The organism is Tardiphaga sp. P4_G1, assembly GCF_056401215.1.
The window spans coordinates 57257-113386 of record NZ_JBFUJU010000012.1 but is presented as its reverse complement, the minus strand read 5'-3'; the positions used below and the strand labels follow the sequence as shown (position 1 = coordinate 113386).

The following is a 56130-nucleotide window of genomic DNA, read 5'->3' as shown; positions in this document are numbered from 1 at the left end:
TATAAATCATGAGTGCAGTCGAACGGCTTGAGATCCCCCGCGCGGCCAAGCCGACGCTTCCGCAGCCCGATCCGGTGCTTCCGGAGCCGTCGCTGGTGGATACCGTTGTGGAGCCCCAGGTACCACCCAGCCGAGCCAAATTGCGGCCGCTCCTTGCGTTGGCGCCCTATGTGGCGCGGTATCGCGGCCGGGCGCTGCTGGCGCTGGTGTCGTTGACCGTTGCGGCTGTGACCACGCTCGTCGTGCCTGTGGCGGCACGGCGGATGATTGACTTCGGCTTCAGCCCCGAAGGCATCGCGATGATCAACAACTATTTCAGCGTCATGATCGCTGTGGTGGTCGTGCTCGCGCTGGCCAGCGCGGCTCGTTACTACCTCGTCATGACCATCGGCGAGCGCATCGTCGCCGATCTGCGCCGCGACGTGTTCCAGCATCTCACCGCACTGTCGCCGTCCTTCTTCGATACGTCACGCTCCGGCGAACTGGTGTCGCGGCTCACGGCCGATACCACGCAGATCAAGTCAGCGGTCGGCGCGTCCGTATCCATCGCGTTGCGCAACCTTGTGCTGTTTCTCGGCGCGGCAGCCATGATGGTCGTTTCTAGCCCGAAGCTCTCCGGCTTCGTGCTCGCGGCGATCCCGCTGATCGTGATCCCGCTGGTGGCCTTCGGGCGCTGGGTGCGGCGTCTGTCGCGCAACGCGCAGGATACGCTGGCGGAAGCCTCGGCCTATGCCGGCGAACTCGTCGGTTCGATCCGTACGGTGCAGGCCTATACCAACGAGCAGCTGGCGAATGCGCGCTTCGGCAAGGAGGTCGAGCAGGCCTATGACGCCGCACGTGGCTCGACCCGTGCGCGCGCTGTGCTGACCGCGGTTATCATCTTCATCGTGTTCTCCAGTGTCGTGGGCATTCTCTGGGTCGGCTCGCATGACGTGTTGACAGGCGCACTGACACCGGGGCGGCTCGGCCAGTTCGTGCTCTATGCGGCCTTTGCTGCGTCCAGCCTCGGCCAGCTCAGCGAAGTCTGGGGCGAGATTTCGGCGGCGTCGGGCGCGGCGGAACGACTGTTCGAAATCCTCAACGTCAAATCCGCCGTGGTGGCCCCGGCATCGCCGCGGGCATTGCCGCAGCCCGCACGCGGCGACGTCGTGTTCGACAATGTCTCCTTTGCCTATCCGACCCGGCCGGACATCCTGTCGGCCGCTGGCGTATCGCTATCGGTGAAGGCTGGCGAAAAGGTCGCCATCGTCGGGCCGTCCGGCGCCGGCAAGAGCACGCTCTTTCATCTGCTGCTGCGCTTTTACGATCCCAAGGGCGGCGCCATCTCGGTCGATGGCGTGCCGATCCGCGACGCCGATCCGCGCGAGCTCCGCAAGCGCATCGCATTGGTGCCGCAAGACTCCGTCGTGTTTGCAACAACCGCCCGCGAGAACATCCGCTTCGGTCGTCCCGATGCGACGGATGCCGAAGTCGAGCATGCCGCATCGCTGGCGCATGCCACGGAATTCATTCGCCGCCTGCCTGATGGATTTGAGGCGCAGTTGGGCGAACGGGGCGTCACGCTCTCGGGCGGCCAGCGTCAGCGCATCGCCATCGCACGCGCCATCCTGCGCGATGCACCGCTGCTGCTGCTCGATGAAGCGACGTCTGCGCTCGATGCCGAATCCGAGACGCTGGTGCAGACCGCACTGGAAGAGCTGATGAAGCACCGCACCACGCTGGTGATCGCCCATCGGCTCGCCACCGTGCTATCCTGCGATCGCATCCTCGTCATGGATCATGGCCGCATCGTCGAGCAGGGCACACATGCCTCACTGGTCGCGGCGAACGGGCTTTATGCCAGGCTGGCAAGGTTGCAGTTCGGGGTGTGAGTGGCGACGATGGGAGGCTTGCTACGGCTTCCATTCCATCAGGTCGACGGCACGGCCTGACGTGTTTACTTCATCGCCCGTTTTGACGAAGCCGTTACGCATATAGAATTTGATTGCGCGGATATTGTCGGCATTGACCTTCAGCGTCACGCCGGTTGGCGATAGTCGTTTGGTTTCATCGACCAGCGCGCGGCTGACATCTGATCCCCATTGAGCGGGGTTGACCACTAACTGATCGAGATAACCCGTGCCGTCGATGGTGACGAAGCCGACCAGTGCGCCGTCCTGCTCCGCAATCACGATCTGCGCTACGGGTACCAGTTCGGTGCGCCATCGGTTGCGCCACCAGTCGACGCGGCCGTCGAAATTAATCGAGGGATAGGCCTGTCGCCATGTCTCCAGCCACAAGGTGATGGACGCGTCTTCATCGCTCTCGCGATAGGGGCGCAACTCGAATGGCTCAGGCATGCCGTCAGCGCTCGGTGAGCTTGAGTTCGATACGACGGTTGCGCTTGTAGGCTTCCTCAGTCTGCGCCGTATCCAGCGGTTGATTTTCGGCGAAGCCGGCGGCGACGAGGCGTTGTGCGGGGACGCCGAGCGAAATCAGATACTGCACCACCGAGATTGCACGCGCCGATGACAGTTCCCAGTTCGATTTGAACAGCGGGCTGTTGAGGATCGGCCGCGAGTCGGTGTGGCCGTCGACGCGCATCACCCAGGCGATTTCGGCCGGGATTTGCTTGTCGAGTTCGATCAGGGCACTGGCGACCTTGTCCAGTTCGGCGCGGCCTTCGGGAAGCAAAGCCGCTTGGCCGACATCGAAGAATACTTCCGACTGGAACACGAAGCGATCGCCGACAACGCGAATGTCAGGGCGGTTGCCGAGAATGGCGCGCAGGCGTCCGAAGAATTCGGAACGATAGCGCGACAGCTCCTGAACGCGCTGCGCGAGCGCGACGTTGAGGCGCTGCCCGAGATCGACGATGCGTCCCTGCGATTCCTTGTCTCGTTTCTCGGACGCTTCCAGCGCTTCTTCGAGTGCCGCGAGCTGGCGGCGCAGCGCCGAGATTTGCTGGTTCAGCACCTCGACCTGCGCCAGCGCACGGGCGGAGAGCTGCTTCTCGGAATCCAACGCCTTGTTGAGCTCGGTGTTGCGGCCTGCGGCATCGGAGCCGGCACCTGCGAGGCCGTCGTACAAGCCCTTGATCCGGTCGCGCTCCGATTCCGCGGCGGACAGCCCGGCGCGCATCTGAGATAGCTGCTCGTCGAGATTGAGCTTGCCGAGCTTCTCCAGCGATAGCAGGTCGTTCAGCTGAGCCAGTTTGGCGGTGAGCTGCTCCAGCGCCTTGTCCTTGCCGGTGACTTCCTGCGACAGATAGAATTGCACGACGAGGAAGATCGACAGCAGGAAGACGATTGCGAGCACCAGCGTCGACAGCGCGTCGACGAAGCCCGGCCAGTAGTTGAATTCGGAAGAGCCGCGGCGATTGCGTGCCAATGCCATGGATCAGTTCTTCTCAGGTTGGCGAGCGATGTGTTCGAGCAGCTTCTTGATCTCGCGGCTCTGCTCGCCCTGACCATCGGCCCATTCGCGGATCATCTCCTGCTCGCTGCGCATATGCGCCACAAGGCTCTGGATCGCATCGGCGAGATTGGCCATGGCGGTCGTGGTGCCACGGTTGTTGTTGCCGTCCTCGATGGAGCGACGCAGGCGCTCGATGGCATCCTGCAACTCGGCCGGGGTGCCGGATGAGGTAACGGGGGCTGTCTCGCCGGAATATTCCTTCACGGTGGAGGCGAGCCAGTCTTCCAGATCCGTATAGAACCGGTTCTGGGCCTGGCTGGATTGCAGGTCGAGGAAGCCGAGGATCAACGAGCCGGCGAGGCCGAACAGCGATGACGAGAACGAGATGCCCATGCCGGCGAGCGGCGCGGCGAGGCCTTCCTTCAGCGTGTCGAACAGCGAGCCGGCATCGCCGCCGACCTTGAGGCCTTCGATCACCTTGCCGACGGAGCCAACGGTCTCGATCAGGCCCCAGAAGGTGCCGAGCAGCCCGAGAAATACGAGGAGGCCGGTCATATAGCGCGAGATGTCGCGGGATTCGTCGAGGCGCGTCGCGATCGAATCGAGCAGATGCCGCATGGTCTGCTGCGAGATGGTCATACGGCCGGTACGCTCGCCGCCGAGGATCGCAGCCATCGGCGCCAGCAGGGTCGGGCGTCGGTCCAGCGCGAGGCCAGGATCGGAAATCCGAAAGCTGTTGACCCACGAGACTTCCGGATAGAGCCGGATGACCTGCCGGAACGACAGGATAATGCCGATCGCCAATACCGCGCCGATCAGCGCGTTGAGCCCGGGATTGGCAAAGAAAGCGAGAACGATCTGCTTGTAGAGCACGGTCATGATCAGACCGCAGAGCACCAGAAACACCAGCATTCGGACCAGGAAGATCCGGGGCGATGAGAGCTTGGTCAGTTCGATTTCCATCGCGGAGCGGGAGGAGGAGCCAGGCGCCATGTGCTGATCATCTGCATGCGAGGAAAGGTTCGACGCGCAATATGGCACAGCCCCGCGACAAAAAAAGATCGGATACCGCCGGAATCAGCGATGTCACCGGGAACTTCCAGTTGAAACCCGGCTCGATCTGCCGCGTATTTAGAAAAGACCTTTTTGTTGAGCCGTTTGTGGAGAAGAGTGGCGCTGGAGCGGCACGCGCTACGCACGCACGGCGAATGACTGGCTCGACAATTTCGATTGCCATCGCGACGAGATCGAACGCATCCTGCGTCTGGTCCATGGACGCAACTCCGCATATGGATGCGGTGCTGGCGCCGGTTCTTTCTGCGACCGCAGGCTTGTTTGTCTATGCGAATGGAAGCGAATAGTGGCGTGAGCCACTATCGAATGGCTGCTGTTAACTAAACGTATGCCGGTTCCATCCGATTCACGTTCGCGTGAGCCTCGAAAGCCTTTGTGAGTTCAATACGATAGGCCGTGTGGCAATGCGCCGCCTCGATATGTATTGCGCCGCAGCACCGCGGTTTTTATTCTAGGCTATCAAAGAAGTTCGATAAATCCGGCTACGCGCATGAAGACCACAGAGGTCCGGCGTATCCGTTGATGCATGTTCGAATTCGCAACTTGGGATATCAAAGTAAATGACGATGTTGAACGCACGCTCTGCAGGCTTCGCGCTTCTGCTGGCGGGACTCGCGCCCGTGCTCGCAGGATGCAACGAACCCAAGGACGCGGTGGCGTCTGCGCCGCCTCAGGTGAGCGAGCCTGAAGTCAGCATCATTTCCGTCACGCAACAGCGACGTGCGCTGGTTCGCGAATTGCCCGGACGTATTGCGCCGACGCGCGTTGCCGATGTGCGTTCGCGTGTGTCGGGTATTATCATCGAGCGCGCGTTTCATCAGGGCACCGAGGTGAAGGCGGGCGACACGCTGTATCGCATCGATCCGAAGCCGTTCGAGGTGGAATTGCAGTCCGCAAAGGCGTCGCTTCACAAGGCGGAAGCTGCCTATGATCTCGCGTCGATGCAGGCCAAGCGCGTGTCGGGTCTTGCACTGCAGAAAGCAGTCTCCGAAGCGGAAGCCGAGAAAGCAGTCGGTGCGCAGCGTCAGGCTGAAGCCGAGATTGCATCCAAGAAAGCCGACGTCGCGCGTGCGCGCCTCAATCTGGACTATGCAACCATCCGCGCGCCGATCGACGGCATTGTCGGAGCCGCTCTGGTGACCGAAGGTGCGCTGCTTGCGCAGAACGACAATACGAATCTCGCCACCATTCAGCAGCTCGATCCGATCTATGCCGATTTCACGCAGTCGGTGTCCGAATTGAATAACTTGCGCCGCTCTTTCGAGACCGGCGATCTCGAGCGGATCGCGCCTGGCGCGGCCAAGGTGAGACTGATGCTTGACGACGGCACGCTCTATTCGCTGCCGGGCAAGCTGCTGTTCTCCGAAGCCAAGGTCGACACCTTCACGGGTCAGGTAACGCTGCGCGGCGAATTTCCGAACCCGAAGCGTGAGCTGTTACCGGGCATGTATGTCCGCGTGCAGATTGAGCAGGGCATCGACACCGATGCCATTGCGGTTCCGCAGCAGGCAGTGCAGCGCAATGGTGGCGGCGGAGCCGAAGTATTCGTTGTCAAGGATGACGGTCATGTTGCGGTCCAGATGGTACGAACAGGTGCCGTGCAGGATGGTCAGTGGTTCGTGACCGAAGGCCTGAAGGGCGGCGAGCGCGTCGTGGTCGAGGGCTTCCAGAAATTCGCTGCTGGCGACAAGGTCAAGGCGACCGCCTGGACTGACGCGAATGCCACTGCGGGCCTTCCGCCCGAGGGGCAGAAAACCACTCAAGCGCGTCCCTGAGTAAATCGACATGGCTAGTTTTTTCATCGACAGGCCGATTTTTGCCTGGGTCGTCGCGCTTTTCATTTGTCTTTTCGGCGCCATTGCGATTCCGCAGCTGCCGATTGCGCAGTATCCGATCATCGCGCCGCCGTCGATTTCGATCTCGACCAGCTATCCGGGCGCGTCGCCGGAGAATCTCTACAACAGCGTGACGCGGCTGATTGAAGAGGAACTCAACGGCGCTGCGGGCATCCTGAACTTCGAATCGACGAGCGACTCGCTGGGCGCCGTCGAGATCATCGCGAACTTCCAGCCCGGTACCGATACCAGCCAGGCGTCAGTCGAAGTGCAGAACCGCCTGAAGCGCGTGGAAGCGCGTCTGCCGCGTGCTGTGATCCAGCAGGGTATCCTGGTCGAGGAAGCCTCTGCCGCGGTGCTGAACATCATCACGCTGCGCTCCACCGATAACAGCCTGGATGAAGTCGGCCTCGGCGACTTCATGATCCGCAACATCCTTGGTGAAATTCGTCGTATTCCCGGCGTCGGCCGTGCCTCGCTTTATTCCACCGAGCGCTCGCTGCGCGTCTGGGTCGATCCCGCCAAGCTGGTTGGCTACAATCTGACCTCCGACGACGTCAACAAGGCCATCACCGCACAGAACGCCCAGGTTGCCTCCGGCAGCGTCGGTGCCGAGCCCTCGACAGCGACCACCAAGACGTCGTCACTGGTGCTCGTCAAAGGCCAGCTCTCCACGCCGGAAGAATTCGGCGCCATCGTGCTACGCGCCAATTCCGATGGCTCGACCGTGCGGCTCCGCGACGTCGCCCGTATCGAGATCGGCGGCCTCAGCTACCAATTTACCACGCGCCTGAACGGCCAGCCGACGGCCGGCCTGTCGGTGCTGATGTCCCCGAAGGGCAACGCGCTGGCGACGGCCTCGGCTATCGAAGCCAAGATGAAGGAGCTGTCGAACTTCTTCCCTGCCAACATCGCTTACGACATTCCGTACAACGTCACGCCGGTGGTCAAAGCATCGATTATGAAGGTGGTGATGACGCTGATCGAGGCGGTTGTCCTCGTCTTCATCGTGATGTTCATCTTCTTGCAGAATTTCCGCTACACGCTGATCCCGACCATCGTCGTGCCCATCGCGCTGCTCGGCACCTGCACGATGCTGTTGTTGGCCGGCTATTCGATCAACATGCTGACCATGTTCGGCATGGTGCTGGCTGTCGGCATCCTGGTCGACGATGCAATCGTCGTGGTCGAGAACGTCGAGCGGATCATGAGCGAGGAGGGACTTCCGCCGAAGGAAGCCACCAAGAAGGCGATGGGCCAGATCTCCGGCGCCATCATCGGTGTCACGCTGGTGATGATCGGCGTGTTCGTGCCGATGGCGTTCTTCCCCGGCTCAGTGGGCATCATCTACCGCCAGTTCTCGGTCACCATGGTCGCCTCGATCGCGTTCTCCGCGCTGCTGGCGCTGTCGCTGACGCCGGCGCTTTGCGCAACCTTCCTGAAGCCGATCAAGGAAGGACACGGCCATGCCAAGAAGGGCGTGTTCGGCTGGTTCAACCGCAAGCTCGACGCTACCCGCGACGGCTATTCGAGGACGGTGGGCTGGTCGATTCAGCGCACCGGACGCTTGCTGATCGTTTATGTCGCGCTGCTCGTCGGACTGACCTGGGGCTTCATGCGGATGCCGGGCGGCTTTCTGCCGATCGACGATCAGGGCTTCATCACCACTGACGTGCAGACGCCGTCGGACTCCTCGTTCGCTCGCACCGAAGGCGCCATCGAGAAGGTCGAGGCATATCTGAAAAAGCGTTCCGGTATCGAGAGCGTTGTGTTCCTCACCGGCTTCAGCTTCCTCGGCCAGGGCATGAACACCGCGCAGGCCTTCATTACCCTGAAGGACTGGGCGGAGCGCCGGCCGGGCGATTCCGCGGCGGCCCTTGTCAACGATATCAATCGGGAATTGTCGTCGATCCGCGACGCCAAGATCTCCGCTTTGCAACCGCCGCCGATCGATAACCTCGGCAACTCTTCAGGCTTCAGCTTCCGCCTCCAGGACCGCGGCCAGAAGGGGTTCGTCGCGCTTAATGCTGCATCTGACAAGCTGATTGCTGACGCCAATGCCAGCCCGGTGTTGCAGAAGGTGTTCGTCGAAGGCCTGCCGCCGGCGCCATTGGTCAATCTGATGATCGACCGCGAAAAGGCAGGCGCCTTCGGCGTCACCTTCGAGGATATCAACAGCACGATCTCGACCAATCTCGGCTCGAACTACATCAACGACTTCCCGAACCGCGGCCGTATGCAGCGCGTCGTGGTGCAGTCCGAGGCCGCCAACCGGATGAACGCGGCCGACATCCTGAACTACAATGTCAAGAACAGCCGCGGGCAGCTGGTGCCGTTCTCGTCCTTCGCCACTGTGGAATGGGCGAAGGGACCGACCCAGATCGCGGGCTTCAACTTCTATCCGGCAGTGCGAATTTCCGGCGAAGCACGGCCCGGCTTCACGTCCGGCGACGCCATCAAGGAGATGGAACGTCTGGCTGGCCTGTTGCCGCGCGGTTTCGGCTTTGAATGGACCGGCCAGTCGCTGCAGGAGAAGCTGTCCGGCTCGCAGGCGCCGTTCCTGCTCGCGCTTTCGGCGCTGGTGGTGTTCCTGGTGCTCGCAGCGCTTTATGAGAGCTGGACGATCCCGGTGGCCGTGCTGATGACGGTGCCGCTCGGCATCGTTGGCGCCGTGCTGGCGGCGAATTTGCGTGGCCTGCCGAACGACGTGTATTTCACGGTGGGTCTGATTACGATCATCGGTCTCGCGGCCAAGAACGCGATTCTGATTATCGAATTCGCCAAGGACCTGCGCGCGCAGGGCAAGTCGCTGGTAGATGCCACGATGGAGGCCTGTTTCCTGCGCTTCCGCCCGATCGTGATGACCGGTCTCGCCTTTATCTGCGGTGTGTTGCCGATGGTCGTCGCATCGGGCGCCGGCGGTGCCAGCCAGCAGGCGCTTGGTACGTCGGTGACCGGCGGCATGATCGCGGTGGTGATCCTGGCGCTGCTGATGGTGCCGGTGTTCTTCGTGTCGGTGCAGCGGCTGTTCTCGCCGGACAAGGCGCCGAAGACGGAAGAGGCAAAGCAGGACGGGCCGACCGCATCGCCGTCCGTGTCGCACAGCTAAGGTAATCAAACAAAAAGCCCGGATGGCGCAACGCCATCCGGGCTTTTTCTATTCGAGCGATCAATCTTACTTTGTCAGCGGCCGCAGGATCTTCGTCAGAGCGTCGTGGACGAACTCGTTGCCGGCAACGACGTTGCCGGTCGTCAGCACATCACCGCCATTGATATCGCCGACAGTGCCGCCGGCTTCCTTGATCAGGATCAGGCCCGCAGCGACGTCCCAAGGCTGCAGGTTGCGCTCCCAATAGCCATCGAGGCGACCGGCTGCCACGAAAGCCAGATCGAGCGAGGCCGCGCCGAAGCGGCGCAGGCCCGCGACCTTTGGCTGCAACGCGGCCATTTCGTTGCGTGACAATTCGAAGTCGCCGCGGCCGATATGCGGCAGGCCGCAGGCGATGACGCATTCGTTGAGCTGCTTGCGGCCGGCGACGCGCAGGCGGGTGTCGTTGAGGAACGCGCCCGAGCCCTTCTCGGCCATATAGAGCTCGTCATTTGCCGGATTGTAGATCAGGCCGGCAATCACCTGACCTTCGCGCGCCAGACCGATCGAGACTGCGAATTGCGGGATGCCGTGCAGGAAGTTGGTGGTGCCATCGAGCGGATCGACGATCCAGGTATGGCTCTTGTCAGTGCCGTCGCGGTTGCCGCCTTCTTCGCCGAGGAAGCCATAGCCCGGGCGGGCCTTGTTGAGGTCCGTATAGAGCATCTCCTCGGCCCGCTTGTCGGCGAGCGAGACGAAGTTGGCCGGGCCCTTCATCGAGACTTGCAGGTTCTCGATCTCGCCGAGGTCGCGCTTCAGGCTGCGGCCGGCGCGGCGCGCGGCTTTCACCATCACGTTCATAAGGGCTGAATTGATCATGCGTTCGTCTCACGACGACCTGACGGCAGGTCTGATTGGGGGTTGCTGGGGCGATGGGTGCCCTGCGGGCGGCATCCCGTCAAGGCAAGATCGCTTCAGGGGTCATTTCTGGGTCGTGCCCAGCCACTTCTTGGCGGCTTCCTGGGCCTTGGTCTTTTCCTCGGGGGTGGCCTGGGCCAGAAGCTCGTCGAGCATCAGGTCCCCCTTTCCGGCGGTTTTGGCGACGATGTGCCATTTCAGACCTTCCAGCCGGTCGTCTGTATTGATGCGGAGCGCCAGCACCCGGGCGAGGCGGTTCTGGGCGATCGGGCTGTTCTGTTTGGAGGCCTTACGAAGCAGGGCGATGGCCGCAGCCTCGTTCTTGGGGGTTCCCGTGCCGTTATAGAGCGCAATGGCGTATTCGACCTCGGCGTCGACATTGTCGGCCAGGGATGCCGCCTGGAGCAGGCGGACCGCCTTGTCGATGCTTTTCTCGACGCCGGTGCCTTCCTTGTAGAACGTCGCCAGCGCGTATTGCGCTTCGGGGTTACCGGCATCGGCGGCGACGCGGAGCAATTCGGCCGAACGCTTGACGTCCTGCGGCAGCGTCTGTCCATCGAGATAGAGCAGCGCCAGATTGTAGGCAGCCTTCGGATTACCGAGCTTGGCGGAGGATGCCAGCAGTTTCACGGCCTCATCGCGTTTGCCGACATTGCCGCGATCCGACAGTCGCAGCATCGCCAGCGCGAACATGGCCTCGCGGTCGCCGCGCTCCGACGCGCGCTGATACCATTCTGCAGCTTTCGCATAATCGCGCTTGACGCCCAATGCATTGGCATAGAGTTCACCAAGCATGGTCATCGCCTTCGGGTCGTTGTTCTCCTGCGCGCGCTTGCTGGCGAGGTCGAAAGCGGTCTTGTACTGACCGCGCTGATAGGCGCCATAGACCAGATCGGCATTGGGGTCGGTTGGTGTAGCTTCTGCAGGCTGCGCGGGCTTTTCAGCAGGCGGCGTAGGAGCTTTCTTCGCTGCTGTCGGCGCTTTCGCCGGTGCCGGCGCCTTTTTTGGCGCTGCCTTGCTTGCAGCCGGTGGCGGCGTTTGCACCCCCGGCGGTGTCAGCGAAATCTGCGCGGTCGCGCTGGCTGCCCAGGTCAGGCAGCCGGCAATTACAGTGAGGGAACGCAGAATTTTCATTCCGGCGTTATTCCTGTTCGACCTTGGACTGCCCCGAGACGAGCGTCGCGTATCCCTGCTGGATTGCCTTCTCTGCGTCCATCAAGGCTGCAGCAGCGCCGCGCGCGTCGTTCCAGATGACGTCGCCGACCAGCACGAAGTCAGCGCCGGCAGCTGCGAATTCCCTGGCCTCATCGAGCGTTGTGGCAAAGCCTACGCAAGGCGGTTCGAACAATTCGGCCCACCACTGAAGGCGCTCGACAATGGCGTCAGCCGATGGGCGCTGGCCGTTCGGGTCGGGTTCGCCGAACAACACGTAATCGGCGCCGGCCTCGCCCGCTGCCATCGCATTATGGCGCGTCGACAATCCGCCGCAGCCTGCAATGCGATCAGGCTTCAGCGAGGGGAGTGCATCCTGCAGGGGAGCGAGACCGGGCAGATGCGCGCCATCGGCGCCGCCGCGTGCGACGAGCTCGACATTGCCTTCGACCAGCATCGCGGCGCCGTTGGTCTGGATGACAGGCGCTAGCGCCTTGATGCGCGTGATCATGGTGCGCTGGTCGGTCGTCGCCAGTCGCACCAGGACGGCAGCGACATCTGCTTTCTCAAGAAGAGCAGGCAGGTTTGCGGCCAGCGCTGACGGATCCTCGACGACGGGAGTCGCGAGATAGAGGCGCGGCATCGGCGGCGGCGGGACGGGTTTGGAAGCCAAGATTATAGCGCCTTCTGTTCTTGATCAGTCGTCCACTCGCCCTTGCTGGCGAGTGAATTCATGTGTGCACGATGGGTGAAGGCCTGCTGACCGGCTGGCACATTGTTGGCTTTGCCGGACCATGCCTTTTGCGGCGCTGCCTGAAGCGCGCGGCCATAGGAGAATGTCAGTGGCCAGGGCAGGCTACCGATCCTGTTCATGGCGTCGAGATGCGCGGTCGCATCTTCGTCAGATTGGCCGCCGGAGAGGAATGCGATGCCGGGCACCGATGCGGGCACGCAGTTCTTCAGCATGCGCACGGTCTTCTCGGCCACTTCAGTCACACCAGCCTGCGTCTTCGACTTCTTGCCCGAGACGGCCATGTTCGGCTTCAGGATCATGCCCTCCAGCGCGACCCGCTGGACTCGCAATTCCTGGAACGTCTTGTTGAGCACGCGTTGCGTCACCTCGACGCAGCGGTCGATGTCGTGATCGCCGTCCATCAGCACTTCGGGCTCGACGATCGGGACGATCTGAGCTGCTTGGCATAGTGCTGCATAGCGGGCGAGCGCGTGCGCGTTGACGGAGATTGCGGTCATCGAGGGAATCCCGGCACCGATATCGATCACCGCGCGCCACTTTGCGAAGCGCGCGCCGCGCGCGTAATATTTGGCAAGACGCTCGGCGAGCTTGTCGAGGCCCGCTGTGACGAGCTCACCGGGACAGTTCGGCAAGGCCTGCGTGCCCTCATCGACCTTGATGCCGGGAATGGCGCCGGCTTCCTCGATAAGCCGCACCAGCGGCGTGCCATCCTTGGCGTTTTGCCAGATGGTCTCGTCGTAGAGGATCACGCCGGAAATGTAGCTGCTCATCGCCTCGCGCGAGCGAAACAGCATTTCACGATAATCGCGGCGGTTGTCCTCCGTCGACTCGACGCTGATCGCATCGAAGCGCTTCTTGATGGTGCCTGACGATTCATCTGCGGCAAGCAAGCCCTTGCCCGGCGCGGTCATGGCGCGGGCGATTTTGTTGAGTTCGGCGAGATTCATGGGCATGTCCTGAGCGGGCTAGTCCTGCAGGTCAATCTAGACCGTTCTCGGGCAAAATCCGAGCATCTGGCCGGCCAATGAGCCCGTCCGCATCCGATTCCGGCAAAAATTCAGCCTGCCATAGGCTGTATGGCAGGCTGAAACACAGTCAATTGGCAGTTTGGGCTCAGGCGATCTTCGCGTTCAGCTCGCCCGATGCGTAACGCTTGGCCATTTCGGCCGTGGTCAGCACCTTTTTGATCTTGCTGGCCTGGCCGGCGGTATTGAATTCCTGCAGGCGCTGCTTGCAGAGCTTCACCATCGCTTCCATCGCCGGCTTCAGATATTTGCGCGGGTCGAATTCGCTGGGGTTCTCGCTCAGCACCTTGCGGATCTGGCCGGTCATGGCCATCCGGTTGTCGGTGTCGATGTTGATCTTGCGGACGCCGTGCTTGATGCCGCGCTGGATTTCCGACACCGGGACGCCCCAGGTCGGCTTCATCTGGCCGCCGAACTTGTTGATGATGTCCTGCAGGTCCTGCGGGACCGAGGACGAGCCGTGCATCACCAGATGGGTGTTCGGCAGCTTGCGGTGGATTTCCTCGATCACGTTCATGGCGAGAATATCGCCGTCCGGCTTGCGGGTGAACTTGTAGGCGCCGTGCGAAGTGCCCATGGCAATCGCCAGCGCGTCGACCTGAGTTTCTTTGACGAACTTCACGGCCTCATCGGGATTGGTCAGCAACTGGTCATGGCTGAGCTGGCCTTCGGCGCCGTGGCCGTCTTCGGCTTCGCCCATGCCGCTCTCCAGCGAGCCGAGCACGCCGAGCTCGCCTTCCACCGAGATGCCGCCGAGATGCGCCATATCAGTGACGGTCTTGGTTACACCGACATTGTAGTCCCAGTCCGCCGCCGTCTTACCGTCCGCTTTCAGCGAACCGTCCATCATCACCGAGGTGAATCCGGCCTGGATTGCGGTCATGCAGGTTGCAGCTTCGTTGCCGTGATCAAGATGCACGCAGACGGGAATGTGCGGATAGATTTCGGTGACCGCGTCCATCATGTGCTTGAGCATGATGTCGTTGGCGTAGGAGCGGGCGCCGCGCGAGGCCTGGATGATGACCGGTGCATCGACACCCGATGCGGCTTCCATGATCGCCAGCGCCTGTTCCATATTGTTGATATTGAAGGCCGGCACTCCGTAATCGTGTTCTGCCGCGTGATCGAGCAGTTGACGCAACGTAATACGGGCCATGCAGGAAGCTCCTTGTAAATTGGGACAGGCGCAAACGCCGCGCCGAGGGATATATGGCTCTTAGCGCGAGGAGACGGCGAATCCAAGACGCCATCAGTCGCGCATACAGCCAACGTTAATCGCCACGATGGCCCAGCGTTCCAGCTAATGGAATTCCCGGTAACTAATGTTCGCGAGCTTCGAGTGCCGCGACGTGCTCTTCCACTTCAGTCACCCGCTCGTCGAAATCGTCAGCAGTCGCACGCATCATCACGAGCATGCCGGCAGCGTCCCGACGCTGCTTACGGCTTATTTCTTCCAGCCGATCAAGACGCTGTTCAACCGAGCTACGAAACGACGAAATATCATCGCGGATCGCGATGAGGATGTCCGTCGTGATGTTGATCGGTTCGTCTGCCATAGCAGGAACATACCATAAACATTGCGGCGCCCACAAGTCTTGCGGGCAAAAATGTACCGCTGCTACTTCTTCAATACTTCCACGCCCGGCAGCGGCTTGCCTTCCATCCATTCGAGGAAGGCGCCGCCGGCGGTCGAGATGTAGGAGAAGTCATCGGCGACGCCGGCGTGATTGAGCGCGGCCACCGTGTCGCCGCCGCCGGCTACTGAAATCAGCTTCTTCGCCTTGGTGCGCGCCGCGGCGTGTTTGGCGCCGGCAACCGTGCCGCGATCGAACGGCGTCATTTCAAACGCGCCGACCGGACCGTTCCAGACCAGCGTGGCGGCATCGTCGATGGCCGAGTTGATGCGTTCGATCGACTGCGGACCAACGTCGAGGATCATGCCCTCATCTGGGATCGCATCAAGGCCGTAGGCGTGAGACGGGGTATTGGCGGCGAAGTGGAATGCGACGATGGCGTCCACCGGCAGGATGATGGCGCAGCCCGACGCTTCAGCTTTGTCGATGATCCGCAGCGCGGTGGCGGCAAGATCTTTCTCGCACAGCGACTTGCCGACCTTGACACCCTGCGCATGCAGGAAGGTGTTGGCCATGCCGCCACCGATCACGAGCGCATCGACCTTGGTGACGAGATTTTCGAGGAGATCGATCTTCGACGAGACCTTGGCGCCGCCGACGATGGCGATCACCGGTTTGGTCGGCGCGTCCAGCGCCTTGCCGAGGGCGTCCAACTCGGCCTGCATGGTGCGGCCGGCATAGGCGGGCAGCTTGTGGCCGAGGCCTTCGGTGGAGGCGTGGGCGCGATGTGCAGCCGAGAATGCATCATTGACCCAGATATCGCCAAGCTTGGCGAGTTCGGCGACGAAAGCCGGATCGTTCTTCTCCTCAGCGGAATGGAAGCGCGTGTTCTCGAGGCAGAGAATGTCGCCGTCCTTCATGGCGCCAACGGCCTTGGCTGCGACGTCGCCGACGCAGTCGTCGGCAAAGGCGACCGGCTTCTTGATCACATCGGCAAGTGCCGTAGCAACGGGCTTCAGTGAGTTCTTGTCGTCGCGGCCCTTGGGGCGGCCGAAATGCGCCAGCAGGATGACCTTGCCGCCCTTGTCGGAAATTTCGGTGATGGTCGGCGCGATGCGTTCAAGCCGCGTTGCGTCGGTAACCTTGCCACCATCCATGGGTACGTTGAGATCGACGCGCACGAGAACGCGCTTGGACTTCACATCGACGTCGTCGAGGGTGCGAAATGTTGCCATGCGAGATTGGGCCGTTCTTGAAGTTTAAGGTTGCTCGCCCGGATAGCTCGGCGGTGTACTTTCAGGGTCAGTATTCACCGTCGCGCCTTGGCGGAGCGCGAAAACGATAAAGGCAACGAAAAGGATGCCGACTGGAATAACAATCCACCACGGAAGTGCCATTCCAGTCTCCTGTTCGTTGCCAAGTATATTTTAGAGCAGCTTGCCCATCGCGACGGCGGTATCGGCCATGCGGTTGGAGAAGCCCCACTCGTTGTCGTACCAGGAGAGCACGCGCACCAGCGTGCCGTTCTGCACCTTGGTCTGGTCGAAGGCGAAGGTCGACGAATGCGGATCGTGATTGAAGTCGATCGACACGTTCGGGTGCGAAGTGGTGCCGAGCACGCCCTTCAGCTCGCCGGCCGCAGCCTTCTTGATCGCTTCGTTGATCTCTTCCTTGGTGGTGCTCCTCTTGGCGATGATCTTGAGATCGACCACCGAGACGTTCGGGGTCGGCACGCGGATCGAAACGCCATCGAGCTTGCCGGCCAGTTCGGGCATCACAAGGCCGATGGCCTTCGCGGCGCCGGTCGAGGTCGGAATCATCGACATCGCAGCGGCGCGGCCGCGATAGAGATCGCTATGCAGCGTGTCCAGCGTCGGCTGGTCGCCGGTGTAAGCGTGGATCGTGGTCATGAAGCCGGTTTCGATACCGACGGTCTCGTTCAGCACCTTGGCGACAGGCGCCAGGCAGTTGGTGGTGCACGAACCGTTGGAAACGACCAGATGCTCCTTGGTCAGGGTCTTGTGGTTGACGCCGTAGACGATCGTGGCATCAGCACCATCGGACGGAGCCGAAACCAGCACGCGCTTGGCGCCTGCGGTCAGATGCGACGTCGCCTTCGCCTTGGCGCTGAAGATGCCGGTGCATTCGAGCGCGATATCGATGCCGAGATCCTTCCACGGCAGCGTGTTCGGATCGCGCACCGCAGTGACTTTGATCTTGTTGCCGTTGCCGAGCTGGATGCTGTCGCCGTCGACGGTGACGTCGCCGGGGAAGCGGCCATGCACGCTGTCGAAGCGCAGCAGGTGGGCGTTGGTTTCAACCGGCCCCAGATCGTTGATGGCGACGACTTCGATGTCGGTGCGCTTGGACTCGTAGATCGCCCGCAGGACGTTGCGGCCGATGCGGCCAAAACCGTTGATCGAAACCCGGACTGCCATTCAACTTCTCCCTTTTATTAGGCTCAAACCTCGCGTGAGGGCCTTCATATAGTGACGTGTGACGGGCGTTTCATGCCCTGAATGGAACGCTGGTGCAATGTGTCAAATTTACCAGCGTTCCGATAGAGTTAAGCCGCGTTGTGCTTGCTGGTTGCAGCCTCGACCACGGCCTCGGCCGTGATGCCGAACAGCTTGTAAAGCTCCTTGGCTGGCGCGCTCGAGCCGAAGCCCTTCATGCCGATGAAGGTGCCGTCGTGTCCGATCACGGCATCCCAGCCGAACCGGACCGCGGCTTCGACGGCGATCTTGATCGGCGCGTCGCCAATGATCGCCTTCTGGCGCTCTTCAGGCTGCTCCAGCAGTAGTTCGAGCGAGGGGACCGATACGACCCGCGTCGCGATGCCCTTGTCGGCCAGTTGCTTCTGCGCAGCGACTGCGATCTCGACTTCCGAACCCGAGGCGAAGATCGACACGGCGGCTTTGCCCTTGGCCGCGATCAACTCATAGCCGCCAGCGGCGCAAAGATTGTCGTCGTGATGGGTGGTGCGCACCGGCGTCAGGTTCTGGCGCGACAGGGCCAGCATGGTTGGGCCGTTGGTCTTCTCCATGGCGAGCTGCCAGCATTCGGCAGTCTCGACCGTGTCCGCGGGGCGGAACACGCGCATGTTCGGCATCGCGCGCATCGCCGCCAGATGCTCCACCGGCTGATGGGTCGGGCCGTCTTCGCCAAGGCCGATCGAGTCGTGGGTCATGATGTAGATGACCGGGATCTGCGCCAGCGCCGAGATGCGCATCGCCGGTCGCGCATAGTCGGTGAAGCACATGAAGGTCGCGCCGGCCGGGATGAAGCCGCCATGCAGCGCGATGCCGTTCATGGCTGCGGCCATGCCCATTTCGCGAATGCCGTAGTGAATGTAGCGACCCTTGAATTCGCCGGGCTTCACTTCGATGGCGCCCTTGGTGCGGGTGTTGTTCGATGGCGTGAGATCGGCTGAACCGATCACCATTTCCGGCACGACCTGCACCAGCGCTTCGAGCGCGAGTTCGCTCGCCTTGCGGGTCGCGACGGTCTGCGGCTCGGCGATCAGCTTCTTCTTCAGCGTGAGGATCGCGTCCGCTATGGCTGTCGGTCGAACGTGATCGTTGCGGCGGGTGAATTCGCTGCGCTTGTCGTCCGGAAGGGCATCAAAACGCTTCTGCCAGTCCGCGTGCGCCGATGCGCCCTGCTTGCCGGCATTGCGCCAGGCCTGCAGGATATCATCGGGCACCTCGAACGGGCCGTAATTCCAGTCCAGTGCCTTCTTGGCGCCTGCGAGTTCTTCCGCGCCGAGCGGTTCGCCGTGGGCCTTCGAGGTACCGGCGCGGGTTGGTGCGCCAAAGCCAATCTTGGTCTTGCAGGCGATCATCGATGGGCGGTCGGACGCCTGCGCTTGCTTGATCGCAGCGGCGATGGCGACCTGGTCGTGGCCATCGACATGCACGGCATTCCAGCCATGGGCCTTGAAGCGTGCGACCTGGTCGACGCTGTCGGCAAGCGACAGCGGACCGTCGATGGAAATCCCGTTGTCGTCATAAAGGAAGATCAGCTTCGACAGCTTGAGATGACCGGCCATGGCCAGAGCTTCGTGGCTGACACCTTCCATCAGGTCACCATCGGAGCACAGCACGTAAGTGTAGTGATCGACGATATCGCCGTATTCGGCGGCCAGCATGCGCTCGGCGAGCGCGAAGCCAACGGAGGTGGCGATGCCCTGACCGAGCGGGCCGGTCGTGGTCTCGACGCCCGACGTGTGGAAATTCTCGGGATGGCCGGGGGTCTTCGAATGCAGCTGACGGAAGTTCTTCAGCTGGTCGAGCGTCATCTCCTTGTTGCCCGTCAGATAGAGCAGGGCATAGAGCAGCATCGAGCCGTGGCCGGCCGAGAGGATGAAGCGATCGCGATCCGGCCACTTCGGATCGGCCGCGTCAAATTTAAGGAACTGTGTGAACAGCACGGTGGCGACGTCGGCGGCGCCCATCGGCAGCCCAGGGTGACCGGATTTGGCCTTTTCCACGCCGTCCATGGCGAGGGCACGAATCGCGTTGGCCATTTTCGAGTGATCAACCTGCGCCATGTCGGTTTCCGTCTAAATTGAAGGGAATGGAATATTCTGCGTCCGCAAGAGGGGCGGTCTGCAGCGAGATGTTGGGATCGCTTTGGAGAAACTGGTGGATAGCATCTGGGTTCCTGGGAGTCCAAGGTCTCCCGGACAGTTCTGGTCTGTGGATATCTACCGGCGGTTTTTGTCGGCTTTGCGGTGCATAGCTTTTAAGCTTTGTTGCGTCCGGCTCGCTTGCAACCTAAGTTTCAGGGCCTAAAGGCTTGCGGAGCCGTGGTTTTTGAGCTCCCGTCGCATCACACCCAAGGTCCCGCGTAACCCAGTATGATCGAACGACCCGCCCATCTCACAGCCTCCGATCCCGCCAATGGCGGTGCGGCCGAGATCGACTCTGCCACGCGGCGGTTGATGGCAGCGCTGGATGCTCTGGAAAGTGCGGTCGAGCGCCGCCGTGAGGCGGATCGCGACGAGGATGAGCTGGCCACCCGCATTCAGGCGCTTGGCGCCGACCGGTCCCGGCTGGCGGATGAGCTTGATGGCACGCTGGTGAAATCGCGCCGGCTGGAGCGCGCCAATCGCGACATCGCCGACAAGCTCGACACCGCCATCGGCACCATCCGCGCGGTGCTGGCGACTGACAACGCGCATGAGTAAAGCGAGATGAGCCACGTCAACGTTACAATCAATGGCCGGCAATATCGCATGGCCTGCGAGGAGGGGCAGGAGACCCGCCTGCTGCGGCTGGCGGAAAGTCTTGAATCCCGCGTCGAAAACCTGCGTGGCAAATTCGGTGAGATCGGCGATGCGCGGCTGACGGTGATGGCGGCGCTGACCATTGCCGACGAACTGGTCGATGCCAATCAGCAGATCCGTGCCCTGCAGGAAGAACTCGCCGCATTGCGCGATGTGCGCGTTGTCGCCGCAGATCGCGCACGGGCGACGCAGACGGCGGTTGCCGCGGCCCTGAATGCTGCGGCAGAGCGGATCGAGAAGACCACCCAGGTGCTCAACCGCACCATCGGCGGCGGCGTTGCTATTGGATAACGCAGGCTTTGATGCCAAGCGGGCACTGGCGCATCCGTCTCATAACCCCTACATTGCTCAGGCGAGGCTGCGTCGCGCGTCAGGAGCCATATATCCCCGGGGCCTTATCGATCCTTCAGGGAACTGTCCCTGACCAGGTCCGTGGACCTGGTCACATGGTGCCCACCTACTTTCGTAGGTGCTCCGGGATCGAGTGCTTCAACGGCCATCGTGGCTTCGCACTTTTACTTTTTTGATGGCTGTGGCCCTTGCATGGCGTTTGCCGTGCAATCTTGGCCTCGCTCGCCAAAGATGATCGCGAAGACCGGTCCTGCGCTTCCGCAGGCTCTGCGGACAGCATATCGTGCGGCATGTCCGACACGCCGCCCACTCCGACAAAGATTGAACTCCGCATAGCCGCGCTGGCACGCCGCACGGCGCTGAGCGAGGCCGAACGGTCGGCAGCCGCACAAGCCGTCGCAGCGCGTGGGCTGCCTTTCCCGGTCAGGGCCGGCGACATCGTCGCCGGCTATTCTCCCATCCGCAGCGAGATCGATCCGATCCCGCTGATGCAGCATCTCGCCGCCCAGGGTGCGCAACTGGCGCTCCCTGTGATCATCGCCCGTGACGAGCCCCTGATGTTCCGGATCTGGAGCCCGAACGATGCGCTGGTGCGCGGTTCACTGGGCATTCCGGAACCAGCACCGGAAGCGCCACCACTGATTCCCGATATCCTGCTGGTACCACTCGCGGCATTCGACCGCGCCGGCCACCGCATTGGCTATGGCGCGGGGCATTACGATCGCACCTTCGCGCAACTGCACGCCATCAAGCCATTTATCGCCGTGGGCGTGGCCTTCGACACCCAGGAAATCGAGGCCATTCCCATGCAACCGCACGACGTGGCGCTGGATTATGTGCTAACCGAGACCCGGACGATCGATTTTCGGAGCATCTGACTTGCGTATTCTCTTCATCGGCGACGTGGTCGGCAAAACCGGCCGCGTGGTGATCCTCGAAAAACTGCCGGGTCTGATCCGCGACTGGAAGCTCGATCTTGTCATCATCAATGGCGAGAACGCCGCCGGCGGCTTCGGTATCACCGAGACGATCTATAATGATCTTGTCGACGCCGGCGCCGATGCGGTGACCCTCGGCAATCACGCCTGGAATCAGAAAGAGGCGCTGGTGTTCATCGAACGCGCGCCGCGTCTGATCCGTCCGTTGAACTTCCCGCGCCACACCCCCGGCCGCGGTTCTGCGCTGATCGATGCCAAGAACGGTGCGCGTGCGCTGGTAATCAACGCCATGGGCCGCGTCTTCATGGAGCCACTCAACGATCCGTTCAGCGCTGTCGGCAAGGAGATCGATGCCTGTCCGCTGGTGGAAGCTGCAGACGCCATCGTGGTGGATTTCCATGGCGAAGCCTCGAGCGAAAAGCAGGGCATGGGTTACTTCTGCGATGGCCGCGTGAGCCTCGTCGTCGGCACGCATACGCATGTGCCGACCGCCGATCATCAAATCCTGTCCGGCGGCACAGCTTACATGACCGATGCAGGCATGACCGGCGACTATGATTCCGTGATTGGCATGCAGAAGGAAGAGCCTGTCAGGCGCTTCACGACCGGCATTCCCTCCGGCCGTTTCGAGCCCGCCTTCGGCCCGGCGACCTTGTCGGGCGTTGCGGTCGAAACCGATGACAAGACGGGGCTTGCCTCACGCATCGCGCCGGTGCGGCTCGGTGGTCGGCTGTCGCAGGCGGTGCCTGAGTTCTGGCTGACCTAGTTCGGCCTACTGCTCCGTCTGCTTGCGCAAATCCGCGACATCGCTTGCCGTGATCTGCGATCCCTTGCTGCCGAAGCGCGCGGTCACGTAATTCGCGACAGCCGCGATCTCCGTATCTGAATGGCTCTTGCCGAAAGCTGGCATCGACAGCGCGCCTTGCGGCGTATGCCGCTTGGTGCCGGAGATCACGATCTGCGCCACGTTCGTCGCGCCGGGATCGTTAACGGCCCACGCGCCAGTCAGCGTGGCCATGGGCGAGAGTGCGCTCTCGCCTGTCCAGCCATGGCAGCTCACGCAGGCGCCCTGGAAGACCGTCTTGCCAAGCGCGTTCGCCGTCATGCCGTCCCTGTGCGAGGGCGGTGCGGGTGGCGCGAGTTTCGCGGGCAGATCAGGTGAGGGCACCGCCGGCACCGTGCGCAGGAATGCGACCATCGCCTTGATATCCGTCGGCGCCATCTTGCTGAAACTGTGGTCCACCGCTTCGCCCATCGGCCCCGACGCGGTGCCGTGACCCTTGGCATGCCCGATCGACAGATAGGAAACGACATCGTCGTCGCTCCAGCTGCCAAGGCCTGTCGTCTTGTCCGAGGTGATATTGAAGGCCCGCCATCCGGCGGTCAGGGCGCCAGCAAATTTCTTGCGGTTGTCGAGCGCGAAGCCGAGATTGCGCGGGGTATGGCATTCGCCGCAATGCGCCAGCGCCTCGACGAGATAGGCGCCCCTGTTCCATTCCGGGCTTTGCGACCTATCGGGTTTGAAGCGCGTATCGGGATTGAACAATGCCGACCAGAACGTCATTGCCCAGCGCTGATTGAACGGAAAGGCAAGCGTATTCTCAGGCGGTGCTGCGCGCACCGGTGCGAGGCTGAACAGATAGGCCTTGACCGCGAGCGTGTCCGCATCGGTCATGTAAGTGTAGGACGTATAGGGCATCGCGGGATAGAGCCGGGCGCCGTCGTGGCGCTTGCCGCTTCGAACGGCGTCGAGAAACTGCTGATCGGTGTAGTTGCCGATGCCTGTCTCTTTGTCCGGTGTGATGTTGGTCGAGTAAAGCGTGCCGAACGGCAGCTTGAATGCGAAGCCGCCGGCATATTCCTTGCCCCCGGGCGCAGTGTGGCAGACCATGCAATCCGCCGCACGCGCAAGATATTCGCCGCGCTCGATCAGGCTGGCGTTGGCCATGTTGGCGGGAACGCCCGTGGGATTGGGACCCTTGTAATCGGCCAGCGCCACCTTCGGGCCGCCCGAGAAGGCCATCGGTCCGGGACCGCGAACATAGAGCGCGGCGCCGGCTGCAGCCACGACACCGATCACAATGACGCTGCCGAGAATGCGACGTGCGGCGGGCGTCATGACTTCTTCCTTTCGGCGATCGCATCGCGGTCGATCGGCATCCTCCGCAGCGCAACGTCAGTCGCAGCATAAATTGCATTGCGCAGTGCCGGCGGTCCGCCGATCACGCCGCACTCGCCTATGCCGCCGGGCGCTTCGCCGCTCTTGATGAGGTGGACATTGATTTTCGGCATCTGGTCGATCCGAAGCATGCGGTAGTCATGGAAATTGGACTGCTGCACGCGCCCCTTCTCGATGGTGATGTCGCCATAGAGCGCGGCGGTGAGGCCGAACACGATGCCGCCTTCGATCTGCGCCACGATGGTGTCGGGATTGACAGCGATGCCGGTGTCGACCGCCACGTTGACCTGACGCAGACGGATCTCGCCCTGAGAATCCACCTCCGCTTCGACCACAGTCGCGATCGAAGTATCGAAGGTGGGCTGGATGCTCACGCCGCGTCCGACGCGCGCTGGCAGCGGCTGACCCCAGTTGGCCTTCTCCGCCGCGAGATTGAGGGCCGCCAGCATCCGTGGTGCCTTGCCGAGCAATTCACGCCGGAACACGACGGGATCCTTGCCGGCCTTGCGAGCGAGCTCATCCATGAAGCTCTCGATCGCGAACACGTTATTGTTCGGGCCGACGCCGCGCCAGAAGCCGGTCGGCACCGCCGGTGGTTCGACACGGACATATTCACACTGGAAATGCGGGAAGTCGTAGGGCTGGTCCGCGGCACTATCGATGGCGTCGATGTCAATGCCCTTCTGGAACGCAGGCGGCAGCCAACGCGCGATCACGGCCGAGCCTGCGATCTTGTACTTGAAGCCGACCACTTTGCCGTTGGACAGTGTCGCCGAAATGTTGTCGCGATAGACGGGGCGATAAATGTCGTGCTGGATGTCCTCTTCGCGGGTCCACACCACCTTGACCGGTCCATTGACCTGTTTGGCGATGCGCACCGCCGCCACGACCATGTCGGGCTCAAGCCTGCGGCCGAAGCCGCCGCCAATCATGTGCTGATTTACTGTGACCTTGTCGATCGGCAGGCCCGCGGCCTTGGCGGCTTCGGATTGCACCCGCGACATGATCTGCGTGCCCGTCCAGACCTCGCAGGAATCACCCTTGAAGTGCACCGTGCAATTCAAGGGCTCCATGGTCGCGTGCGCAAGGAACGGCATCTCGTAGGACGCGTCGATCCGTTCGCCGGTCGCGAGACCCTTGGCGATGTCGCCGACGGATTTGGCGATTACGCCGTCCGTCTCGCTGGCCGTGCGCAAATGCGCCCAGATGTCCTTCGAACTGATCTTCGCGTTGGGCCCTTCGTCCCAGGTGATGTCGAGTGCTTCGAGCCCAGACTTGGCGGCCCACATGTGGTCGCCGACCACGGCCACGAGGTCGTCGAGCACCACGATCTGCCGCACGCCCGGAATCTTCTTCGCCGTGCGGTCATCGACCTTGGCGAGTTTGCCGCCGAACACCGGGCATTGTGCCAGCGTCGCGAATGTCATGCCCGGTATCATTGCGTCGATACCGTAGATCGTTTTGCCGTTGACCTTGTCCGGTGTATCGAAGCGCTTCAGCGGCTTGCCGATCACCGAGAAGTCTTTCGGGTCCTTGAGCGCGACGTCCTTCGGCGGCGTGAGTTTGCCGGCGGCGTCGCACAACTCGCCATAAGACAGTTTGCGCCCGCTGGCCGTATGCATCACTTGCCCGTTCGACGCCGTGCAGCTCGCAGGTTCGACCTGCCACTGTTCAGCTGCGGCTTGCACCAGCATCGCACGCGCGGTTGCGCCGGCATTGCGTAGAGGTTTCCAGAATGCACGCACCGAAGTCGATCCGCCGGTCGCCTGGATGATGAAAATTGGATTGCCGTAGAGCTTGTCGCTGGGCGGCGCATGTTCCAGCGTGATCTGCGCATAGTCGGCGTCGAGCTCTTCGGCGAGGATCATGGCGATGGCGGTATAGATGCCTTGCCCCATCTCGACTTGCGGCATCACCAGCGTCGTTTTGCCGGTAGTGTCGATGCGGATGAACGCGTTGGGGGCGAATTTGCCCTCCGTTGTATCGGGAGGTTGCGTCGGCTCATTGGCCGCGCGTACCGGAAGCTGGAAGGCGAACATAAAGCCGCCGGCAAAGGCGCCAGCGAGCAGATTGCGCCGTGACAGGCCAGAAGGCTTGTTTGCAGGACTGGTCGCAACAAGCATGTTGTCTGCAAGTTTCATGACCGACTCCTAGGTTTGCCGTTCGGAGGCAGCATGCTTGATGGCTTCACGCACCCGGACATAGGTGCCGCAGCGACATATATTTCCGGCCATGGCGGCATCGATGTCAGAATCGTCGGGGGTCGGCGTAGAAGCGAGGAGCGCGGCCGCCGACATGATCTGCCCGGACTGGCAGTAACCGCATTGAATGACTTCGAGATCGAGCCAGGCCTTCTGCACCTTGGCGCCGACCGGTGTGGTGCCGACGCCTTCGATTGTGGTGATGGCGCGTCCGCTCACCGCACTGACCGGCAGCAGACAGGAGCGCACGGCCTTGCCGTCGACATGCACGGTGCATGCCCCGCATAGCGCAACGCCGCAGCCGAATTTTGTGCCGGTCATGCCGAGAATATCGCGCAGCACCCAGAGCAGGGGCATGTCGTCTGGTGCGTCGAAGGACTTCTGCTCGCCGTTGATATTGAGATTTGCCACAGTGAGACCCCCGTTTGCTCGACTCGATGATGCAATGGCGAATGGTTCGTCATCGACCAACGACGGTACTATAGGCGTACGGTCATCATTTCAAAAGCAGCAATAAGATGCAGCAGGACTATACATTGGTTTGTATGTCGCGCGAGCGTGTCTGTCGGATAAATCGCGGTAAAATCTGCGCGACGTCATCCGACGCCCTCTTCGTGGGCGTCGGATGACTTTTATTCAAAAGAATATTGCGGTTGCGTTAGGCTCGGCCTGCCCGAAAAACGTTACGCAATCTGCCGACTGTGGGGCTAGTACCGCTCCGGCACATACATTTCGGCTGGCACCGGCGTGCGGTGATAGTCGGGATTGCGCACGCGTGCAGGCAGGACCACGGGCGGATGCTCGACCTCCTGATAGGGAAGCTGTTCGAGCAGATGCGCGATGCAGTTCAAGCGCGCCTTCTTCTTGTCGACGGCCTGCACCACATGCCACGGGGCTTCCGGAATATGCGTATGCTCGAGCATCGCTTCCTTGGCTTTGGTGTATTGCTCCCAGCGGGTGCGCGCCTCGACATCCATCGGGCTGAGCTTCCACTGTTTGAGCGGGTCGGCGATACGCATCGAGAAGCGCAAGTGCTGCGCTTCGTCGGTGATCGAGAACCAGTATTTGACCAGGATGATGCCCGAGCGCACCAGCATGCGTTCGAATTCCGGCACCGAGCGGAAGAATTCCTCCACGTCATCTTCGGTGCAGAAACCCATCACGCGCTCGACGCCGGCGCGGTTGTACCAGCTACGATCGAACAGCACGATCTCGCCGCCGGCGGGGAGATGCGAGACGTAACGCTGGAAGTACCATTGGGTGCGTTCGCGCTCATTCGGCGCGGGGAGTGCGGCAACGCGGCAGACGCGCGGATTAAGCCGCTGGGTGATCCGCTTGATAACGCCACCCTTGCCAGCGGAATCGCGACCCTCGAAGATCACCACGACCTTGAGCTTGTTCTGCTGCACCCAGCTCTGCAGCTTCACCAATTCGCCCTGCAGGCGGAACAGTTCCTTGAAATAGAGCCGTCGCTCGATGGTCTCCGCCGGGCTGTGGTCGGACATTTCGTTGGTCAGGGCGTCGAGACGATCGTCGTCGATCTCGAGCTCGAGTTCTTCATCGAAGCCGTCCAGCATCTCTGCACGAATGCGGTCGTGGATTGCTTGCGCGTCGTCGAGGGAATGTTCGGTCATGGCAGCTCCGCTTGTATCGAATGGGTTCACGGTTATGGACCGATGCAAATGTCAGCGGTGTGACACTGCCTCCCAGGCCCGGGGCGAATGGGCAAATGGGCCCCAATGGGTCTCGCCGCCGCTGTCCATGCAGGACGGGGTACCGCAAGCCGAAATTCAACTACGCGTGATTGGCGCTACCTTGAGAGCCAAGCGTGCGCATCTGAGGTCGCGGGGCTCGTTGACCAAGGACAAATGTGATGAATAAATTCATTCTGTTGGGCGCCGCTTTACTGATCGCCGGCACTGCGAGCTGGACCGCGCAGGCCAAAGACGGGCATAGCGCTGCCAGCAAGCATCGACGGATCATGTCCTCTCACGCGCGGTATGAGGGAAGCGCCCCCGTAACGGTCTATCGCGGATTTGGTGCCGGCCCCGGTTCATATGGATACAGCGCGCCATATGGATATGGCGGCGGTTCATACGGCGGAGATGACAATGCGGAAGGCCGAACGAGCGGCGGCTAGGAGGGCTTGGCAGTTTTGGCTGCTAACCCACTCGCAGACGGAATATGCGGCGCTGCGCCAGGTCTCAGGTGGCAGCGCAGCGCCGTGTGCAAACCCATCATAACTTGTACGCCGTGCGGAAGCCGCCCCAATGGCGTCCCTGTATGCGCACAGGCACGTCGATCTCGCGCATCATCACGGTCTGACCGTTGCCCATGTCGCGGGCATAACTCTGGATCAGGTAGGAACGTGTATTGCGACCGGCGGCCAATCCAGCCGGATCGTTGAAGATGCGGCGGTTGCGGCAGTTGGCAGTGTTCCAGCTCGCATCGCCTGGGCGCTGCGGCTTCGAATAGATGCTGTTATGCACCGGTAGATAGCCGTTGCGGTCGATCATGGCGCAGAACGCCATGCGGGTGTCCTTGGCCAGAAACGCGTCCTGGAATTCGGGCAGTGCGCGATCGGCCCAGCCGAGAATCTTTGTCCGGTACTGTACCGGACTGGAGCCAGGGATTTCGACGTAGTTGTCGTCGAACATGTCGTCGATACTGATAGCACCGGATGCAATACCGTCGGCAAAGATCTTGTTGAGCAGTGCGCCGGCGTCGATGGCGCGGGTGACGAATTCGGTGTTCTCGTCATGGATCGCCCATAGTCGGTCTTCGATCCGGCTGATGAGAGCCCCGTCGGGCGCGACGAACAGTGCCTGTGCGCCGGCGGGGGAATGTTCGGCAATGCGCAGGCGGCAGGGGCCGACCTCGCTGAGTTCAGCAGCAACGATGTCGTGCAACGGAAGCCGGTTCGCGTCCGGTCCGCCGATGAGAATGCCGTCCATCGAGATTTCATAGACCGGCGCGCTGATCTGGCCGCCGCGCGTCTGAAGATCGACGTTGAGGTGACATGGCAGCTTTTCGCGTCGTCGCTCGTCTTCGCGCTCGCTTTGTTTGAGCAATACCGCGCAGCGCGACTTCAGCCGTGAGGCAAACATCGTCACGGCCTGGCCGGCCTGCGCGACATGCTCGCCGTGCGCAGCCGCTTCCTTTGCAGCGCTATCGATTTCCGCGGCGCTGTTGCCGACCGAGACGATGAACTGCGAGGCAGTGGCAGCGTTATGCGACATCTCGCTGGTCGTCGCGTTCTGTTCGGCGACCGCGCCGTTGACATTGGCAAAGACCGGGCGGATCGCGTCGATGGCGGTGGAGATGCGATGCACGGCGTCGACCGAACTGGCTGCGTCGCGCTGCAGGGTATCGATCTTCTTCCTGATCTCTTCGGTGGCGTTCTGCGTTTGCACCGCCAGCGCCTTGACCTCGGTGGCGACGACCGAGAAGCCGCGGCCTGCAGCGCCTGCGCGTGCCGCCTCGATGGTCGCGTTCAGTGCCAGCATCGTTGTCTGGCGGGCGATCTGCGCGATCAGCTCCAACACATTGCTGATTGCAGCGGAGGAGTCGCGCAGCCGGTCCACATTGGCGCTGGCTTCATGGGCGGCGGCGCCAGCCTCGTCCGCAAGCCGGCTGGCATCGCGCACCTGGGTGCCGATACCCTCGGCCGAGTGGGTGAATTTGTCGGCGGCCTGCGCGAAGGTCGTGGCGGTGGATTGCGCGGCGCTGCTGCGGTCGGCCAGCACGTCGGTGCGGGCGCGGATGGCGGAGAGGGTGGTGGCGGTCGATTCGGCGCCGCCGGCGACGGATGTCGCGGCACGCTCAAGCTGGCGGATAAGCGCGCCCAGCTCAAGTTCCAGCAACTCAAGGATGTCCCGAGCGGTATCTGGTTCAGGATGCTGCGGTGCCACAGAAGGTGCTGTGTTTTCAGCAATCATCACCACTTCAGCCGCTTCCGGCTGCCGCTTGCGGAACAGTCCAAACGCCATCGGTGACCCCAATGAATGCAATCTATGCGGGTAACCTTGCACCTCGGCGTGAAGTGATGGTTAAGGTCGGTTGCGGTATTGCGAAGATCTGCCGGATTCGGCTGCAAATTTTTGATTTTGCCGATTTCGCGGCCTATAACCCCGCGCCGCAGCCCTAACTACCCTGACGCTTCAAGAGAGACCGCATGGCCGGACATTCCCAATTCAAGAACATCATGCACCGCAAGGGCCGGCAGGATGCCCAGAAGTCCAAGCTGTTCAGCAAGCTGGCGCGCGAAATCACCGTCGCTGCCAAGATGGGGACGCCCGACCCGTCGATGAATGCCCGGCTGCGCTCCGCCGTGATCGCCGCCCGGCAGGAGAACATGCCGCGCGACAACATCGAGCGCGCCATCAAGAAGGCGATCGGCAGCGACGGCGAGAACTACGATGAAATCCGCTACGAGGGCTACGGCCCCGGCGGCGTCGCCGTCATCGTCGAGGCACTGACCGACAACCGCAACCGCGCCGCGTCCGACATCCGTTCCTACTTCACCAAATCCGGCGGCAATCTCGGCGAAACCGGCTCGGTTTCCTTCATGTTCGACCATGTCGGCGTGATCGAATATGACGCCGAAAAGGCCTCGGCTGATGACATGCTCGAAGCCGCCATCGAGGCTGGCGCCGACGACGTCGTGTCGGGCGAGGGCGGCCATGAAGTCTATGCCTCGCAGGAGACCTTTCGGGAAGTCGCCAAGGGACTGGAAGCCAAATTCGGCGAAGCCCGCAAGGCGGCGGTGATCTGGAAGCCGCAGAACACGCTATCGGTCGATGACGAGACCGGCGAGAAGCTGATCAAGCTGATGGACCTGTTGAACGAGCATGACGACGTGCAGAACGTCTATGCCAATTTCGAGGTGTCGGACGCGTTGATGGCCAAGATGGGCGGCTGAGCAGGGGCTCAGCTTCCCTCTCTTTCCTTTGGGACGGCTCCGCGTTTCTATTTCGTTCCCTGCCGTCCGGCGTTATCCCTGTGGGATGACAAACCCTCCGATTCGCCCTCCTGTCCGCATCATCGGCATCGATCCGGGCCTGCGCCGTACCGGCTGGGGTGTGATCGAGATCGATGGCAACCGGCTGACCTATATCGGCTGCGGTTCGGTGGAACCGCCGGACAATCTGCCGCTGGCGAGCCGGCTGCTCGGCATTCATGAAGGTCTCGCCAAGGTGCTCGGCGACTTCCAGCCGGCCGAAGCTGCGGTCGAACAGACCTTCGTCAACAAGGACGGCGTCGCGACGCTGAAGCTCGGCCAGGCGCGCGGTATCGCCATGATGACACCGGCGATGTTTGGCATTGCCGTCGCCGAATACGCGCCCAATCAGGTGAAGAAGACCGTGGTCGGCGCGGGCCACGCCGACAAGAACCAGATCCAGGTGATGCTGAAGATCCTGCTGCCGAAGGCTGAGCCGAAATCCGCCGATGCGGCCGACGCGCTGGCCATCGCCATCACCCATGCGCATCACCGTCAGAGCACGGCACTGCGCTTCAAGGTCGTCGGCGCGTGATCGGCAAGCTCAAAGGCCTGATCGACAGCTATGGCGAGGACTATGTGATCCTCGACGTACAGGGCGTGGGCTATCAGGTGCATTGTTCCGCTCGCACGCTGCAGGCACTGCCGCAGGCGGGCGAAGCTGCGGTGCTCGCCATCGAAACCTATGTCCGCGAAGACCAGATCAAGCTGTTCGGATTCCGCAGCGATATGGAGCGCGAATGGTTTCGCCTGCTGCAGACCGTGCAGGGCGTCGGCGCCAAGGTCGCGCTTGCCGTGCTCAGCACGCTGCCGCCGGCCGACCTCGCCAATGCCATCGCGCTGCGCGACAAGACGGCCGTGGCGCGCACGCCGGGTGTCGGTCCGAAGGTGGCCGAGCGTATCGTCAGCGAATTGAAGGACAAGGCGCCGGCCTTTGCGTCGGTCGATCCGGTGGTCGCGCAACTCGCCGGTTCGTTCGACGACAACCGCGCACCAGGCGCCGTCAGGGATGCGATCTCCGCGTTGGTCAATCTCGGCTATGGCCAGCCACAGGCGGCGGCGGCCGTCGCAGCCGCGTCGCGCAGCGCAGGCGAGGGCGCGGAAACGGCGCAACTGATCAAGCTCGGGCTGAAGGAACTGGCGAAGTGAGCCTTGCCAGAATCGCCCGTGTGATCGGCATTGTCGCGATCTTCGGTGTTGTCGGTTCGCTATCCGTGGCTGCACTTGTGTCGTTGCTTGTGGTCGGTCTGGGTGCGTCGATCCTGCAATTGATTTTCTCTGTCGCCGATCTCGATGGTTTCAGATCGCTTGTCTCGATTGCACTGTGGCTGCTGGCATTCGTTGCTGCATTGGCGGCGCTGCTGCCGTCGCTCGGTGCGGGCGTCGTCTTCGCGCTGTCGGCCGTCTATGCCGGGCAAAACACGATCTGGATGGCGTGGCTCGCTGCGGGCGTCGGCATTGCCGGCTTCATCGGTTTTGGAATGTTCGTTCAGCCCTCGGAATCGTCGGCGGTGATTTTGCCCGGCGTTCGATCGCTCACGCAAGCGCTGTCGCTGTCCGCATTGCTCGCGGGCATTGCCGTGATTCCAGCCAGCCTGTGCTGGTGGTTCGCGCGGCCGTTGCACCGTGGTAACGTTGCATCATGAATACGCCACCCGATCGCATGGTTACACCTGAGCGCCGCTCCGACGATGTCGGTGACACCACGCTGCGCCCGCAGTCGCTGTCCGATTTCGTCGGCCAGGCACAGGCGCGCGCGAATCTGCAGATCTTCATCGATGCCGCCCGCAAGCGCGGTGAGGCACTGGATCACACATTGTTTGTGGGCCCGCCCGGCCTCGGCAAGACCACGCTGGCGCAGATCGTGGCGCGCGAGCTCGGTGTCGGCTTTCGCGCGACATCGGGGCCGGTGATCGCCAAGGCCGGCGATCTCGCGGCATTGCTGACCAATCTCGAAGAGCGCGATGTGCTGTTCATCGACGAGATCCACCGTCTCAGCCCTGCAGTAGAGGAAGTGCTCTATCCCGCGATGGAGGATTTCCAGCTCGATCTCATCATCGGCGAAGGCCCTGCGGCACGCTCGGTGAAAATCGAGCTGTCGAAATTCACGCTGGTCGGCGCGACCACCCGTGCGGGTCTGCTGACCAATCCGCTGCGTGATCGTTTCGGCATTCCGCTGCGGCTGAATTTCTACACGATCGACGAGCTCGAAAAGATCGTCACGCGCGGCGCCCGCGTGCTGGACATCGGCATGACCCCTGAAGGCTCTAACGAGATTGCGCGCCGCGCCCGCGGCACGCCGCGCATCGCCGGGCGTCTGTTGCGCCGTGTGCGCGACTTTGCCTCCGCTGCGGATGCGTCAGCGATCGATCGCAAAATCGCCGACCACGCGCTGTCCGCATTGGAAGTTGACAGTGCGGGTCTTGATGCGATGGATCGCCGCTATCTCACCACCATCGCGATGAACTATGCCGGTGGTCCCGTTGGTGTCGAGACCATGGCGGCCGCGCTGTCCGAGCCGCGTGATGCCATCGAGGACATCATCGAGCCCTATCTGATCCAGTGCGGCTATCTGCAGCGCACCCCGCGCGGCCGGCTGCTCACCTCGCATGCGTTCAAGCATCTCGGACTGAGTGAGCCGAAACGGGATGAGAGCCAGATCGGATTGTTCGGTTCGGGCGACGAGGAGTAGTTCGCAATGACTGACAAGATCATCGGCGTCGTCGCTGCGCTGATCCGCGATGACGCAGGGCGCATGCTGGTGGTGCGCAAGCGCGGCACCGAGGCCTTCATGCAGCCGGGCGGCAAACGCGATGCCGGCGAGGACGATCTGGCCGCGCTGGAGCGCGAGATCAGCGAGGAGCTCGGCTGCCGGATGGTGCCGGGTTCTGCGCAAGCGCTCGGACAATTCAACAGCGTCGCCGCGAATGAGCCGGGATGGCGCGTGCAGGCTAGTGTTTATGCGGTGAAGGTGGATGGCGCGATCGCGCCGCAGGCCGAGATCGCCGAAGCGATTTGGATCAATCCAACTGCGCCTGAGGCTATCGTCTTGGCGCCATTGACGCGTGATCACGTGCTGCCACTCGCAGCTCACGGCTTTTCGTTATGACCGGTTCTACGACCTTCCATCTCGACGGCGCCATCGCCGACGGCCTGCATCGCATGCAGGTGCGGCGCCATGGCCTTTGTGGGGTCTTTTAAGAGCCAAGAGATCGAAGGGGGGCTCGGACGCCGGCTGCGCGAGCGCTTTGATCTCGTCCGTAGCACAAGCTCAGGCGCAATTGTCGCCGCGCGGATCAGCGTTGCCCAACATTGGCGGCCGCTAGGCCTGAATCGTCGATGCGGCGATCTCGTCCAGTACTTCGGTCAATCGGTCTACGGCCCAATCCACCTGTGACTCGTCGATAATCAAGGGCGGCGCAAAGCGTATCGTGTTCCGGTGAGTATCTTTGGTCAGCACGCCCGCCTGAAGCAAGCGGCTGATCACCGTACCGGCACTAGCCATGTTGCGGTGTAACTCGACCCCCGCAAACAAACCGCGACCGCGCACCTCGCGAATGATCGGATTTTTGATCGCGGAGAGCCGATCGAGGAGATGCGCGCCGACAGTCGCGGCGCGTTCAATCAATCGCTCGTCGATCAGTGTGTCGAGGGCGGCTAATCCAACCGCTGATGCAATCGGGTTGCCTCCGAACGTGCTGCCGTGGTCACCGGGAGTGAAAACCTGCATGACCTCGCGACGGGCGAGGAAAAGCGAAACCGGCAACATCCCGCCACCGAGCGCCTTGCCGAGCATCAGACCGTCGGGTGTTACCCCTTCATGCTGACACGCGAGTAGACGTCCGGTGCGTCCCAGACCGCTCTGGATCTCGTCGCACAGCAGCAGCACGTTGTTCGCCTTGCAAATGCGCGCGACCTCAGCGAGATATCCAGGGGGCGGCACATTGATCCCGCCTTCGCCTTGAATTGGTTCGACCAAAAAGGCTGCGGTGTCAGAGGTAATGGCCGCGGCGAGCGCCGGCGCATCGCCGAACGGCACGCATGTGAAGCCAGGCGGGAACGGCCCGAAGCCGTCGCGATATTGGGTTTGCGAAGAAAAGCCGACGATCGAGATGGTACGGCCGTGGAAATTTCCCTCCGCGACGATGATTTCAGCCCGGTCAGTCGGCACTCCCTTGACCCTGTAGGCCCATTTACGTGCCGCCTTGAGCGCCGTCTCGACGGCTTCCGCGCCGCTGTTCATCGGTAACGCGGCGTCCATACCGGTAAGTGCACAAGCCTTGGCGAGAAAAGGCCCCAGCCGATCGCTGAAATAAGCGCGCGAGATCGTATCCAGTCGCTGTGCCTGTTCTGTCAGCGCCTTGACGAGGCGCGGATGGCAATGGCCGAAGCTTGCCGCCGAATATGCGCCCATCATGTCGATGTAGCGTCTGCCAGCCTCGTCCCACACGTAGACTCCAGCCCCGCGGACGATCGTGACCGGCAATGGTGCATAGTTTCCTGCGCCAAAGCGGGATTCAAGACCGGCGAAATCAGTCATGACAAGCACTCCTGCCGCGTTCCTCCCCCGTGCCCGCTCGGCATGCCATCCCGACCGTTAGCGAGGACGCTCAAGCACAACTACATCGTGAGATCACCGCTCATGGCGCGCTCTCCCGATTGGGCGCGCTTAAGGCGATGCGCACCTCAGTTCTGATGTAGGAAGGCCGACGCAGAAAAAACAGGTGCGAGGGCTCAAGACTGGCACCGCCACCTCTCCCGTTCTGCTATAATCCGTTCATGACGATCGGGATTACCGGGCCCGAACGGAAGACGCCAGGGCGAAACGCCGTGGTCGGGGTGATTGTGACTGCCATCTTCTCCGGGATTTGCCTGATCCTTTTCGCGATTGTCGGCGACTTCCTGGTCGACTGGATGTGGTTCTCCGCGGTCGGCTATTCGCAGGTTTTCTGGACATCGATCGGCGCGAAAGCCGCAGTCTTTTCTGTCGTCTTCGCGGCAACTGCCGTCATTGCGTGGGCGAACGCCCGGCTGGCACTTTTTCTTGTCCGACGGCGGCGAGGCCGGCTTCCCGTCGACTTCGACTGGAAGCTCGCGGCCACCGCGGTGCCGCCCGATCCGTTCGAATTCATGCGCGATCGGTTGCCATGGCGCCTTGCCATCGCTGGCGGCGCCGGATTCCTCGCTCTGCTTGTTGCATGGGAGGAGGTCGGCAATTGGAGCATCATTCTGCAGTTCCTTTATCAGGTGCCATATGGCGCGAATGATCCGCTGTATGACAAAGATATTGGATTCTATCTGTTTTCTCTGCCCGCCTATATCGCCATCAGGAATTGGGCATTGCTAACGCTGTTCATGAGCGCACTTCTCGCCGCAGTGATCTATTGGCTGCATGGTCAGATCGAATACCAGGTCCAGCGGTGGTCGATATCACCGACAGCGGTTGCTCACGGCTCGGCGCTGCTCGGCTTGCTCTTTGCGGTGAAGGCATGGTCCTACGGACTCGACCGTTATTTGCTGCTCTACGGAGACAATGGCGTAGTGGTTGGCGCGAGCTACACCGATGTCCACGTTCAGCTACCCGTTCTCTGGTTACTGATCGGGCTTTCGATCGTTGCGGCATGCGCCGCTTGGGCGAACCTGTGGGCGCGTACCTACTGGCTCCCCATTGCCGCGACGTTGCTCGTCTTCGGGGGCGCTTTCCTGCTGTCCGGCGTGATCCCGATGCTGTTTCAGCGCTTCTACGTGAAACCGAACGAACTGGAACTGGAGCGGCTCTACATCGAACGCAGCATCCGTCTGACCAGGGAAGCCTATAATCTCGACAAGATCGCCGCCAAGCCCTTTCCTGCCGAACAGGACCTTACCTTCGCGACACTCGAGGCCAACAAGGCGACCATCGAGAACATCAGATTGTGGGACGGGCAGCCGCTGGCGGATACCTACGCCCAGCTGCAGGAGATACGCACCTACTACAAATTAAGTGACCTGGATGTCGACCGCTACTGGCTTCGCGGCACCTACCAGAGCGTGATGCTGTCAGCACGCGAGCTCAGATCCTCACTGCTGCCGCCGAACGCCCAGACGTGGGTCAACCTCCACCTGCTGTTCACCCACGGCAATGGAGCGGTGATGAGCCCGGTAATGCACAAGAGCGCTGAAGGGCTTCCGCTGCTTTACCTGCGGGATATTCCTCCCGTTGCGGACGGCGGTCCCGAGATCCGCGAACCGCGCATTTATTATGGACAAGAGGAGAGCAACTACGTTGTCGTCAGGACGACCACGCCGGAATTCGACTATCCGAAGGGGAGTGAAAACGCATACACGGTCTACGACGGTGCCGGTGGCGTACCGCTGACGGGTATGGTGCGAAAAATCATCTTCGCTCACCACTTCAACGACATGAACCTGCTGCTCTCCAGCTACATCACCGACGACAGCCGGATCATGATCCGGCGCAATATCGGGGAACGGCTACGCACGATTGCCCCGTTCCTCAGCCTCGACCACGATCCCTATCTGGTCATCAGCGAGGGGCGGATGTTCTGGATCCAGGACGCCTATACAACCAGTAACTATTTCCCCTCTGCGCAGCCTGCACCCGGCCGCAATCTGAATTACATCCGCAATTCCGTGAAGGCCGTCATCGACGCCTATAACGGCAGTGTCGACTTTTATCTGATGGACCAGGCGGACCCGATCGTAGCCACCTACCAGCGAATCTTTTCGGGGCTATTCAAGCCGTTTGCGGCAATGCCGTCCGACCTGCAAAAGCACATTCGCTATCCCGAGGACCTCTTCCTGATTCAGGCGCAGCTTTACCAGACCTATCACATGGCATCTGCCGACGTTTTCTATAACCGGGAGGATCTTTGGCAGTTTCCGCGCCAGCCGGCCGGCGACGGCGTCGCGCCGATGGTCCCTTACTACATTGTGATGCGGCTGCCCGGCGAAACCCAGGCCGAGTTCTTTATCATGATCCCCATGGTGCCAAGCCGACGCGACAACATGATCGCATGGCTGGCAGCGCGCTGCGACGCTCCCGACTATGGAAAATTGATCGTCTACGAATTTCCCAAGGAGAAGCTCGTCTACGGACCGTTCCAGATCGAGGCGCGCATTCATCAGAACACGGAGATCTCCCAGCAAATATCGTTGTGGAACCAGATGGGTTCACGGGTGATCCGCGGAAACCTGCTGGTGATCCCGATCGAGAATTCGATCCTGTACGTATCGCCGCTGTACCTGCGCGCGGTCCACGGACACTTGCCGGAGCTCAAGCGCGTGATCGCTGCCTACGGCGAGCATGTCGTCATGAAAGAGACGCTTGCCGAGGCCTTGTCCGCGCTTTTCATCGAAACTAACGCGTCGCCGACATCGCTGAGTGCTGCGACGGAAATGCCACGTGCGAGCCCTGCGGAAAACAGGGCGCAGGAGGCGCTTGATCGCTATAACGAAGCAATGAAGCTGCTGAGGTCTGGGGATTGGGCAGGCTTCGGCACGCAGATCGACGCGATGCGCGGTCTTTTGGAGAAAATGAGCCGGGAATCGGCCGGACACTGACCAACGCTGGCTAATTGCCATTCGACAAAGAGAAATTCTCTCGTGATCTCAAATGCCCAAAAGGCTGAGAACCAATGCAGCAGAACCCCGGTGTGGTTACAGGGCGGTCGGCAGGGGCTCAATGCCGTTTTCCTACTGCCAGAATCTGTCACTGATGAGCGTTAGGCTTCCTTTCAGTGGACCAATCACTGAAAGGAAAGACTATGAACACCCAAAGCAACGGCAAAGCGCCGCAAATCGCCCAGACCTATGTCGAGGCCATTGCCAGCAAGAACGTAGATACAATTATTTCCGTCTCGGCGGATGACGTTGTTTGCAATTCGCCACTCGGGCGGATTACCGGAATCCAGAAGTTTCGCGAGTTTCAGGAAGGGTTTTCTCGCATGATCAAGAAGGTCACCATTCTCGCCACCTACGGCGACGATGAGCAGGCCGTGATCGTTTACAACGCGGACACGCATCCCGTCCCCAACGCCGTCGTCGCAGAAATCGTCAAGGTAAAAGACGGCAAGATCACCTCGACCGAAGTGATTTACGACGCGACGCCGTTCGTCGCCTACATGGCGACCGTCAAACCTCACTAAGGCACGGTCGGCTATGAAACGGATTCAGTATTACAATTACGGCGCCCCCGAAATGATGAAGCTCGAAGACTTCGAGCTGAAGGCTCCGGGGACTGGCGAAGTCGCGGTCAAGATCAAGTTCGCCGCCATCAACCCCATCGATTGGAAGGTCCGTAACGGTTATCTGAAAATGGTGACAGGGAAGAAATTTCCACGCGCGATGGGTAGCGATTTCTCCGGCATCGTGACCGCCATCGGCGCGAGCGTGACGCGCTTCAAGGTCGGCGATCCCGTGTTTGGCATGGCGCAGATCAAGGATGGCGGCGCGCTCGGCGAAGCCGTGATTGTCCCCCAAACCTTTGTCGCCAGGAAGCCGGATTCGGTCTCGTTCGAGGACGCGGCCTGCCTGGCCACGCCGGGCGTCACCGCATGGAACGGCCTCGTGGACAAGGCTGCCCTGAAATCCGGCAAGCAGGTGTTCATCAACGGCTGTACCGGCGCCGTCGGTGTGGCCACGGTGCAGCTTGCGAAGATGTTCGGGGCGACCGTCGCGGGGACGTGCAGTGCGCAGGCGATGCAGCGGGCCCGCGACCTGGGCGTCCAGCCTCTCTTCGATTATCGGACCACCGACCTGCTGAAGATCCGCGAACGCTTTGACGTGGTCTACGACGCGGCGGGAACGATGACGGTTGCTACCGGGCTTGGCCTGCTTCGTAAGGGGGGCGCGTATCTCGATATCAATCCGACGCCAGTCAAGTTCGTTCGCGCCATCTTCGACCGGAAACTCAAGCCGATCATCTGCACCGCGCGGGCTGACATCCTTGACGGGCTTGCCAGTGCGGCGGGCACTGGCAAGCTTCACTTGCCGGTCGCCGAGACCGTGCATCTGAACGATGCGATCCTGCTAATCACGGCGCTTGAAGCCGGGCGCAAGCTCCCCGGTAAGGCGCTGGTCGCGATGTGAACCCCGTTGGGCCATTGAGGCGGCGTGGCCACCCGAAGCCGCGTCGCCCGCAGCCCGTGACAAGTGACTGACATTTTCTGGCAGGGTCTGTGCTAGACTTGCTCCATGTCCAAGAGCCAACGGCTATTCGACCTTATGCAGATCTTGCGGCGGCACCGTCATCCGGTGTCGGGCAACGACCTTGCGGCTGAGGCAGGTGTTTCGTTGCGAACGATTTATCGCGACATCATCGACTTAAAAGCGTTGGGCGCGCAGATCGATGGCGAACCGGGCTTTGGCTATGTCTTGCAACCCGGCTTCCTCCTTCCGCCCCTGATGTTCTCGGAGCAGGAAATCCAGGCGCTGGCGCTCGGCGCTCAATGGGTGTCCCGCCAGACCGATGATGAGTTTGCGCTGGCGGCACGTGACGCGCTCGCAAAAATCGGCGCGGTGCTCCCCTCAGAACTGCAACACAAACTGGACGACAATGTCTTTCACGTGAGCCGCAGGCCAAAACAGCCCGAAGCCGTCGAGTTGGGCTTGGTGCGCAAAGCCATGCGCGATCAACACAAGCTTTCCATCGTGTATCGCGACCCGAAAGGCGCGAAGACCACCCGGGTGATCTGGCCAATTGGCGTTGCCTTTTTCGATTCCCGGCGCATCATTGCCGGTTGGTGTGAAATGAGAAAAGATTTCCGCTCATTCCGGGCGGATCGGATCGAGAAGATCAAGATCAAACCAGAGCGCTACCCCGGTCGCCGACGTGATCTCGTAAAGCAATGGCGGGCCCAGGTTGGCGAGGACCGCGGCAAAAGTGCTAACTGAGCCCTCCCCCTGGGCGCCATTTTCAGCACGAACTCACGGAAACGACCAGCGGGGGAAGTCTGTGTGGGCGTCTGTTGCGGGTTCCCGCAACCAAGATTCCAGGTGCATCCCAAGCAAGGTTCAAGCCCAAAGCGATTGGCGCTTGCTGGGGAAGGTGCCTCCGTGCAAGACGATTACTCCCCGGAGTGTGATAAGAGGAATCTCCCTGTGACAGCCTCTCTTGATGGCGAAATTCGCGACGGTCGTCATCATATGCGGGTCCGCGTTTATTTCGAAGATACTGACGCCGGCCAGATTGTTTATCACGCGAATTTTTTGCGCTTCATGGAACGCGGCAGAACGAATTACTTGCGTTTGCTCGGAACGAGTCAACAAGAGCTGCTGAAAGAAGCGCGAGAGGATACGCCCGGCTTTGCCTTCGTTGTTCGTTCGATGAAAATTGATTTTCTAAAACCGGCAGTCCTGGACGATCTGCTTGACGTCGTCACGGTTCCACAAGAGGTGAGGGGCGCCTCGATCATGCTGGGTCAGGAAGTGCGCCGCGGCGATGAGTTGCTGCTTGAGGCCAAGGTCAAGGTGGCCTTTGTCTCCGGCGGCCGCGCCAAGCCGATCCCGAAAGCGCTGCGGATTGCCATGAAGGCCGATCAGATTTAGCAATCGCCCCATAGGTGAAACGGCATCGACTCCGCATGCGGCAGGGCTACAATCCCTGCAACATCGCAAAGCCGAGGGTCCCATGTCGCGTCCACCGTTTCCGCCCTTCACCCGAGAGACCGCCGCCCAGAAGGCCCGCATGGCCGAGGACGCCTGGAATTCACGCGATCCGGTGAAAGTGTCGCTCGCCTATACCGAGGACTCGACCTGGCGCAATCGCGGCGAGTTCTTTCAGGGGCGCCCGGCGATCGTCGAATTCCTCACTCGTAAATGGGCGAAGGAGCACGAATATCGGCTGATCAAGGATTTGTGGGCGTTCGACGGCAATCACATTGCCGTGCGCTTTCAATATGAATGGCACGATGACGCCGGCAACTGGCATCGCTCCTATGGCAATGAGCAGTGGGAATTTGATGAGGCCGGCCTGATGCGGCGCCGCGAGGCGAGCATCAATGACGTTGCGATTGCCGAGAAGGATCGCCGTTTCCTGTGGCCGGCGCCGGGGCCGCGTCCGGCCGATGTGCCGGGTCTCGGCACCGACCCGTTCTAACTAAAGCGAACCGCTATCGACCACGAATTCGACGCGCTCGGCGACGAAGCGCGAATGCGTAGCGCTGAGCGGCGTGCCGTCGGCATCCACATCGATGGAATCGACAATCAAGATCGGGCGCCCGAGTGCGACACCAAGCCGTGTCGCATCGGTCGCGTCGATGATCCCCGCGGTCACCTTCGTCGAGGCGCGGCGATAGTCCTTGATGCCGTAATGCGCCAGCGCCTTGGTCATCGAGCGCACGCGCTCATAGACCTTGCCGAAATCGGGAAAGCGTTCGGCCGACAGCCAGTTGGTGCCGACGCAGATCGGCGTCTTGTCCGCCAACCGCAAGGCTTCAATGCGGATCAGCGGAGCGCCGGCTTTGAGGCCAAGTTGCCTTGCGAGATCGCGTGTTGCCACATCGTCCCAGGCTCCGATCAATTGCGCTTGCGGCTCGCGCCCGCCGGCACCGGCAATTTCCGAGAAGCGCGTGCGTGATCGCAGGGGATATGCAAGCTTTGGCGATTCCACATAGGTGCCGCTGCCGCGCTCGGCGCGCACCAGGCCGCGTTCGGCCAGGGTCGCGAGGGCGCGGCGCACGGTGTGGCGATTGACGCGGTAGATGTCAGCCAGTTCAGTCTCGCCGGGCAGCTTTTCGCCAGCACCATAGCGGCCATCTGCAATGCCGCGCTCGATGCCGTCGGCCACATGCCGCCAAAGTGCCACGCCTGTTGGCTTGTCCTGAATGGTCACAAAATCGGTCCCGGAATGATGTCGACCACGCATTAGCGAAAAATCGTGCCGCTGTCACGAAACGGTCATTGCCTCCGCCTATAAAGTTGTCTAGTAAATCATACAACTTGTTGAGCGACGGTGACATGACTTCATCCTCCCTGAACCACCAGCAGGCCCGGCGCCGTGAGGCGATGGGGGTGCTTGGGCACTGCGCCACGGCGGATATCGCCGGATATCTCGATGCAGTGGCTGTTCCCGCCCATGAACAACTGCGTCAGCCGGAAAACGGCCTGGTGATGCTGCGCGGCCGGATCGGCGGCGATGGCGCGCCATTCAATCTCGGCGAGGCGACGGTGTCGCGTGCCGCTGTACGGCTTGCCAGCGGCGAGGTTGGCTTCGGTTACACACTCGGTCGTGACGGCGCGAAGGCGCAGCTGATCGCGCTCTGCGATGCACTCATCCAGACCAGTGAATTTTCAGATGCTGTCGAGACCAAGGTGCTCACGCCGCTGCGTGCGCGCGTCGTCGCCGATAGCAAGCGCAAGGCCGCAGAGACCGCGGCAACCAAAGTCGATTTCTACACCCTCGTGCGCGGGGAGGGCTGATCATGACGACAGTTGCGGAAATGCCGGCCGGTTTCGCGGACAAGGTGCTTGCAGCGCAATCGACCTTCCGTTCGGTGATGGATGCGATGGCGCGTCCCGGCGCCGTGCAGCGGATTCAGGCTGTTTCGGGCGTACCTGCGCCGATGATGCGCGGCGCGGCCGCTATCGCGCTGACGCTGTTCGATCAGGACACGCCGGTGTGGCTCGATAGCAAGTTGGCGGCGACGATGGATGTTGCCAAGTGGATCAAGTTTCACACCAGCGCGCCGGTCATCGCCGATCCCGCCGTGTGTGCCTTCGCCGTGGTGGCTGATGCTGCCGCGCTGCCGTCCTTCGAGCACTTCGCCTTCGGCACCGGCGAATATCCGGATCGCTCCACCACGATCATTCTGCAGGTGGCGAGCCTGACTGAAGGCCCGGCCTATGAGCTGCGCGGTCCGGGTATTGACGGCGCCACGATCCTGCGCGCCGCAATCGGCGTGCCGGATCTGCTGGATCGTCTCGCGCTGAATGCCTCGCTATTTCCCCGCGGCATCGATCTCGTACTGGTCTCCGGCGAATCCATCGTCGCGCTGCCGCGCACCACGCGTCTTGTCGCCAAGGAGGGCTGAGCATGTATGTCGCCGTCAAGGGTGGCGAACGCGCCATCGAGAATGCGCATCGTCTGCTGGCCCATGAGCGCCGGGGTGATCGCGCTGTGCCGGAAGTGTCGCTGGCGCAGATCTCCAATCAGCTCGGCCTCGCCGTCGACCGCGTGATGACCGAAGGCTCGCTCTATGACCGCGAGCTCGCGGCGCTGGCCATCAAGCAGGCACGCGGCGACATGATCGAGGCGATCTTCTTGCTGCGCGCCTTCCGCGCGACGCTGCCGCGGTTCGGTTCGAGTGAGCCCGTCGATACGTCGCAGATGCAGGTGCGTCGCCGCGTCTCCTCGACCTTCAAGGACATGCCGGGCGGCCAGGTGCTCGGCCCGACCTTCGACTATACGCATCGTTTGCTCGATCCGGTGCTGACCGGCGAATCCTCGCCCGAGGAGCCGGCCATGACCGATGCAGAGCCGAGCGTGATGCCGCGCGTCACCGATATTCTTGGCCGCGACGGCCTGATCGAGGCCTCGCCCGCAGAAGATCCCGAGAAGCCGGTCGGCGATCTCACCCGCGATGCGCTGAGCTTCCCGGCCGACCGCGATCTGCGGCTGCAGAATCTTGCGCGGGCCGATGAAGGTTTTCTGCTCTCGCTCGGCTATTCGTCGCAGCGCGGCTATGGCCGTAACCATCCTTTCGCCGGCGAGATTCGCCTCGGTGAAGTCGAGGTCGAATTCATGGCCGAGGATGTCGGCTTTGCCGTGCCGCTTGGCTCGATCACGCTGACCGAATGCCAGATGGTCAACCAGTTCAAGGGCTCGGATACCGAGGCGCCGTGCTTCACGCGCGGTTATGGCCTCGCTTTTGGCCAGAGCGAACGCAAGGTGATGTCGATGGCGCTGGTCGATCGCACGCTGCGTGCACGCGAACTCGGCGAGGACATCAAGGCGCCGGCGCAGGACGAGGAATTCGTCATGTCGCATTCCGACAATGTGCAGGCGACCGGCTTCGTCGAGCATCTGAAACTGCCGCATTACGTCGACTTCCAGTCCGAGCTCGGCCTGCTCCGCAAGCTGCGCAAGGAATTCGCCGATGCCGACGAGACGCCAGTTGCTCTTCAGGAGGCCGCGGAATGAACGCGCCGACATATAACTTCGCTTATCTGGACGAGCAGACCAAGCGGATGATCCGCCGCGCCATTCTCAAGGCGATCGCGATCCCCGGCTATCAGGTGCCGTTCGCCAGTAGGGAAATGCCGATGCCTTACGGTTGGGGCACCGGCGGCGTGCAGGTGACGGCGGCGATCCTTGGCCCCATCGACAAGCTTAAGGTGATCGACCAGGGCTCTGACGACACCACCAACGCGATCTCGATCCGCAAATTCTTCGAGAAGACCGCAGGCGTTGCGGTGACCACGAGCACAGGCGATGCGACGGTGATCCAGACCCGGCATCGCATTCCCGAAGCGACGCTGCAGGCGCATCAGGTGCTGGTCTATCAGGTGCCGATCCCTGAGCCGCTGCGCTTCCTCGAGCCACGCGAGACAGAGACGCGGCGTATGCATGCGCTCGCCGAATACGGCTTGATGCATGTAAAGCTGTATGAAGACATCGCGCGCTTCGGCCATATCGCCACGTCCTATGCCTATCCGGTGAAGGTCAATGCGCGTTACGTGATGGATCCGTCGCCAACGCCGAAATTCGACAATCCGAAGATGGACAACTGCGCAGCCCTGCAGTTGTTCGGCGCGGGCCGCGAGAAGCGCATCTATGCGATCCCGCCTTACACATCGGTGGTGTCGCTGGATTTCGAGGATCATCCATTCGAGCCCTACAAGCACAAGGCCTGCTGCGCTTTGTGCAACGCCGAGGATTCCTATCTCGACGAGATCGTCACGGACAACAAGGGCAGCCGGATGTTCGTCTGCTCCGACACCGATTATTGCGAAACGCGGCAATCACAGGGGCATCGCGGCAGCGAGAATGCTGCGCCCTATGCGGAGAGCGCAAATGCTTGATGTGACAGCGAATTCAACTGTACCGGGGGCGCGCGCGGCTGCGAGTGACGAGCCGTTGCTCGTTGCGGCAAACCTCGGAAAATCTTATGGCCGTCTTGCGGCATGCCGCGACGTGTCCTTCGAACTCTATTCCGGCGAGGTGCTGGCTATCGTCGGCGAGTCCGGGTCCGGCAAATCGACACTGCTGCAGATCCTCTCCGCCCAGTTAGCGCCGACCACCGGCAGCGTCTCCTACCGGATGCGCGACGGCGTGACCCGGGATCTCGCGGCGATGGGCGAAGCCGAGCGGCGCTTCCTGTTTCGCACCGACTGGGGCTTTGTGCATCAGGACCCGGCGATGGGACTGCGCATGGCAGTCTCGGCCGGCGCCAATGTCGGCGAGCGGTTGATGGCTGTGGGCCAGAACCACTACGGCAAGATTCGTGACACGGCGACCTCGTGGCTTGAGCGCGTGGAAATTTCGCCCGAGCGTATCGACGATGCGCCGCGGACCTATTCGGGCGGCATGCGGCAGCGTCTGCAGATCGCGCGCAATCTCGTCACCGAACCGCGTCTCGTCTTCATGGACGAACCGACAGGCGGTCTCGACGTGTCGGTGCAGGCCCGTTTGCTGGACATGATGCGTACGCTGGTCAGCGAGCTTGGCCTTAGCGCGATCGTTGTAACGCACGATCTCGCGGTGGCGCGGTTGCTGTCGCATCGCGTGATGGTGATGCAGGGCGGTCGCGTGATCGAGACGGGGCTCACCGATCAGGTGCTCGACGATCCCAGAGAGTCCTATACGCAACTGCTCGTTTCCTCGATCCTGCCGGCGTGAGGTCAACATGAATCCGATGATCGATATCCGCAACGCCGAAAAGACCTTCGTGATGCATCTGCAGGACGGCATTCGCCTGCCGGTGGTGCGCAACGTCTCGTTCCATGTGGCACCCGGCGAATGCGTCGTGCTGTCCGGTCCGTCGGGGGCCGGCAAATCGTCGATCCTGAAGATGATCTTCGGCAATTATCGCTGCGACGGCGGCACCATCGGCGTGCGCCACAACGGTGACGTCATCGATATCACCACCGCCGAGCCGCGCGAGATCCTGGGTGTGCGCCGCGACACCATCGGCTATGTCAGCCAGTTCCTGCGCGCGGTGCCGCGTGTGGCCGCGATTGATGTCGTGGCCGAGCCGCTGCTCGCTGCCGACGTAACGCGTGAGGAGGCGCGTGCGCGTGCGGGGGCGTTGCTTAAACGTCTCAACATCCCCGAGCGGCTGTGGAAGCTGCCGCCCTCGACTTTTTCCGGCGGCGAGCAGCAACGCGTGAATATCGCGCGTGGCTTTATCTCCGATCTGCCGATCCTGTTGCTGGACGAACCGACCGCGTCGCTCGATGCCGCCAACCGAGCCGTGGTCGTTGAACTGGTCGCCGAGAAAAAACGTGCCGGCGTCGCCATGGTTGCCATTGTGCATGACGACGAAGTGCGGCACTTGATCGCCGACCGGCTGGTGGACGTCGCATCCTTCGCCGCTGCTGCTGCCTGAGAAAGAGAACCATGACCGCATCATCGACCGAAACCGTCATCGGCAACGCCAGGATCGTTCTTGCCGACCGCGTCATCGACAAAGGCTGGATCGCCTTTGTCGACGGTCGCATTGCCGAGTTCGGCGAGGGAGATGCGCCGCGCGGCAGCGACGACATGCGCGGCGATCTGATCATGCCCGGCCTGATCGAATTGCACACCGATCATCTCGAAGCCCATTTCATGCCGCGGCCGAAGGTGTTCTGGGATCCCATCGCCGCCGTCGTTTCCTACGACGGCCAGCTTGCTACGTCGGGCATCACCACGGTGCTCGACTCGGTGCGGGTCGGGTGTGAGGACTCAAGCCAGGGCATCGACAGCTATGCCGGCGTGCTGGTGGATTCCATTGCTTCTGCCGGCGAAGCCAGTCTCCTGCGGGTCGATCACTTCCTGCACCTGCGCTGTGAGATTCCGATGCCAACCGTGGTCGAGGAAGCGAAGGCGCTATTGGCGAAGCCGAACGTCCGGCTGATGTCGCTGATGGATCATACGCCCGGGCAGCGCCAGTTCCGCGACGAAGAAAAGCTGCGCACATACTATCGCGGCAAGGGTGGCAAGAGCGATGCCGAGCTTGATGTGATGTTCGCGCAACGTCTGGCCTGTCAGCAGCAATATGCGGCCGGCAATATGCGTGCGATCGTGGCGCTGGCTCACGGGCGCAATATTCCGCTGGCGAGCCATGACGACACGACGGAAGACAACGTGACCGAAGCCGTTGGAGACAAGGTCTCGGTGGCCGAATTCCCGACGACGCTGGAAGCGGCCCAAGGCCTGCACAAGGCTGGCATCGGCATCCTGATGGGAGCGCCGAATGTCGTCCGCAACGGCTCGCATTCCGGCAATATCGCGGCGATCGATCTCGCCCGCGAAGGCATGCTGGATATTCTGTCGTCGGACTATGTGCCGTCGAGCCTTCTGATGGGAGCCCTGCAGCTCTCGAGCAAGGTACCATCGATCGATCTGGCGAGCGCGATCCGCACCGTGACCAAGCGGCCCGCGGAAGCCGTTGGGCTCATGGACCGCGGCGAGATTGCGGTCGGCAAGCGCGCCGACGTGATCCGCGTCCATGTGGCGCATGAGGTACCGGTGGTGCGCAATGTCTGGCGCGAAGGACATCGGGTGGCATGACCGACACCGCGGCGATATCCGAAGCGCAAGCAGGTCGGATCGGCCCCGGCCGGTTGGTGCTGGTGGTCGGCCCGTCGGGTGCCGGCAAGGATACGCTGATCGGTCTGGCGCAGGCGGCTTGTGCGGATGACGACAATATGGTGTTCGCGCGCCGCGTGGTGACGCGCGAGGCGTCGGAATTCGAGAATAATGCGCAGGTCACGCCGGAGGCGTTCCGTCAGGCACAGGCCAGCGGCGCCTTCGCCGTCCACTGGGAAGCGCATGGTCTTTGTTATGCGCTTCCGCGCTCGATCGATGATGCGCTTCGCGCCGGCCGCAATGTCGTTGCCAATATCTCACGAACGGTTATCCCGGCGCTACGTGCCGGTTATGAAGATGTCGTCGTAGTGTCGATCACGGCGCCGCCGGAAGTGCTTGCGGCGCGACTTGCGGCGCGGGGACGCTCAACCGATGGGCCGATCGGCGATCGGCTCAAGCGCAGCGTCGAGACATCAGGTGCCGACGTCACGATCAACAATATTGGTGTCGCGGAAGATCATGCGGATGACCTGATACGGGTCATCAGGGGTCAATAGATACGGCGGAGGGCAGTGCGGCCATGTCGGTGATCGAAACCATCGAGCAGCTCGAAGAGATCTACGGCCGTTTCGATGACATCGGCGAAGCATCCACCGCCAAGGTCGCGGACTGTGTAACGGCGCAATATCGCCGGCTGATCGAGGTCTCGCCCTTCGCCGCTCTGGCGACCACCGGCCCGGAGGGGCTGGATTGCTCACCACGCGGCGACAAACCGGGCTTCGTCCGGATCCATGACGAGCGCACCTTGATGATGCCGGACCGCCGCGGCAACAATCGCGTGGACTCTCTGCGCAACATCGTGCGCGATCCCAAGATCGCGCTGCTGTTCCTGATCCCCGGTGCCGGCACCACGCTCCGCATCAACGGGACGGCGCATCTCTCGACGGACCCGGACCTGCTGGCGTCCTTCGCCGTGGAGGAGAAGGCTCCCCGCACGGTGATCGTGATGACGGTCGGGGAGATCTATTTCCAATGCGCCCGCGCCATCGTGCGGTCCGATCTCTGGAACCCTGATAAACGCGTCGATCCGAAGACCCTGCCGACGCCCGGCGAGATCCTGGCGGAGATGAGCGAGCGCCGGGTCGGCGGTCCGGAATACGATCGGCAATGGCCGGAAAGGGCGCGACAGACCATGTGGTGAGGGGGCGAATCTGGGGTGATTTTTGCAGTGCGCTTCTGTCGCCTGCCGCGACTCCGTAGGCCCCTTGTTTCAAGTATTTTGCGCTTGCGAGGGTCCTGAAACCCTGCCGTACAAGTCGAATCGGGGTTTGATGGTCAAAAAACATCATTTTTCCCGGCAAAATCTGTGAAAATTTCATTGAGCACGGGTTTTTTCCCGTAATTCCTCATAGTGTCTGTCTCACCGAATCACGGCAAACCAAAAGGTGCAAAATGGCAGACCAAATGACGAAGTCGCAGCTCATCGAGAAAATCGCTGAGACCACTGAGCTCTCGAAGAAGGACGTCAAGGGCGTTATCGAGACCATGGCGACCCTCGGCTATAAAGAGCTGAAGAAGAGCGGCGTGTTCCTCGTTCCCGGCTTCGCCAAGTTCGTCGTCATCAAGAAGCCCGCCACCAAGGCACGCAAGGGCACCAACCCCTTCACCGGCGAAGCCATGACCTTCAAGGCCAAGCCGGCCCGCAAGATCGTGCGCGCCCGCCCGGTCAAGGCTGCGAAGGACGCGGTCTAAGCGGACCTCCGGCGCGGTCGCCCATGAGGTGACCGCAGCCGACCTGAGTTGAGAATGGCGCGGCACTCCCAGAGGATGCCGCGCCGTTTTCGTTTTGGGGAGTGCCTTACCTCTCCCCGCTTGCGGGGAGAGGTCGACTGCAACGCGCGAAGCGTGTGGAAGTCGGGTGAGGGGGCTTTCCATTCGCTCCGCGCCTGCGGAGGTTCCCCCTCATCCGTCGTCGCTTCGCGACGCCACCTTCTCCCCGCCTGCGGGGAGAAGGCAGTTAGCGCGGCTCTAATCGTTCACGCGCTTCTTGTAGGCGACCGCGTCCATATCCCTGATATCGACGCTGAGGCTTTTGGTGTGCGGCAGCAGCAAAACCATTGCCGCGCGCAACGCCTCGCTCACGGCGACTTTCTGCTCGGGTGTGCGGCCCTCCAGCATCGAGACCGACAGGTGGCAGAAGCCTTCGGCCCGGCCGGCCATCAGGTGATGCGCATACGGGATCGCGCGCACCTTGATGTCGGCAGCCTTCATTACCCCGGTGGCGGCGCCGGCATTGTGCAACGCCTGCATCAGGCTGGCGATGTCGAGCGCGTCGCCATGGCCGTCGGTGGAATGTTCGATGACGATATGGGGCATGAGACGACAATTCCTGGTGCGTGTTCAATCTCGGACCTCATGGTGAGGAGGCGCTCTTGCGCCGTCTCGAACCATGAGTGTAGGGCTCCTCATCCTTCGAGACGCGGCCAAGTGGCCGCTCCTCAGGATGAGGGGACAGCGTTAAAGAAGCAGCGGCTTCACCGAATCCGCGGCATCGCGCAGCAGCGGCAGGAAGCGGTCGATCATTTCCCCGGTGGAGACGCGGTCCACATGGGCGCCCATATTGATGGCGGCGACGATGGCGCCATCGTAGCGCCGCACGGGCACGGAGATTGAGCGGAAGCCCGGTTCGGCCTCGCGGTCGACCAGCGAATAGCCTTTCTCGCGGTCGGTGATGATGGTGGCCTTCAGCAGTTCCTTGTCGATGACCGTGAACGGCGTCATTGCCACGAGGTCCATGGCATCCAGCGTCGCGGTGAGGTCGTCGTTGGAATACTTGCCCAACATGGCGCGGCCCACCGACGAGCAGAAGGCGGGCAGCCGATAGCCGAGATCGATGCCGGCAGAGAACACGCGCGCCGGGCTGGCGCGCGCGACGAAGATCACCTCGTGGCCCTCGAGCACGGCGAGTGAAGAAATCTCCTGCGCGTCGCTGGAAATGCTGTCGAGCACCGGCTGCAGGATGGTGACGACCTGATTGGAGGTCATGTAGGAGCCGGCCAGCGCCAGGACGCGCGGTGACAGCGCGAACAGCTTGCCGTCGCTGGTCACATAGCCTTTGCGTTCCAGCGTAAACAGGATGCGGCGCGCAGTGGCACGCGGCAGCTCGGCGGCCTTGGCGACGTCGCTCAGCGTCATCGGGCGCGAATGTGCGCCGAACAGTTCGAACACCCTCAAGCCCCGATCGAGGCTCTCGATGAAGTCGGTATTGCCGCGTTCGTCGTCGGGGCGCTTGATCTTGGGCATGAGCCGTGGGTCCGCCCTATTTGCCTGCTTCGAATTTTTTCAGATCGAATGACAGATCGGCGGCCTGTTCTGGTGTTGGCGACAGTGACGCGGTGATCAGGCGACGCGCGATCATCTGGTCGCCCGGCCGGTTGATACTGTCGACGGCGGTGAGCTTGCCGTCGCGATAGTAAAACACCGAGAACTTGCCATCATCCATCGACCCGCGGATCACCGCGCTGTCGGTCGGTGCGGAGAGGCCGACGATCTGCAGCTTGGCGTCATATTGATCCGACCAGAAACGCGGCACCGCGTCATAGGCTTCCGGCTTGCCGGCGATCATCGCGCCCACAGCCTTGCCCTGATCGGTGGCGTTCTGCACGGCTTCCAGCCTAACGCGGCGGCCGGCGAAGCCGTTGTGGTGATTGCTGACGTCGCCGGCGGCATAGATGTTCGGGGCGCTGGTCAGGCCATGTTCGTCGACATCGATGCCATTGGTACAAGTGATATCGGCCTGCGCGGCCAGCTCGTCATTGGCGATGCCGCCAATGCCGGCGACGATCAGGTCGGCGCGCACCCGCAGGCCGCTGGAGCAGACGACCTCATGCACGGCGCTGTTGCCTTCGATGGCAATGACGGATTCGTTGAAGCGGATGTCGAGGCCATGGGAGCGATGGCTATCCAGAAGGAATTGCGAGATCAGCGGCGATACCGCGCGCTCCAGCAGGCGCGACTGCGCCTCGATCAGCGTCACCTTCTTGCCGGCCTTGGCAGCAGTCGATGCCACTTCGAGGCCGATGAAGCCGCCGCCGACGATGACAACATCGTTGGCTGCTTCGAGCCGCGGCTTGAGATGCAGCGCGTCATCAAGGGTGCGCAGATAGACGATGCCGTCGCGCTCATGGCCGGGCACGCTGAGGCGCCGCGCGCGTGAGCCGGTGGCGATGACAAGCTGATCGAAAGGCAGGCTGTCGCCGCCGTCCAGTGCGATCCGGCCGGCTGCACGATCGAGCCCGATGGCGCGATGGCCGAGCACCAGTTCGATGCCCTGGGTCTTGAAATAGTCCTCGCCGCGGAGGAAAAGGCTGTTGTGCGCCACATCGCCGGACAGGAATGCCTTCGACAAGGGTGGACGCTGATAGGGCAGATGGATTTCATCGGCGACGATGCGGATCGGCGCCTGATAGCCCTTCTCGCGCGCGCTGATGCCGGCTTGGACGCCCGCATAAGAGGCGCCGATGATCACGAGGCCGCTCACGAGCGCGCTCCCTGGGTCCGATCCACACGCGAATTCAAAGTCTTCGACATCATCAGCTCCTGAATTGCGTCCGTATATTGAACAAGTGTTCGTTCTGCGCAAGGTGATGCTTTAGGCGTGAATTGCTGCATATGCTCAGTGACGCGGCAGATCCTGCTGCAAAATTCTGCTTGCCTGGAATTAGTCTAACGATAATATTCGCACATTCGTTCGTCTATTGAACATTGTTGATGGAGCGGCGAGATGCATCTGGGTGCGAAATGTCTGATTGCAGGAGCCATTGCAATTAGCGCCTCCGTCTTGCCGGCGGTGGCGCAGCAATCTGACCCGAACGCGCCCCAGGTCGTCCTGACGGGCGGCAAGATCCTCACCCTCGACGGCCAATCGACGATCGCGCAAGCGCTGGCCATCCGCGACGGCAAGATCCTCGCGGTCGGCAGTGACGCCGCGATCAAGCCGCTGGCCGGTCCGCAGACCCGGGTCATCGATCTCGCCGGCAAGTCGGTTGTCCCCGGCCTGATCGACACCCACGCGCATTTCAAGGCGGCCGGGCTCGGCGACTATGTGGTCAATCTCGGCGGCGCCAAGGACGTGGCCGGCGCGCTCGATCTCATTCGGGCGTTCGTTGCGAAGAAGCAGCCCGGCGCGTGGATCACGACCGGCGGCTGGCATCCGCCGTCGCAGCTGGCGGAAAAGCGCTACCTGACCCGCCAGGAACTCGATAGCGTGTCCCCCAACAATCCGGTCTATCTGCGGACCGTCGGTCATTTTTCGATGGCCAATTCGCTGGCGTTGCAGAAGGCGGGCATCAGCAAGAGCACGCCGGATCCAGCCGGCGGCGCGTTCGAGCGGGACGCGAGCGGCGACATCAATGGCGTGCTCGTCGAGACGGCGATTCCGCTGGTCGAGAACATCGTGCCGCCCTACACCGAAGACGAGGAGTTGCGGCAATATCGTCTCGCCGAGGCCGCGCTCAACCGCCTCGGTATCACCAGCGTCGTCGAGGGCGCGACAAGCGCGCGCGACACGCAGATCCTGCAAAAGCTCGCTCTGGCCGGCGATGCGACAGTGCGGGTCGGAACGATGTTTCGACCGGAGCCGCCCGCGGACTCCGCCGGTTGGGACGCCATCATGAGCGGCAACGGCGCCACGTCGGGCTTCGGCGACGATTGGCTGAAGCTCGGCGGCATCAAGATTTTCTACGACGGCGGCATGACCCTGAAGACGGCCATGATGCGCGAGGCCTATCCGGACTCGCATGACGATTATCATGGGATCGCGCAGGTCACGCCCGAGCGGCTGAAGCAGCTGGTGTCGATCGCCAACCTTCGCGGCTGGCGGGTCGGCGTTCATGTCGTCGGCGACCTCGGCGTCGATCAGGTGCTGGATGCGTTCGAAGCCGCCGACAAGGAAAAGTCGATCAAGGATCGCCGCTTCGTTTTGATCCATGCCAGCCTGATCCGCCCCGAACAGATGGAGCGGGCACGCCGCGTCGGGGCGCGGATCGATTTCCAGAACGCCTTCATGTGGGACAAGGCGGCGACGGTCGCGCGTTTCCTCGGCAGGCCGACCGCGGATCGTGCGGTCCCGACGCGCACTTTAATCGAGAAAATGGGACTGGAGAATCTCGGCGCCGGCACCGATTTCCCGGTCAATCCGCTGAACCCGTTCCTCACGATGTATATCATGGTGACGCGGAAGGACCCGGCCGGCCAGGTCTACGGCGCATCCGAAGCGATCGGGCGCGAACAGGCGCTTCGCCTCTATACTAGCGCGGCATCGCGCTACATGTTTGAGGAAACGCGGAAGGGGACGCTGGAGGCCGGCAAGCTGGCCGACCTCGTGGTGCTCTCCGCCGACTTCATGACGGTGCCGGACGACCAGATCAAGGACATCACCGCCGATATGACGATGGTCGGCGGCAAGATTGTATTTCAGCGATAAGCGGCGCATCGCCAGAGTTATAAAGGACATTTTGCCATGATGAGCCAAGAGCAGAACGACCTGATCACCCGTATCGGGCCCAAGACGCCCGCGGGCAAGCTGATGCGTCAGTACTGGCAGCCGGCGGCGCTGGTCGATGAGCTCGAAGGGGATCGTCCGATCCGTCCGGTCAAATTGCTCGGCGAAGATTTTGTCCTGTTCCGCGACGAGCAGGGCCGCTACGGCCTTTTGGATCGCGACTGCCCGCATCGCGGCGCTGATCTCGCTTTCGGTCGTCTCGAAGGTGGCGGCGTGCGCTGTGCGTTTCATGGCTGGCTGTTCGACGTCGAGGGCAAGTGCCTGGAAACGCCGGCCGAACCGAAGACTTCGAAGCTCTGCGCCGGCATCAAGCAGCGCGCATATCCCGTGGTCGAGAAGGGCGGCATTCTCTGGGCTTATCTGGGCGAGGGCGAGCCGCCGGCATTCCCGGAAATCGACTGCTTCGCGGCCCCCGGTCAGTACACCTTCGCCTTCAAGGGCCTGTTCGAATGCAACTGGCTGCAGGCGCTGGAGGTCGGCATCGATCCCGCCCATGCCTCGTTCCTGCATCGCTTCTTCGAGGACGAGGACGTCAAGGCGTCGTACGGCAAGCAGTTCCGCGGCGCCTCCGCGGGTACCGAACTGCCGATGACCAAGATCCTGCGCGAATATGATCGCCCGATCATCAATGTGGAATCGACCGAATACGGCCTGCGCCTGATTGCGCTGCGCGAGCTCGACGAGGAGCGTACCCATGTGCGCGTCACCAACCAGCTGTTCCCGCATGGCTTCGTCATCCCCATGAGCACGGAGATGACGATCACCCAGTGGCATGTGCCGGTGGATGACGAGAACTGCTATTGGTATGCGATCTTCACCAGCTACACGACGCCGGTCGACAAGAAGAAGATGACCGACCAGCGGCTCGAACTTTACGAGCTGCCGAACTACACCTCGCGCAAGAACAAGACCAACGACTACGGCTTCAATCCGCACGAGCAGAAGCACGAGACCTATACGGGCATGGGCGCCGACATCAACGTTCACGACCAGTGGGCGGTAGAGTCGATGGGCAAGATCCAGGATCGTACCCGTGAGCATCTTGGCTCCAGCGACAAGGCGA

At 62.0% G+C, this 56130-nt stretch carries 56 protein-coding genes and 1 other RNA gene (1 of these 57 running past the window's edge); 33 read left to right on the top strand and 24 right to left on the bottom strand.

The window, feature by feature from the left end; all coding sequences use genetic code 11:
• Positions 1–8: 8 nt before the first annotated feature.
• The gene (locus AC1DUY_RS26025; protein WP_478118098.1) at positions 9–1871 is read left to right on the top strand and encodes an ABC transporter ATP-binding protein/permease; all 1863 of its coding nucleotides are present in this window, start codon (positions 9–11) and stop codon (positions 1869–1871) included.
• A 21-nt stretch (positions 1872–1892) separates the two neighbouring features.
• Here the strand turns inward: AC1DUY_RS26025 and AC1DUY_RS26020 are convergent, their stop codons facing one another.
• The 4 genes from AC1DUY_RS26020 to AC1DUY_RS26005 are packed head-to-tail and all read right to left on the bottom strand — an operon-like array spanning position 1893 to position 4669.
• Positions 1893–2339 carry a GNAT family N-acetyltransferase gene (locus AC1DUY_RS26020; RefSeq protein ID WP_478118096.1) on the bottom strand — a complete coding sequence of 149 codons (447 nt, stop codon included), beginning with the start codon at positions 2337–2339 and terminating at the stop codon, positions 1893–1895.
• A gap of 4 nt (positions 2340–2343) precedes the next feature.
• Positions 2344–3375 carry a peptidoglycan -binding protein gene (locus AC1DUY_RS26015; RefSeq protein WP_089265400.1) on the bottom strand — a complete coding sequence of 344 codons (1032 nt, stop codon included), beginning with the start codon at positions 3373–3375 and terminating at the stop codon, positions 2344–2346.
• Between the two features lie 3 nt (positions 3376–3378).
• Positions 3379–4389, bottom strand: coding sequence for a flagellar motor protein MotA (locus tag AC1DUY_RS26010; RefSeq protein WP_089265399.1), 1011 nt, complete (start codon positions 4387–4389; stop codon positions 3379–3381).
• A 7-nt stretch (positions 4390–4396) separates the two neighbouring features.
• Entirely contained in the window at positions 4397–4669 is a 273-nt protein-coding gene (locus tag AC1DUY_RS26005; protein ID WP_439062842.1) for a hypothetical protein, read from the bottom strand.
• A gap of 361 nt (positions 4670–5030) precedes the next feature.
• On the opposite strand from AC1DUY_RS26005, the gene AC1DUY_RS26000 reads away from it, so the two are divergent.
• Both AC1DUY_RS26000 and AC1DUY_RS25995 read left to right on the top strand, forming a co-directional pair.
• The gene (locus AC1DUY_RS26000; RefSeq protein WP_089265398.1) at positions 5031–6245 is read left to right on the top strand and encodes an efflux RND transporter periplasmic adaptor subunit; all 1215 of its coding nucleotides are present in this window, start codon (positions 5031–5033) and stop codon (positions 6243–6245) included.
• Between the two features lie 10 nt (positions 6246–6255).
• Positions 6256–9414 (top strand): multidrug efflux RND transporter permease subunit, encoded by a 3159-nt coding sequence (locus AC1DUY_RS25995; protein ID WP_478118093.1) that lies wholly within the window; start codon positions 6256–6258, stop codon positions 9412–9414.
• Positions 9415–9480: 66 nt separating this feature from the next.
• On the opposite strand, the gene AC1DUY_RS25990 is transcribed toward AC1DUY_RS25995, so the two are convergent.
• The 10 genes from AC1DUY_RS25990 to tkt all read right to left on the bottom strand — a co-directional run bounded on the left by AC1DUY_RS25990 (position 9481) and on the right by tkt (position 19368).
• Complete coding sequence (locus AC1DUY_RS25990) at positions 9481–10272, bottom strand: inositol monophosphatase family protein (protein WP_439091915.1); 792 nt, start codon at positions 10270–10272, stop codon at positions 9481–9483.
• Positions 10273–10374: 102 nt separating this feature from the next.
• A complete protein-coding gene (locus AC1DUY_RS25985; protein WP_478118091.1) occupies positions 10375–11445 on the bottom strand; it encodes a tetratricopeptide repeat protein in 1071 nt (356 codons plus the stop codon).
• Positions 11446–11452: 7 nt separating this feature from the next.
• Entirely contained in the window at positions 11453–12136 is a 684-nt protein-coding gene (locus AC1DUY_RS25980; RefSeq protein ID WP_309948444.1) for a thiamine phosphate synthase, read from the bottom strand.
• Between the two features lie 2 nt (positions 12137–12138).
• The gene (locus AC1DUY_RS25975; protein ID WP_478118090.1) at positions 12139–13164 is read right to left on the bottom strand and encodes a class I fructose-bisphosphate aldolase; all 1026 of its coding nucleotides are present in this window, start codon (positions 13162–13164) and stop codon (positions 12139–12141) included.
• Positions 13165–13330: 166 nt separating this feature from the next.
• Positions 13331–14398: a class II fructose-bisphosphate aldolase gene (fba, locus tag AC1DUY_RS25970; protein WP_315843266.1), complete on the bottom strand. Its 1068-nt coding sequence runs from the start codon at positions 14396–14398 to the stop codon at positions 13331–13333.
• A gap of 163 nt (positions 14399–14561) precedes the next feature.
• Positions 14562–14798, bottom strand: coding sequence for a hypothetical protein (locus AC1DUY_RS25965; protein ID WP_478118089.1), 237 nt, complete (start codon positions 14796–14798; stop codon positions 14562–14564).
• A 62-nt stretch (positions 14799–14860) separates the two neighbouring features.
• Positions 14861–16051, bottom strand: coding sequence for a phosphoglycerate kinase (locus tag AC1DUY_RS25960; RefSeq protein WP_231079730.1), 1191 nt, complete (start codon positions 16049–16051; stop codon positions 14861–14863).
• Between the two features lie 24 nt (positions 16052–16075).
• On the bottom strand, positions 16076–16213 hold the full coding sequence (locus AC1DUY_RS25955) for a hypothetical protein (protein WP_231079731.1): 138 nt from the start codon (positions 16211–16213) through the stop codon (positions 16076–16078).
• A gap of 30 nt (positions 16214–16243) precedes the next feature.
• On the bottom strand, positions 16244–17254 hold the full coding sequence (gap, locus tag AC1DUY_RS25950; RefSeq protein WP_092144873.1) for a type I glyceraldehyde-3-phosphate dehydrogenase: 1011 nt from the start codon (positions 17252–17254) through the stop codon (positions 16244–16246).
• Between the two features lie 128 nt (positions 17255–17382).
• Positions 17383–19368, bottom strand: coding sequence for a transketolase (tkt, locus tag AC1DUY_RS25945; protein WP_478118086.1), 1986 nt, complete (start codon positions 19366–19368; stop codon positions 17383–17385).
• 309 nt (positions 19369–19677) lie between these two features.
• On the opposite strand from tkt, the gene AC1DUY_RS25940 reads away from it, so the two are divergent.
• The 5 genes from AC1DUY_RS25940 to AC1DUY_RS25920 all read left to right on the top strand — a co-directional run bounded on the left by AC1DUY_RS25940 (position 19678) and on the right by AC1DUY_RS25920 (position 22161).
• Positions 19678–20007, top strand: a complete 330-nt coding sequence (locus AC1DUY_RS25940) for a DUF4164 domain-containing protein (RefSeq protein WP_089265387.1) — start codon at positions 19678–19680, stop codon at positions 20005–20007.
• Between the two features lie 6 nt (positions 20008–20013).
• Positions 20014–20397 carry a cell division protein ZapA gene (locus tag AC1DUY_RS25935; RefSeq protein ID WP_068735170.1) on the top strand — a complete coding sequence of 128 codons (384 nt, stop codon included), beginning with the start codon at positions 20014–20016 and terminating at the stop codon, positions 20395–20397.
• Between the two features lie 61 nt (positions 20398–20458).
• Positions 20459–20618, top strand: a non-coding RNA gene (gene ssrS, locus AC1DUY_RS25930) — 6S RNA.
• Between the two features lie 129 nt (positions 20619–20747).
• Complete coding sequence (locus tag AC1DUY_RS25925; protein WP_309948438.1) at positions 20748–21335, top strand: 5-formyltetrahydrofolate cyclo-ligase; 588 nt, start codon at positions 20748–20750, stop codon at positions 21333–21335.
• A gap of 1 nt (position 21336) precedes the next feature.
• The gene (locus AC1DUY_RS25920; protein WP_309948437.1) at positions 21337–22161 is read left to right on the top strand and encodes a TIGR00282 family metallophosphoesterase; all 825 of its coding nucleotides are present in this window, start codon (positions 21337–21339) and stop codon (positions 22159–22161) included.
• A 6-nt stretch (positions 22162–22167) separates the two neighbouring features.
• Here the strand turns inward: AC1DUY_RS25920 and AC1DUY_RS25915 are convergent, their stop codons facing one another.
• From AC1DUY_RS25915 to AC1DUY_RS25895, 5 genes are all read right to left on the bottom strand, one after another.
• Positions 22168–23514: a c-type cytochrome gene (locus AC1DUY_RS25915; RefSeq protein ID WP_478118083.1), complete on the bottom strand. Its 1347-nt coding sequence runs from the start codon at positions 23512–23514 to the stop codon at positions 22168–22170.
• Positions 23511–25715 (bottom strand): xanthine dehydrogenase family protein molybdopterin-binding subunit, encoded by a 2205-nt coding sequence (locus tag AC1DUY_RS25910; RefSeq protein WP_439059500.1) that lies wholly within the window; start codon positions 25713–25715, stop codon positions 23511–23513. Before AC1DUY_RS25910 ends, AC1DUY_RS25915 begins: the two co-directional genes overlap by 4 nt.
• 9 nt (positions 25716–25724) lie before the next feature.
• Positions 25725–26186: a (2Fe-2S)-binding protein gene (locus tag AC1DUY_RS25905; RefSeq protein WP_199712107.1), complete on the bottom strand. Its 462-nt coding sequence runs from the start codon at positions 26184–26186 to the stop codon at positions 25725–25727.
• A gap of 296 nt (positions 26187–26482) precedes the next feature.
• Positions 26483–27409 carry a polyphosphate kinase 2 gene (gene ppk2, locus AC1DUY_RS25900; protein WP_092144861.1) on the bottom strand — a complete coding sequence of 309 codons (927 nt, stop codon included), beginning with the start codon at positions 27407–27409 and terminating at the stop codon, positions 26483–26485.
• Between the two features lie 603 nt (positions 27410–28012).
• A complete protein-coding gene (locus tag AC1DUY_RS25895) occupies positions 28013–29713 on the bottom strand; it encodes a methyl-accepting chemotaxis protein (RefSeq protein WP_478118212.1) in 1701 nt (566 codons plus the stop codon).
• 62 nt (positions 29714–29775) lie between these two features.
• Between AC1DUY_RS25895 and AC1DUY_RS25890 the strand changes: the two genes are divergently transcribed.
• The 7 genes from AC1DUY_RS25890 to AC1DUY_RS25860 all read left to right on the top strand — a co-directional run bounded on the left by AC1DUY_RS25890 (position 29776) and on the right by AC1DUY_RS25860 (position 33883).
• Positions 29776–29922, top strand: coding sequence for a hypothetical protein (locus AC1DUY_RS25890; RefSeq protein WP_478118080.1), 147 nt, complete (start codon positions 29776–29778; stop codon positions 29920–29922).
• Positions 29923–29949: 27 nt separating this feature from the next.
• Positions 29950–30696 carry a YebC/PmpR family DNA-binding transcriptional regulator gene (locus tag AC1DUY_RS25885; RefSeq protein WP_309948433.1) on the top strand — a complete coding sequence of 249 codons (747 nt, stop codon included), beginning with the start codon at positions 29950–29952 and terminating at the stop codon, positions 30694–30696.
• 85 nt (positions 30697–30781) lie between these two features.
• Positions 30782–31309, top strand: coding sequence for a crossover junction endodeoxyribonuclease RuvC (gene ruvC, locus AC1DUY_RS25880; RefSeq protein ID WP_478118077.1), 528 nt, complete (start codon positions 30782–30784; stop codon positions 31307–31309).
• Positions 31306–31923, top strand: coding sequence for a Holliday junction branch migration protein RuvA (gene ruvA, locus AC1DUY_RS25875; RefSeq protein ID WP_439077988.1), 618 nt, complete (start codon positions 31306–31308; stop codon positions 31921–31923). Before ruvC ends, ruvA begins: the two co-directional genes overlap by 4 nt.
• Positions 31920–32420, top strand: coding sequence for a hypothetical protein (locus AC1DUY_RS25870; RefSeq protein WP_478118075.1), 501 nt, complete (start codon positions 31920–31922; stop codon positions 32418–32420). Before ruvA ends, AC1DUY_RS25870 begins: the two co-directional genes overlap by 4 nt.
• Positions 32417–33466 (top strand): Holliday junction branch migration DNA helicase RuvB, encoded by a 1050-nt coding sequence (gene ruvB, locus AC1DUY_RS25865; protein ID WP_231079736.1) that lies wholly within the window; start codon positions 32417–32419, stop codon positions 33464–33466. Before AC1DUY_RS25870 ends, ruvB begins: the two co-directional genes overlap by 4 nt.
• Positions 33467–33472: 6 nt before the next feature.
• Positions 33473–33883, top strand: a complete 411-nt coding sequence (locus AC1DUY_RS25860) for an NUDIX hydrolase (protein WP_441230377.1) — start codon at positions 33473–33475, stop codon at positions 33881–33883.
• 213 nt (positions 33884–34096) lie between these two features.
• Here the strand turns inward: AC1DUY_RS25860 and rocD are convergent, their stop codons facing one another.
• Positions 34097–35314 carry an ornithine--oxo-acid transaminase gene (gene rocD, locus AC1DUY_RS25855; RefSeq protein WP_478118072.1) on the bottom strand — a complete coding sequence of 406 codons (1218 nt, stop codon included), beginning with the start codon at positions 35312–35314 and terminating at the stop codon, positions 34097–34099.
• A gap of 239 nt (positions 35315–35553) precedes the next feature.
• Between rocD and AC1DUY_RS25850 the strand changes: the two genes are divergently transcribed.
• From AC1DUY_RS25850 to AC1DUY_RS25825, 6 genes are all read left to right on the top strand, one after another.
• Positions 35554–38337: a UPF0182 family membrane protein gene (locus AC1DUY_RS25850; protein ID WP_478118070.1), complete on the top strand. Its 2784-nt coding sequence runs from the start codon at positions 35554–35556 to the stop codon at positions 38335–38337.
• A gap of 203 nt (positions 38338–38540) precedes the next feature.
• A complete protein-coding gene (locus tag AC1DUY_RS25845; RefSeq protein WP_478118068.1) occupies positions 38541–38921 on the top strand; it encodes a nuclear transport factor 2 family protein in 381 nt (126 codons plus the stop codon).
• 13 nt (positions 38922–38934) lie between these two features.
• Entirely contained in the window at positions 38935–39864 is a 930-nt protein-coding gene (locus AC1DUY_RS25840; protein ID WP_478118066.1) for an NAD(P)-dependent alcohol dehydrogenase, read from the top strand.
• 105 nt (positions 39865–39969) lie between these two features.
• Positions 39970–40668 (top strand): helix-turn-helix transcriptional regulator, encoded by a 699-nt coding sequence (locus tag AC1DUY_RS25835; RefSeq protein ID WP_478118064.1) that lies wholly within the window; start codon positions 39970–39972, stop codon positions 40666–40668.
• Between the two features lie 207 nt (positions 40669–40875).
• A complete protein-coding gene (ybgC, locus tag AC1DUY_RS25830; protein WP_231079739.1) occupies positions 40876–41322 on the top strand; it encodes a tol-pal system-associated acyl-CoA thioesterase in 447 nt (148 codons plus the stop codon).
• Positions 41323–41404: 82 nt separating this feature from the next.
• Positions 41405–41872 (top strand): nuclear transport factor 2 family protein, encoded by a 468-nt coding sequence (locus AC1DUY_RS25825; RefSeq protein WP_315843247.1) that lies wholly within the window; start codon positions 41405–41407, stop codon positions 41870–41872.
• Here the strand turns inward: AC1DUY_RS25825 and phnF are convergent, their stop codons facing one another.
• Positions 41873–42607 carry a phosphonate metabolism transcriptional regulator PhnF gene (gene phnF / locus AC1DUY_RS25820; protein ID WP_068735417.1) on the bottom strand — a complete coding sequence of 245 codons (735 nt, stop codon included), beginning with the start codon at positions 42605–42607 and terminating at the stop codon, positions 41873–41875.
• Between the two features lie 125 nt (positions 42608–42732).
• Here phnF and phnG point away from each other — a divergent pair, with 125 nt between their 5' ends.
• From phnG to AC1DUY_RS25770, 10 genes are all read left to right on the top strand, one after another.
• Positions 42733–43194 carry a phosphonate C-P lyase system protein PhnG gene (gene phnG, locus AC1DUY_RS25815; protein WP_478118061.1) on the top strand — a complete coding sequence of 154 codons (462 nt, stop codon included), beginning with the start codon at positions 42733–42735 and terminating at the stop codon, positions 43192–43194.
• A gap of 2 nt (positions 43195–43196) precedes the next feature.
• Complete coding sequence (gene phnH / locus AC1DUY_RS25810; protein WP_478118059.1) at positions 43197–43805, top strand: phosphonate C-P lyase system protein PhnH; 609 nt, start codon at positions 43197–43199, stop codon at positions 43803–43805.
• A gap of 2 nt (positions 43806–43807) precedes the next feature.
• The gene (locus tag AC1DUY_RS25805) at positions 43808–44914 is read left to right on the top strand and encodes a carbon-phosphorus lyase complex subunit (RefSeq protein ID WP_478118057.1); all 1107 of its coding nucleotides are present in this window, start codon (positions 43808–43810) and stop codon (positions 44912–44914) included.
• A complete protein-coding gene (locus AC1DUY_RS25800) occupies positions 44911–45795 on the top strand; it encodes an alpha-D-ribose 1-methylphosphonate 5-phosphate C-P-lyase PhnJ (RefSeq protein WP_068735209.1) in 885 nt (294 codons plus the stop codon). The genes AC1DUY_RS25805 and AC1DUY_RS25800 overlap by 4 nt, the downstream gene beginning before the upstream one ends.
• A complete protein-coding gene (gene phnK, locus AC1DUY_RS25795) occupies positions 45788–46612 on the top strand; it encodes a phosphonate C-P lyase system protein PhnK (protein WP_478118054.1) in 825 nt (274 codons plus the stop codon). The genes AC1DUY_RS25800 and phnK overlap by 8 nt, the downstream gene beginning before the upstream one ends.
• A gap of 7 nt (positions 46613–46619) precedes the next feature.
• A complete protein-coding gene (gene phnL / locus AC1DUY_RS25790; protein ID WP_478118052.1) occupies positions 46620–47321 on the top strand; it encodes a phosphonate C-P lyase system protein PhnL in 702 nt (233 codons plus the stop codon).
• 11 nt (positions 47322–47332) lie between these two features.
• Complete coding sequence (locus AC1DUY_RS25785; RefSeq protein WP_478118050.1) at positions 47333–48487, top strand: alpha-D-ribose 1-methylphosphonate 5-triphosphate diphosphatase; 1155 nt, start codon at positions 47333–47335, stop codon at positions 48485–48487.
• Positions 48484–49062, top strand: a complete 579-nt coding sequence (gene phnN / locus AC1DUY_RS25780) for a phosphonate metabolism protein/1,5-bisphosphokinase (PRPP-forming) PhnN (RefSeq protein ID WP_478118048.1) — start codon at positions 48484–48486, stop codon at positions 49060–49062. Before AC1DUY_RS25785 ends, phnN begins: the two co-directional genes overlap by 4 nt.
• Positions 49063–49085: 23 nt before the next feature.
• A complete protein-coding gene (locus AC1DUY_RS25775; RefSeq protein ID WP_093756773.1) occupies positions 49086–49706 on the top strand; it encodes a pyridoxamine 5'-phosphate oxidase family protein in 621 nt (206 codons plus the stop codon).
• A gap of 251 nt (positions 49707–49957) precedes the next feature.
• On the top strand, positions 49958–50257 hold the full coding sequence (locus AC1DUY_RS25770) for an HU family DNA-binding protein (protein ID WP_068735221.1): 300 nt from the start codon (positions 49958–49960) through the stop codon (positions 50255–50257).
• A gap of 276 nt (positions 50258–50533) precedes the next feature.
• Here the strand turns inward: AC1DUY_RS25770 and AC1DUY_RS25765 are convergent, their stop codons facing one another.
• From AC1DUY_RS25765 to AC1DUY_RS25755, 3 genes are all read right to left on the bottom strand, one after another.
• Entirely contained in the window at positions 50534–50881 is a 348-nt protein-coding gene (locus AC1DUY_RS25765) for a 5-carboxymethyl-2-hydroxymuconate Delta-isomerase (RefSeq protein WP_089265362.1), read from the bottom strand.
• Between the two features lie 141 nt (positions 50882–51022).
• Positions 51023–51808, bottom strand: coding sequence for an IclR family transcriptional regulator domain-containing protein (locus tag AC1DUY_RS25760; protein WP_089265361.1), 786 nt, complete (start codon positions 51806–51808; stop codon positions 51023–51025).
• A 16-nt stretch (positions 51809–51824) separates the two neighbouring features.
• Positions 51825–53045, bottom strand: coding sequence for an NAD(P)/FAD-dependent oxidoreductase (locus tag AC1DUY_RS25755; protein WP_175368346.1), 1221 nt, complete (start codon positions 53043–53045; stop codon positions 51825–51827).
• Positions 53046–53288: 243 nt separating this feature from the next.
• On the opposite strand from AC1DUY_RS25755, the gene AC1DUY_RS25750 reads away from it, so the two are divergent.
• Positions 53289–54989 carry an amidohydrolase gene (locus tag AC1DUY_RS25750; protein ID WP_120291656.1) on the top strand — a complete coding sequence of 567 codons (1701 nt, stop codon included), beginning with the start codon at positions 53289–53291 and terminating at the stop codon, positions 54987–54989.
• Positions 54990–55025: 36 nt separating this feature from the next.
• A protein-coding gene (locus AC1DUY_RS25745) for an aromatic ring-hydroxylating dioxygenase subunit alpha (RefSeq protein WP_478118044.1) crosses the window boundary here: on the top strand, positions 55026–56130 show its 5' portion. It continues 263 nt past the right edge of the window; the window shows 1105 of its 1368 coding nt (coding positions 1–1105); the start codon lies at positions 55026–55028; the stop codon falls past the right edge of the window.

Bases quoted from the DNA above. Each gene is read 5' to 3' on its own strand.
- AC1DUY_RS25860 (WP_441230377.1), top strand. From the start codon at position 33,473: ATGACTGACAAGATCATCGGCGTCGTCGCTGCGCTGATCCGCGATGAC.
- AC1DUY_RS25955 (WP_231079731.1), bottom strand. From the start codon at position 16,213: ATGGCACTTCCGTGGTGGATTGTTATTCCAGTCGGCATCCTTTTCGTT.
- AC1DUY_RS25985 (WP_478118091.1), bottom strand. From the start codon at position 11,445: ATGAAAATTCTGCGTTCCCTCACTGTAATTGCCGGCTGCCTGACCTGG.
- AC1DUY_RS25915 (WP_478118083.1), bottom strand. From the start codon at position 23,514: ATGACGCCCGCCGCACGTCGCATTCTCGGCAGCGTCATTGTGATCGGT.
- phnN (WP_478118048.1), top strand. From the start codon at position 48,484: ATGACCGACACCGCGGCGATATCCGAAGCGCAAGCAGGTCGGATCGGC.
- AC1DUY_RS25885 (WP_309948433.1), top strand. From the start codon at position 29,950: ATGGCCGGACATTCCCAATTCAAGAACATCATGCACCGCAAGGGCCGG.
- AC1DUY_RS26010 (WP_089265399.1), bottom strand. From the start codon at position 4,389: ATGGCGCCTGGCTCCTCCTCCCGCTCCGCGATGGAAATCGAACTGACC.
- AC1DUY_RS26020 (WP_478118096.1), bottom strand. From the start codon at position 2,339: ATGCCTGAGCCATTCGAGTTGCGCCCCTATCGCGAGAGCGATGAAGAC.
- AC1DUY_RS26015 (WP_089265400.1), bottom strand. From the start codon at position 3,375: ATGGCATTGGCACGCAATCGCCGCGGCTCTTCCGAATTCAACTACTGG.
- AC1DUY_RS25805 (WP_478118057.1), top strand. From the start codon at position 43,808: ATGTATGTCGCCGTCAAGGGTGGCGAACGCGCCATCGAGAATGCGCAT.
- AC1DUY_RS25895 (WP_478118212.1), bottom strand. From the start codon at position 29,713: ATGATTGCTGAAAACACAGCACCTTCTGTGGCACCGCAGCATCCTGAA.
- tkt (WP_478118086.1), bottom strand. From the start codon at position 19,368: ATGGCGCAGGTTGATCACTCGAAAATGGCCAACGCGATTCGTGCCCTC.
- fba (WP_315843266.1), bottom strand. From the start codon at position 14,398: ATGGCCCGTATTACGTTGCGTCAACTGCTCGATCACGCGGCAGAACAC.
- AC1DUY_RS25775 (WP_093756773.1), top strand. From the start codon at position 49,086: ATGTCGGTGATCGAAACCATCGAGCAGCTCGAAGAGATCTACGGCCGT.
- AC1DUY_RS25765 (WP_089265362.1), bottom strand. From the start codon at position 50,881: ATGCCCCATATCGTCATCGAACATTCCACCGACGGCCATGGCGACGCG.
- phnL (WP_478118052.1), top strand. From the start codon at position 46,620: ATGAATCCGATGATCGATATCCGCAACGCCGAAAAGACCTTCGTGATG.
- ruvC (WP_478118077.1), top strand. From the start codon at position 30,782: ATGACAAACCCTCCGATTCGCCCTCCTGTCCGCATCATCGGCATCGAT.
- ppk2 (WP_092144861.1), bottom strand. From the start codon at position 27,409: ATGACCGAACATTCCCTCGACGACGCGCAAGCAATCCACGACCGCATT.
- rocD (WP_478118072.1), bottom strand. From the start codon at position 35,314: ATGACTGATTTCGCCGGTCTTGAATCCCGCTTTGGCGCAGGAAACTAT.
- AC1DUY_RS25850 (WP_478118070.1), top strand. From the start codon at position 35,554: ATGACGATCGGGATTACCGGGCCCGAACGGAAGACGCCAGGGCGAAAC.
- ruvB (WP_231079736.1), top strand. From the start codon at position 32,417: ATGAATACGCCACCCGATCGCATGGTTACACCTGAGCGCCGCTCCGAC.
- AC1DUY_RS25940 (WP_089265387.1), top strand. From the start codon at position 19,678: ATGATCGAACGACCCGCCCATCTCACAGCCTCCGATCCCGCCAATGGC.
- AC1DUY_RS25785 (WP_478118050.1), top strand. From the start codon at position 47,333: ATGACCGCATCATCGACCGAAACCGTCATCGGCAACGCCAGGATCGTT.
- AC1DUY_RS25760 (WP_089265361.1), bottom strand. From the start codon at position 51,808: ATGCCCAAGATCAAGCGCCCCGACGACGAACGCGGCAATACCGACTTC.
- AC1DUY_RS25750 (WP_120291656.1), top strand. From the start codon at position 53,289: ATGCATCTGGGTGCGAAATGTCTGATTGCAGGAGCCATTGCAATTAGC.
- AC1DUY_RS25975 (WP_478118090.1), bottom strand. From the start codon at position 13,164: ATGAATCTCGCCGAACTCAACAAAATCGCCCGCGCCATGACCGCGCCG.
- phnK (WP_478118054.1), top strand. From the start codon at position 45,788: ATGCTTGATGTGACAGCGAATTCAACTGTACCGGGGGCGCGCGCGGCT.
- AC1DUY_RS25800 (WP_068735209.1), top strand. From the start codon at position 44,911: ATGAACGCGCCGACATATAACTTCGCTTATCTGGACGAGCAGACCAAG.
- AC1DUY_RS25835 (WP_478118064.1), top strand. From the start codon at position 39,970: ATGTCCAAGAGCCAACGGCTATTCGACCTTATGCAGATCTTGCGGCGG.
- AC1DUY_RS25995 (WP_478118093.1), top strand. From the start codon at position 6,256: ATGGCTAGTTTTTTCATCGACAGGCCGATTTTTGCCTGGGTCGTCGCG.
- AC1DUY_RS25925 (WP_309948438.1), top strand. From the start codon at position 20,748: ATGTCCGACACGCCGCCCACTCCGACAAAGATTGAACTCCGCATAGCC.
- AC1DUY_RS25935 (WP_068735170.1), top strand. From the start codon at position 20,014: ATGAGCCACGTCAACGTTACAATCAATGGCCGGCAATATCGCATGGCC.
- phnG (WP_478118061.1), top strand. From the start codon at position 42,733: ATGACTTCATCCTCCCTGAACCACCAGCAGGCCCGGCGCCGTGAGGCG.
- AC1DUY_RS26005 (WP_439062842.1), bottom strand. From the start codon at position 4,669: ATGGACCAGACGCAGGATGCGTTCGATCTCGTCGCGATGGCAATCGAA.
- gap (WP_092144873.1), bottom strand. From the start codon at position 17,254: ATGGCAGTCCGGGTTTCGATCAACGGTTTTGGCCGCATCGGCCGCAAC.
- AC1DUY_RS26025 (WP_478118098.1), top strand. From the start codon at position 9: ATGAGTGCAGTCGAACGGCTTGAGATCCCCCGCGCGGCCAAGCCGACG.
- AC1DUY_RS25890 (WP_478118080.1), top strand. From the start codon at position 29,776: ATGAATGCAATCTATGCGGGTAACCTTGCACCTCGGCGTGAAGTGATG.
- AC1DUY_RS25960 (WP_231079730.1), bottom strand. From the start codon at position 16,051: ATGGCAACATTTCGCACCCTCGACGACGTCGATGTGAAGTCCAAGCGC.
- AC1DUY_RS25840 (WP_478118066.1), top strand. From the start codon at position 38,935: ATGAAACGGATTCAGTATTACAATTACGGCGCCCCCGAAATGATGAAG.
- AC1DUY_RS25910 (WP_439059500.1), bottom strand. From the start codon at position 25,715: ATGAAACTTGCAGACAACATGCTTGTTGCGACCAGTCCTGCAAACAAG.
- AC1DUY_RS25770 (WP_068735221.1), top strand. From the start codon at position 49,958: ATGGCAGACCAAATGACGAAGTCGCAGCTCATCGAGAAAATCGCTGAG.
- phnH (WP_478118059.1), top strand. From the start codon at position 43,197: ATGACGACAGTTGCGGAAATGCCGGCCGGTTTCGCGGACAAGGTGCTT.
- AC1DUY_RS25965 (WP_478118089.1), bottom strand. From the start codon at position 14,798: ATGGCAGACGAACCGATCAACATCACGACGGACATCCTCATCGCGATC.
- AC1DUY_RS25990 (WP_439091915.1), bottom strand. From the start codon at position 10,272: ATGATCAATTCAGCCCTTATGAACGTGATGGTGAAAGCCGCGCGCCGC.
- AC1DUY_RS26000 (WP_089265398.1), top strand. From the start codon at position 5,031: ATGACGATGTTGAACGCACGCTCTGCAGGCTTCGCGCTTCTGCTGGCG.
- AC1DUY_RS25825 (WP_315843247.1), top strand. From the start codon at position 41,405: ATGTCGCGTCCACCGTTTCCGCCCTTCACCCGAGAGACCGCCGCCCAG.
- AC1DUY_RS25845 (WP_478118068.1), top strand. From the start codon at position 38,541: ATGAACACCCAAAGCAACGGCAAAGCGCCGCAAATCGCCCAGACCTAT.